The 57,671-nt window shown below is 54.8% G+C and carries 47 protein-coding genes and 1 tRNA gene (1 of these 48 cut by a window edge); 21 read left to right on the forward strand and 27 right to left on the reverse strand.

The window, feature by feature from the left end; translation table 11 throughout:
* Positions 1-187 precede the first annotated feature (187 nt).
* The 7 genes from ABD949_RS08460 to ABD949_RS08490 form a co-directional block, all read right to left on the reverse strand.
* Complete coding sequence (locus tag ABD949_RS08460) at positions 188-646, reverse strand: DUF4920 domain-containing protein (protein WP_345242496.1); 459 nt, start codon at positions 644-646, stop codon at positions 188-190.
* 37 nt (positions 647-683) lie between these two features.
* Positions 684-3,914 carry a DUF7948 domain-containing protein gene (locus tag ABD949_RS08465; protein ID WP_345242498.1) on the reverse strand — a complete coding sequence of 1,077 codons (3,231 nt, stop codon included), beginning with the start codon at positions 3,912-3,914 and terminating at the stop codon, positions 684-686.
* Between the two features lie 66 nt (positions 3,915-3,980).
* Positions 3,981-4,598, reverse strand: a complete 618-nt coding sequence (locus tag ABD949_RS08470; RefSeq protein WP_345242500.1) for an ABC transporter ATP-binding protein — start codon at positions 4,596-4,598, stop codon at positions 3,981-3,983.
* Between the two features lie 61 nt (positions 4,599-4,659).
* Positions 4,660-5,457 (reverse strand): acyl-ACP--UDP-N-acetylglucosamine O-acyltransferase, encoded by a 798-nt coding sequence (lpxA, locus tag ABD949_RS08475; RefSeq protein WP_345242502.1) that lies wholly within the window; start codon positions 5,455-5,457, stop codon positions 4,660-4,662.
* 114 nt (positions 5,458-5,571) lie between these two features.
* Entirely contained in the window at positions 5,572-6,966 is a 1,395-nt protein-coding gene (locus ABD949_RS08480; protein WP_345242504.1) for a bifunctional UDP-3-O-[3-hydroxymyristoyl] N-acetylglucosamine deacetylase/3-hydroxyacyl-ACP dehydratase, read from the reverse strand.
* Positions 6,967-7,051: 85 nt separating this feature from the next.
* Entirely contained in the window at positions 7,052-8,104 is a 1,053-nt protein-coding gene (lpxD, locus tag ABD949_RS08485) for a UDP-3-O-(3-hydroxymyristoyl)glucosamine N-acyltransferase (protein WP_345242506.1), read from the reverse strand.
* A gap of 152 nt (positions 8,105-8,256) precedes the next feature.
* On the reverse strand, positions 8,257-9,513 hold the full coding sequence (locus tag ABD949_RS08490; protein ID WP_345242508.1) for an HD domain-containing protein: 1,257 nt from the start codon (positions 9,511-9,513) through the stop codon (positions 8,257-8,259).
* A 135-nt stretch (positions 9,514-9,648) separates the two neighbouring features.
* On the opposite strand from ABD949_RS08490, the gene ABD949_RS08495 reads away from it, so the two are divergent.
* Positions 9,649-9,722 (forward strand) — tRNA-Ile (locus ABD949_RS08495).
* 138 nt (positions 9,723-9,860) lie between these two features.
* On the opposite strand, the gene ABD949_RS08500 is transcribed toward ABD949_RS08495, so the two are convergent.
* From ABD949_RS08500 to ABD949_RS08520, 5 genes are read right to left on the reverse strand one after another with little or no spacing between them, the layout of a single operon-like run.
* Entirely contained in the window at positions 9,861-11,207 is a 1,347-nt protein-coding gene (locus ABD949_RS08500; protein WP_345242510.1) for an MFS transporter, read from the reverse strand.
* Positions 11,140-12,282 carry a Kelch repeat-containing protein gene (locus tag ABD949_RS08505; protein WP_345242512.1) on the reverse strand — a complete coding sequence of 381 codons (1,143 nt, stop codon included), beginning with the start codon at positions 12,280-12,282 and terminating at the stop codon, positions 11,140-11,142. Before ABD949_RS08505 ends, ABD949_RS08500 begins: the two co-directional genes overlap by 68 nt.
* A 24-nt stretch (positions 12,283-12,306) precedes the next feature.
* Entirely contained in the window at positions 12,307-13,245 is a 939-nt protein-coding gene (locus tag ABD949_RS08510; protein WP_345242514.1) for a dihydrodipicolinate synthase family protein, read from the reverse strand.
* A 60-nt stretch (positions 13,246-13,305) separates the two neighbouring features.
* Positions 13,306-14,823: a RagB/SusD family nutrient uptake outer membrane protein gene (locus ABD949_RS08515; RefSeq protein ID WP_345242516.1), complete on the reverse strand. Its 1,518-nt coding sequence runs from the start codon at positions 14,821-14,823 to the stop codon at positions 13,306-13,308.
* Positions 14,824-14,852: 29 nt separating this feature from the next.
* Entirely contained in the window at positions 14,853-18,182 is a 3,330-nt protein-coding gene (locus ABD949_RS08520) for a SusC/RagA family TonB-linked outer membrane protein (protein ID WP_345242518.1), read from the reverse strand.
* A gap of 153 nt (positions 18,183-18,335) precedes the next feature.
* On the opposite strand from ABD949_RS08520, the gene ABD949_RS08525 reads away from it, so the two are divergent.
* Together ABD949_RS08525 and ABD949_RS08530 are read left to right on the forward strand one after the other, a co-directional pair.
* Positions 18,336-19,040 (forward strand): FadR/GntR family transcriptional regulator, encoded by a 705-nt coding sequence (locus ABD949_RS08525; protein ID WP_345242520.1) that lies wholly within the window; start codon positions 18,336-18,338, stop codon positions 19,038-19,040.
* Positions 19,041-19,055: 15 nt separating this feature from the next.
* Positions 19,056-20,264: a sialidase family protein gene (locus ABD949_RS08530; protein WP_345242522.1), complete on the forward strand. Its 1,209-nt coding sequence runs from the start codon at positions 19,056-19,058 to the stop codon at positions 20,262-20,264.
* Positions 20,265-20,344: 80 nt separating this feature from the next.
* Here ABD949_RS08530 and ABD949_RS08535 read toward each other — a convergent pair whose 3' ends face one another.
* On the reverse strand, positions 20,345-20,572 hold the full coding sequence (locus ABD949_RS08535; protein WP_345242524.1) for a hypothetical protein: 228 nt from the start codon (positions 20,570-20,572) through the stop codon (positions 20,345-20,347).
* A gap of 214 nt (positions 20,573-20,786) precedes the next feature.
* Between ABD949_RS08535 and ABD949_RS08540 the strand changes: the two genes are divergently transcribed.
* Positions 20,787-21,011 carry a hypothetical protein gene (locus ABD949_RS08540; protein ID WP_345242525.1) on the forward strand — a complete coding sequence of 75 codons (225 nt, stop codon included), beginning with the start codon at positions 20,787-20,789 and terminating at the stop codon, positions 21,009-21,011.
* Positions 21,012-21,089: 78 nt separating this feature from the next.
* Here the strand turns inward: ABD949_RS08540 and ABD949_RS08545 are convergent, their stop codons facing one another.
* From ABD949_RS08545 to ABD949_RS08565, 5 genes are all read right to left on the reverse strand, one after another.
* Entirely contained in the window at positions 21,090-21,527 is a 438-nt protein-coding gene (locus ABD949_RS08545) for a response regulator (RefSeq protein ID WP_345242526.1), read from the reverse strand.
* Positions 21,528-21,740: 213 nt separating this feature from the next.
* Positions 21,741-22,175 (reverse strand): VOC family protein, encoded by a 435-nt coding sequence (locus ABD949_RS08550; protein ID WP_345242528.1) that lies wholly within the window; start codon positions 22,173-22,175, stop codon positions 21,741-21,743.
* A gap of 38 nt (positions 22,176-22,213) precedes the next feature.
* A complete protein-coding gene (locus tag ABD949_RS08555) occupies positions 22,214-24,205 on the reverse strand; it encodes a M1 family aminopeptidase (RefSeq protein ID WP_345242529.1) in 1,992 nt (663 codons plus the stop codon).
* 51 nt (positions 24,206-24,256) lie between these two features.
* Positions 24,257-24,943, reverse strand: coding sequence for a DUF4230 domain-containing protein (locus ABD949_RS08560; RefSeq protein WP_345242531.1), 687 nt, complete (start codon positions 24,941-24,943; stop codon positions 24,257-24,259).
* Positions 24,944-25,024: 81 nt separating this feature from the next.
* Positions 25,025-27,394 (reverse strand): ABC transporter permease, encoded by a 2,370-nt coding sequence (locus ABD949_RS08565; protein WP_345242533.1) that lies wholly within the window; start codon positions 27,392-27,394, stop codon positions 25,025-25,027.
* A gap of 243 nt (positions 27,395-27,637) precedes the next feature.
* Here ABD949_RS08565 and ABD949_RS08570 point away from each other — a divergent pair, with 243 nt between their 5' ends.
* The 3 genes from ABD949_RS08570 (at position 27,638) to ABD949_RS08580 (ending at position 33,441) form a co-directional block, all read left to right on the forward strand.
* Positions 27,638-29,290: an alpha-amylase family protein gene (locus ABD949_RS08570; protein ID WP_345242535.1), complete on the forward strand. Its 1,653-nt coding sequence runs from the start codon at positions 27,638-27,640 to the stop codon at positions 29,288-29,290.
* Positions 29,291-29,479: 189 nt separating this feature from the next.
* Positions 29,480-32,926, forward strand: coding sequence for a pyruvate carboxylase (locus tag ABD949_RS08575; protein WP_345242537.1), 3,447 nt, complete (start codon positions 29,480-29,482; stop codon positions 32,924-32,926).
* 116 nt (positions 32,927-33,042) lie between these two features.
* Positions 33,043-33,441, forward strand: coding sequence for a DUF4870 domain-containing protein (locus tag ABD949_RS08580; RefSeq protein ID WP_345242539.1), 399 nt, complete (start codon positions 33,043-33,045; stop codon positions 33,439-33,441).
* 38 nt (positions 33,442-33,479) lie between these two features.
* On the opposite strand, the gene ABD949_RS08585 is transcribed toward ABD949_RS08580, so the two are convergent.
* The 4 genes from ABD949_RS08585 to ABD949_RS08600 form a co-directional block, all read right to left on the reverse strand.
* Positions 33,480-33,689, reverse strand: coding sequence for a heavy-metal-associated domain-containing protein (locus tag ABD949_RS08585; RefSeq protein ID WP_345242541.1), 210 nt, complete (start codon positions 33,687-33,689; stop codon positions 33,480-33,482).
* 33 nt (positions 33,690-33,722) lie between these two features.
* Complete coding sequence (locus ABD949_RS08590) at positions 33,723-36,044, reverse strand: heavy metal translocating P-type ATPase (protein ID WP_345242543.1); 2,322 nt, start codon at positions 36,042-36,044, stop codon at positions 33,723-33,725.
* A gap of 183 nt (positions 36,045-36,227) precedes the next feature.
* Positions 36,228-36,815: a hypothetical protein gene (locus ABD949_RS08595; RefSeq protein WP_345242545.1), complete on the reverse strand. Its 588-nt coding sequence runs from the start codon at positions 36,813-36,815 to the stop codon at positions 36,228-36,230.
* Between the two features lie 92 nt (positions 36,816-36,907).
* Complete coding sequence (locus ABD949_RS08600; RefSeq protein WP_345242547.1) at positions 36,908-38,104, reverse strand: MFS transporter; 1,197 nt, start codon at positions 38,102-38,104, stop codon at positions 36,908-36,910.
* 285 nt (positions 38,105-38,389) lie between these two features.
* Here ABD949_RS08600 and ABD949_RS08605 point away from each other — a divergent pair, with 285 nt between their 5' ends.
* Positions 38,390-39,664 carry a glucuronyl esterase domain-containing protein gene (locus tag ABD949_RS08605; RefSeq protein ID WP_345242549.1) on the forward strand — a complete coding sequence of 425 codons (1,275 nt, stop codon included), beginning with the start codon at positions 38,390-38,392 and terminating at the stop codon, positions 39,662-39,664.
* Between the two features lie 16 nt (positions 39,665-39,680).
* Here the strand turns inward: ABD949_RS08605 and panC are convergent, their stop codons facing one another.
* Positions 39,681-40,580 (reverse strand): pantoate--beta-alanine ligase, encoded by a 900-nt coding sequence (gene panC / locus ABD949_RS08610; RefSeq protein ID WP_345242551.1) that lies wholly within the window; start codon positions 40,578-40,580, stop codon positions 39,681-39,683.
* Positions 40,581-40,764: 184 nt separating this feature from the next.
* On the opposite strand from panC, the gene ABD949_RS08615 reads away from it, so the two are divergent.
* The 6 genes from ABD949_RS08615 (at position 40,765) to ABD949_RS08640 (ending at position 47,540) form a co-directional block, all read left to right on the forward strand.
* Positions 40,765-41,574, forward strand: coding sequence for a glycogen/starch synthase (locus tag ABD949_RS08615; RefSeq protein WP_345242553.1), 810 nt, complete (start codon positions 40,765-40,767; stop codon positions 41,572-41,574).
* The gene (locus tag ABD949_RS08620; protein ID WP_345242555.1) at positions 41,522-42,973 is read left to right on the forward strand and encodes a DUF4270 family protein; all 1,452 of its coding nucleotides are present in this window, start codon (positions 41,522-41,524) and stop codon (positions 42,971-42,973) included. Before ABD949_RS08615 ends, ABD949_RS08620 begins: the two co-directional genes overlap by 53 nt.
* A 201-nt stretch (positions 42,974-43,174) precedes the next feature.
* Positions 43,175-45,013, forward strand: coding sequence for a glutamine--fructose-6-phosphate transaminase (isomerizing) (gene glmS / locus ABD949_RS08625; RefSeq protein ID WP_345242557.1), 1,839 nt, complete (start codon positions 43,175-43,177; stop codon positions 45,011-45,013).
* 132 nt (positions 45,014-45,145) lie between these two features.
* Positions 45,146-45,700 (forward strand): RNA polymerase sigma factor, encoded by a 555-nt coding sequence (locus ABD949_RS08630; protein WP_345242558.1) that lies wholly within the window; start codon positions 45,146-45,148, stop codon positions 45,698-45,700.
* Positions 45,675-46,424, forward strand: a complete 750-nt coding sequence (locus tag ABD949_RS08635; protein WP_345242560.1) for a hypothetical protein — start codon at positions 45,675-45,677, stop codon at positions 46,422-46,424. The genes ABD949_RS08630 and ABD949_RS08635 overlap by 26 nt, the downstream gene beginning before the upstream one ends.
* 9 nt (positions 46,425-46,433) lie before the next feature.
* Complete coding sequence (locus tag ABD949_RS08640) at positions 46,434-47,540, forward strand: hypothetical protein (RefSeq protein WP_345242562.1); 1,107 nt, start codon at positions 46,434-46,436, stop codon at positions 47,538-47,540.
* A 7-nt stretch (positions 47,541-47,547) separates the two neighbouring features.
* On the opposite strand, the gene ABD949_RS08645 is transcribed toward ABD949_RS08640, so the two are convergent.
* On the reverse strand, positions 47,548-48,321 hold the full coding sequence (locus ABD949_RS08645) for a DUF3891 family protein (RefSeq protein ID WP_345242564.1): 774 nt from the start codon (positions 48,319-48,321) through the stop codon (positions 47,548-47,550).
* Between the two features lie 96 nt (positions 48,322-48,417).
* Between ABD949_RS08645 and ABD949_RS08650 the strand changes: the two genes are divergently transcribed.
* Positions 48,418-50,367 (forward strand): heparinase II/III domain-containing protein, encoded by a 1,950-nt coding sequence (locus tag ABD949_RS08650; protein WP_345242566.1) that lies wholly within the window; start codon positions 48,418-48,420, stop codon positions 50,365-50,367.
* Positions 50,368-50,487: 120 nt separating this feature from the next.
* Here the strand turns inward: ABD949_RS08650 and ABD949_RS08655 are convergent, their stop codons facing one another.
* Together ABD949_RS08655 and ABD949_RS08660 are read right to left on the reverse strand one after the other, a co-directional pair.
* A complete protein-coding gene (locus ABD949_RS08655) occupies positions 50,488-51,666 on the reverse strand; it encodes an App1 family protein phosphatidate phosphatase (RefSeq protein ID WP_345242567.1) in 1,179 nt (392 codons plus the stop codon).
* 4 nt (positions 51,667-51,670) lie between these two features.
* Positions 51,671-52,252, reverse strand: coding sequence for a TIGR04282 family arsenosugar biosynthesis glycosyltransferase (locus tag ABD949_RS08660; RefSeq protein WP_345242569.1), 582 nt, complete (start codon positions 52,250-52,252; stop codon positions 51,671-51,673).
* A 66-nt stretch (positions 52,253-52,318) separates the two neighbouring features.
* Here ABD949_RS08660 and ABD949_RS08665 point away from each other — a divergent pair, with 66 nt between their 5' ends.
* The 6 genes from ABD949_RS08665 to ABD949_RS08690 all read left to right on the forward strand — a co-directional run bounded on the left by ABD949_RS08665 (position 52,319) and on the right by ABD949_RS08690 (position 57,164).
* The gene (locus tag ABD949_RS08665) at positions 52,319-52,696 is read left to right on the forward strand and encodes a Rid family detoxifying hydrolase (protein WP_345242571.1); all 378 of its coding nucleotides are present in this window, start codon (positions 52,319-52,321) and stop codon (positions 52,694-52,696) included.
* 22 nt (positions 52,697-52,718) lie between these two features.
* Complete coding sequence (gene gltX / locus ABD949_RS08670; protein ID WP_345242573.1) at positions 52,719-54,269, forward strand: glutamate--tRNA ligase; 1,551 nt, start codon at positions 52,719-52,721, stop codon at positions 54,267-54,269.
* A 183-nt stretch (positions 54,270-54,452) separates the two neighbouring features.
* Complete coding sequence (locus ABD949_RS08675; RefSeq protein ID WP_345242575.1) at positions 54,453-54,749, forward strand: hypothetical protein; 297 nt, start codon at positions 54,453-54,455, stop codon at positions 54,747-54,749.
* A gap of 50 nt (positions 54,750-54,799) precedes the next feature.
* Positions 54,800-55,579: a TIGR00266 family protein gene (locus ABD949_RS08680; protein WP_345242576.1), complete on the forward strand. Its 780-nt coding sequence runs from the start codon at positions 54,800-54,802 to the stop codon at positions 55,577-55,579.
* 142 nt (positions 55,580-55,721) lie between these two features.
* The gene (gldD, locus tag ABD949_RS08685) at positions 55,722-56,309 is read left to right on the forward strand and encodes a gliding motility lipoprotein GldD (RefSeq protein ID WP_345242577.1); all 588 of its coding nucleotides are present in this window, start codon (positions 55,722-55,724) and stop codon (positions 56,307-56,309) included.
* Positions 56,310-56,480: 171 nt separating this feature from the next.
* On the forward strand, positions 56,481-57,164 hold the full coding sequence (locus ABD949_RS08690) for a hypothetical protein (RefSeq protein ID WP_345242578.1): 684 nt from the start codon (positions 56,481-56,483) through the stop codon (positions 57,162-57,164).
* Positions 57,165-57,247: 83 nt separating this feature from the next.
* Here the strand turns inward: ABD949_RS08690 and ABD949_RS08695 are convergent, their stop codons facing one another.
* A protein-coding gene (locus ABD949_RS08695) for a DUF2490 domain-containing protein (RefSeq protein ID WP_345242579.1) crosses the window boundary here: on the reverse strand, positions 57,248-57,671 show its 3' portion. The gene runs 338 nt beyond the window's last position; only the last 424 of its 762 coding nucleotides appear in the window; the start codon falls outside the window, past its right edge — the gene reads right to left on this strand; it ends in the stop codon at positions 57,248-57,250.

The raw sequence follows: 57,671 nt of genomic DNA on the forward strand, positions 1-57,671 counted from the left end.
AAATACGGAAGAATTTTTTTAATGAAGCACTAACATAGGTTTAACAGCGGCTTAATTACCCCAGGCGAACAGTCGGGTACATTTGTGGTGTACTTAGTTGCCAACTACTTGGTACATTAGAGTACCTACCGTAACGAAAAACCGCCCCAAAAGGCGGTTTTTCTGTTTAGGATCGGCCGTGAGGCTGTTAACGTTTTACAATGACGCCATCGGCTACAAAGGTCAGCGCCTTCTCGGGCTGGGTAATTTTTTCAATTTCGTTTTTGCTCTTCCCGGCATCTTCGGCGTAGTGCCGGAGTTCGGCAACGGAAGTGGTTGTTGTCTGGGCCGTACCCTGCACCACTACTGTTTTGCCTACAATATCTTTGGGCACAAAGAAACCGTAATCCCGGAAGCTGACCCGCATCGTTTCGCCATCGCTGGTCTTTACCTTCATCCAGCAGCCTTTGGCCTGACAAACGGACTCGACAGTGCCCTCTACTTTGGTGTTCAGCGATTCCTTTCCGTTCATTTTGGTGGTCAGCTGGGTCGCCGGAATAGCTCCTTTATCGGAGATTTTCTTGCCGTGGTAGCTAACAGACTCCTGCTGGGCAAAGGCACCGGCAGCCATACCCAGTATCAGAACGAGTGACAATACTTTTCTCATACGCTACGAAGTGTTTGATACAAAGATAACAAATTGTTTATTGCAACACTTCCAGCCAGCCCTTGCATTTGGTGCCGCTCGGCGTGGTCATCAGGTAGTAGTAGGTACCGTGCGGTACGCTGGGGCCCCAGTCGTTGGCGTAGTTTTCCGACCGATACAGCAGCTTACCCCAGCGATTATAGATCTCCAGTCTGGCACCCCGGATACCAATGTCGAATACTTCGTTTTTACCGTCGCCGTTGGCGGTGATTACGTTCGGTATATCACTCATGTTCTCTACGTCAATCGGCAGGGAAAGCGCCAGTGAACAGCCATTCCTGTACGCGGTCAGCGTCACTTCGTAGCGGCCGGAATTCGTATACTGATAGCCTTCCGGTGTGGTGGTGCGGAGCGTGTCGCCGTTGCCCATCGACCAGACATACCGCTCGGCATTTGCGGTCTTATTGGTAAACTCCAGGCGCATCGGCTGTCCGCAGTTCGTCGAGGTAGCCAGCTCGAAGGCTGGCCGGTATGATTCATCGATGGTGATTGTTACACTCCGCCGGGCGGTACAGCCAAACTCATTGGCCAGGTCCACCGTGTAAGTGGTGGTCTTCTGCGGATTGACGACCGGATTGGCAACGGCGAGCGTGGTAATACCTTCCGCCGGAGTCCAGGTGTATTTGGTGGCTCCCTGCGCCTGCAACTGCACCGCCTGGCCGGCGCATAGGGTGGTGTCGCGGCTGATCCGGAAGTTAGCGGGCCGCACGGTAATCACCCGCTTTGCCGAATCGACCAGCTGACAGGTTAGCGGGTTATACGCCCGGAGGGTGACCAGGTATTCGCCCGGTTTGTCAAACGTATAGTTCACCTGGTCCTCTGCCGTTGATTTGGGACCACCGGTGATGGTCCATTCGTAGCGAATGCCACCCTCACTGGTATTCACAAAGTCGAGCGTCAGCGGAGAGCAGCCTTCCACTACGTCTTTTTTAGTTCCTTCGTACGTATCAAAGGCGGCTTTCAACCGGTCGATATTAAACTTAAAAGCGACGTTGTTGCAGTTATCGCTATTGTTGGTCTTTGACCAGGCATTGGGTGTAGTGGGGAAACGAGTGCCGCCACAGGCGCAGGCGGAGTGGTAGATGACCCCGGTCTTGTCGAAACGGCAGGTACCCCCGTCGACGTGGTCGCCCCGATCGTTCAGGGGATTGGCCGGACTATCGCTGCCCATATAGGTGGCATACAGCAGCGATTTGGCCTCCCGCTCCAGCACCGCAATCCAGAAGTTACTGCCGTTGGTCGTGCTTTTGTAGGCATTGGCCGTCACCGGCAGATTGGTGGTGTTGCTGGCTGTGTTGTTACCCGTGCGCTGGTTCACGACTCCCCCCCAGCCGGAGAGGTAAATATTGCCGCATTCATTGATGAGAAACGCTGTGGGACTAATATCGACTACCCCCGGTCGTCCCGAACCTACTACGGTCGACAGTACCGACTGCCGCAGGTCGGTCGACAACGCATGAATGAACTGGCCGCTGGCGGTATTCCGATACGTACCCGCCGTAACCGGGTAGGTGCCGTTGGTGAGGCCAAAGACGTACGGGCGTTCTTCCGGGTCAATGTCAACCAGGTAACCGACTTCATCGCTAGCCGTGCCCAGATACGTGGCCCGGTCAAGCTGGTCATTGGTAAACCGGGCAATGAACGCATCTTCTTCCCCGCCCAGGGTCGTCTGATAAGCGCCCGTCGTGCCCGGCAGGTTAGTACTATGGGTGACGCCGGTGACGAACAGCGCCCCGGAGCGTCCCTGCTTCAGCCCGTAGGCGGCATCATAGCCGCTACCTCCCAGAAACGTGGCCCACTCCAGTTGCCGCAGGTCGGCGCTGAGCCGCAGAACAATAGCGTCGGCCAGACCGCCAAACTGTCCCGTCGTAACCGGAAAATTAGCGGACGTAGTGACGGTCGAAACAAACACCCGGTCACTGGGGTCCACCACGACTTCGCCCCGTAACTCGTCGCCGTAGTTATGAATGTTCAGGTTTTGAATGGTATAGTTCAGCCCGTCATTCTGGCTGCCGCCCACATACGTGCTGGCGGGAAGAGACGTTCCGGTGGGGCTGAGTTTACTGACGAACAAATCGGTACCCTGGCGAAAAAAGATGCTGCTCACCGGGGCCGTCGGGCCCGCTGGTGCCGTATTGCCGGAGGGGGTGAACGGCTGCCCTCCCGAAAATTTCCGGCTGAAGGCTCCTTCGGTCGTGGGGAAGTTCGATGAGGCCGTAACGCCGTAGATGACCAGCTCGCCTTTGCTGTTGACCATCATACTGTTTGGCGTCTCCACCAGGCTACCACCGAGGAATGTCGAGTACAGAAGCTGCCCGTCATCCGCTTTGAATTTGAAAATAGCCACGTCGATCTCACCCGCGAAGCTAACCTGATACGCGCCCTTCGACACCGTCATCTGGGCTCCGAAGACAATACCGCCGGCGTACAGGTTGCCGTCGGCGTCATAAGTGGCGGTATGCCCCCAGTTGTCGGCCTTGGAGCCGGTGTAGGTGGCAAATACCAGTTCCGGATCAATGGTGAGCGTTTGGGAACGGTCGTAGCCATTCGGGAACGCAAAGCGGGCAGTTGTCCCGGTCAACTCCCAGTTAGCCGCCACTTCTATGGCTTTGCCGTTCTGGCTGACATAACTGTAGGGCTGGCTTTCGCGAAACGTGTGAACACTGGTTTCGACCATCAGTCGTTTGTCGTCCATTCGCAGCTTATCAGCCCCCTGGTATACCAGCTGGATCACCGAGGGGTCAGCGTTGGGCTGGACGATAAATTCGTATTTCAGCGTTTCGTAAAAGGCATACAGCCGCAGGTCGATGCCGGGGTATACGTTGTGGTAAATGATTTCGGCGTAGGAGGGGACGTTGCCTGCCCATTTGGCGGGGTTGTTGCCCAGGAAATAGTTAACCGGAATGGCGGACCGGTGCAGCCCTTCGATCCGGCTGTCGGGGCGGCTGCCGGCAAGTTCCATTTCGACACCGTGAACCCGCAATGAGGCATTCGCATACGCTTCGGGTTTGCCCGCGTGCCGGTCGGCTAACGATTGGGCGTCGTAGAAAACGTAGTGCAGGCTGTTTTTCTTCAGGTACAGAAAGCCGCCCGGCAGGTCGGCCCGGTAGAGGACATCGGCAGACCACTGCCCCCGGTTCTCCACAAACGCGATCCCCCTGGAGGGTGCGGCCTGGAGCGACAGGCAAAACAGAACGAGTGAAAGAATGGTGTAGTAGATACGCAACATACCGGAATCGGCTAAAGAACAGGCGTTAAATCTACAAAAAACTATTCCTAAACCGAAAAGGAGCGATTACTTCCAGCGGGTAATATCGAGTATATGGGGGCAAAAATCGTACTCGGCGGGCTGATTGGAGCCGATCAGCAGCAATTGATCGGAGGTGAGTTGCCGCACGTGGTCGTGGTACCAGGCGGCTCCCTGTTTGTCCAGGTTCGAGGTGGGCTCGTCGAGAATGACTACCGGTGCATCGGAGTAAAAGGCCAGCCCCAATTTTACCCGCTGCTTCATCCCCGACGAATAGAATTTGATCTCCTTGTGGGCAGCGTGGGTCAGCTGCATCCGGCCGATAATGTCTTCGGGCGTGTAGTCGGCTTTGAAGGGTTTGAACTGCCGGTGAAAGGCCAGCAGTTCCAGAAGTGTCAGCTCTTCGATGAGTTCTAAATAGGGAGCGGCAATCACCACCTGCCGGAACCAGTCGTCGACCTCCAGCGGCTGCCCATGTCGGTAAAAGGTGAGCTTACCCTCCGTCAGCGGCAGACTGCCGGCCAGTAGTTGCAGCAGCGTTGATTTGCCGCTGCCGTTGGGACCCACAAACGTGTAGCTGTTTCCGGCGGTCAGTTCCAGATCAACCCGGCGAAAAATCCACTCTTTCCGGTATTTTTTGCCCAGTTGTTCAGCGAGAATTTTCATGTGGTTCCAGGTTTCAGTTTCAGCGGGGCCGGCCCCGCTGAAACTGAAACATCAAGCAAATTTATTCTTTCTCGACGCCGACGCTCGACGGGCCGCGCATGATGCCGCGCTCGGAGGTACGGATGAAGTTGACGATTTCGTCGCGTTCGTTGGAGGGGGGCAGCTCCAGCTCAATTTGGGTCAGCGACTCGGCGTTGTTCAGACCCCGCAGGTAAATAAAGCGGTATATCTCCTGAATTTCGCTGATTTTGTCGTTGGTAAAGCCTCGCCGGCGTAAGCCCACGGAATTAATACCCGTGTAGGCAAGCGGTTCCCGGGCCGCTTTGGTATAGGGCGGTACATCTTTCCGCACCAGCGAGCCACCCGACACCATAGCATGGGCCCCGATTTTGGTAAACTGTAAGACCGAGCTGGAGCCGCCGATAATAGCCCAGTCCCCCATATGGACGTGGCCGGCCATCTGCACATTGTTGGTCAGGATGCAGTTATTGCCGATGCGGCAATCGTGGGCTACGTGGGTGTAGGCCATGATCAGGCAGTTGCTGCCGATCTCGGTCTTCCAGTGCTCCTCGGTACCCCGGCTGATGGTGGCGTATTCGCGGATGGTGGTATTGTCGCCGACGTACGTCAGCGTGTACTCATTATTGAATTTCAGATCCTGCGGAATGGCGGAGATGACGGCACCGGGATAAATGCGGCAGTTATGCCCGATCCGGGCTCCTTCATTAATCACCGCGTGGGAACCGATCCACGTGCCTTCCTGTATTTCAACGTCCTTATGGATTACGGCAAATGGCTCAATAACAACGTTATGGGCTATTTTAGCTTCGGGATGGACGTATGCTAATGGCTGTAGCATTCAAGTTACGGTTGGTTTTATTAGTCGATGGTCAATAGTCACCAGTCGTTAGGGCATCAGGCGTCGGCCACCAACGACCGCCGGGCGGCCCCGTATCGACTAATGGCTATCGGCTTACTTTTTCTTTACTAAACTCGCAATCATCTCGGCTTCACAGACAAGCTGGCCGGCTACGTAGCCCCGGCCCTGCATCTTAACGATACCCCGTTTCATGGGCGAGGTAAACTCGCATTTGTAAATGATGGTATCGCCGGGCACTACATTTTTGCGGAAGCGGCAGTTTTCGATACCGATCAGGTACGGCCAGTAATTCTCGGGGTCGGTTACCGTGCTGAGCACCAGGATACCGCCCGTCTGCGCCATGGCCTCCAGCTGCAATACACCCGGCATAACCGGATTGCCGGGGAAGTGGCCCAGGAAAAACTGTTCGTTCATGGTCACATTCTTGATGCCGACCACGCTGGTCTCGTCCATGGCAATGATCTTGTCGATCATCTGGAACGGGTACCGGTGGGCCAGCAGATTCGAGACCTGGTTGATGTCGTACACCGGAGCCTGCTTGGGATCGTAGGTAGGCACCTGATTCGCGGCATTCTTCTGAATCTGCTTCTTGATTTTTTTGGCAAAGGCGACATTGGCTGCGTGACCGGGCCGGGCCGCCAGAATCTGGGCCTTCAGCGGACGGCCAATCAGGGCCAGGTCGCCGATCAGGTCGAGCAGCTTATGGCGGGCCATCTCGTTGGGATAATGCAGCTCCAGGTTGTTCAGAATGCCTTCTTTTTTATTGACACTGACTTTCGGCTTGTTTAGCAGATCGGCCAGGTAATCCAGCTCGCCATCTTTTACCTCACGGTCTACAATCACGATGGCGTTGGTCAGGTCACCGCCTTTGATGAGGTCCTGCTTATACAATGCTTCCAGCTCGTGCAGAAAGCAGAACGTGCGACACATGGCTATCTCGCTCGTGAACTGGGTAATATCATTCAGCGACGCGTGCTGGCTGCTGATAACCCGGGAGTTGTAATCGACCATGACCGTCAGCCGGTAGTCATTCAGCGGCAGGGCGGCAATTTCAATGTCTTTCTCAGGGTTGCGGAAATGAACAAATTCGCTGACCTCGAAATAATTGCGGTTGGCTTTCTGCTCTTCAATGCCGGCAGCTTCCAGGGCTTCGACAAATTTGATGGAACTGCCGTCCATGATTGGAGGTTCCGGGCCATCGAGCTGGATAAGTGCATTGTCGATCTGCAAACCGACCAGAGCCGCCAGCGTATGTTCTACGGTATGGATGCGGGCTCCGCTCTGTTCGATGGTGGTACCGCGTGACAGGTCCACCACGTTTTCGACGTCAGCGTCCACAATGGGCTGACCCGGGAGGTCTACGCGCTGAAATTTATAACCGTGGTTAGCGGGAGCGGGCAGGAAGGTCATCGTTGCCGATACGCCTGTGTGTAAACCTACTCCCGATACGGATACGGCTTTTTGAATAGTCTGCTGCTTAACATTCATTCGATCATTCCTTTCTCTGTGCCTGCCGGGTATTGGTGCTGATGGGTACGGAAATGAATCCGGACGACAAGCTATGTACTGTACGCTACTTATGATTCAGGTGTTGCTCCTGATTGTTCAGATGCTTTTCCACATGGTAAATGCGCTTCTCCAGCTGGGGCAGTTTACGAAACACCGCCAGCGACCGGAAATGATCGTTGAGATCAAACGCCGGTGACCCGTTTAGCGAAGTACCTTCCTCCCTGACCGACTTACCAACGCCCGATTGGGCACCCACCTTCGTGTAATTGGCAATGGATAAATGGCCGGCAAAACCGGCCTGCCCACCAATGACGCAATTGTCGCCGATCTTGGTTGATCCGGATATGCCGGTCTGGGCGGCAATCACGGTGTTTTTGCCGATTTCTACATTATGGGCAATCATAATCAGGTTATCCAGCTTCACCCCCTGCCGGATAATGGTGGAGCCCATGGTGGCGCAGTCGATCGTGGTGTTGGCCCCAATGCTGACGAAGTCCTCCAGAATCACATTACCCAACTGCGGAATGGGTTTGTAACTACCGTCGGGCTGCGGAGCGAAACCAAACCCCTCGCTGCCAATCACCACGTTTGGGTGAATGGTACAGTAACAACCGATAATGGTATTATCAAGAATCTTTACCCCCGAATGGACAATGGTATTGTCGCCAATCCGGACGTTGTCGCCAATGTAGGCCTGCGGGTATATTTTCACGTTATTGCCGATGCGACAGTTACGGCCAACGTACGAGAAAGCCCCCCGGTATACCTGTTCACCAACGTCACAGCCTTCGCTCAGGTGTGAGGGTTGTTCAACGCCGGAGCGTTTGTAGGCAATCCGCTGATGGTATTCTTCCAGTAACCGGGTAAAGGCAGAATAAGCGTTTTCGACAAAGATCAGCGCGGCCGACACTGCTTTTTTGGGCGTGAAGCTACGGTCCACAATAACCGCTGATGCCTGGGTAGTGTACAGATGGGGCTCGTACTTCAGATTGGATAAAAATGATATACAGCCGGGCTTCCCCTCTTCGATTTTTGCCAGCTGGTTGATCAATAACGAATCATCACCGTTTACCTCTCCTCCCAGCAGCATGGCAATCTGCTTGACCGTAAACTCCATATAATTATAATAGCCGTAGCGAAGCGTATTTGACGCTCAGAAGTTTTGGGCGCTAAGGTAGCCAACAAATCAGACACTTTATACAGATGAAGGATTATTTCAAAAAAATGTTCAACCTGTGCTAAAGGCGCTGGCCTTGTGATAGTACAATTTCAGGAAAGTACGTTTTCGGCCTGCCACTGCAACTGTTTGGCCCAGCAGACATAGTAGCGCCGGACAATGTGCGTGAGGGCTTTTATATTGGGCAAATCGGAGGCATCGGCAATATCAATTACCTGATTACTTTTTAATTTGATATTTATCTTGTCGCCGAGCGGCAGGTAAGCGGCATTGGTCGCCTGACCTTCCACCAGAAAGTACGAGAGTTCGTCGTCCTGCAATCCTTTCTGGCGCAACTGCTTTTCAATTTCCTGCACCAGTTTCCCCGCAAACGGCTCCGGAGAGAGCATGATCTTGAACAGCCGCCGGTTGAGCAGCATCTGGCAGAGGGTGGATAAAATCCGGTCGGGGTGGCGGCTCCATTGCTTGATGCAGTACCAGATGTCGTGGTCGTCGATGCGGGTAAATGCTTCCAGGTAGTCCGGTGAGTGACGGAACTCCTCCAGGGAGATTGTCTGACACAGAAAAAGCAGAAAGTCGGGCGAGGCCGGCACCGTTGCGCCACTCCGGATCAGGAAACGTACCCGGCGCAGGATCTGCACCAGCATCGACTCCGCGCAGATGGAGGTCTTATGCAGGTACACCTGCCAGTACATCAGCCGCCGGGCGTTCAGAAAGTTCTCGATGCTCATGATGCCCTTAGCCTCCACCACCAGCTGATCATCGACCAGGTCGAGCATCTTAATGATCCGGTCGGCCCCGATGGTTCCTTCGGCAACGCCGGTATAGAAGCAGTCCCGGTTCAGGTAATCAATGCGGTCCATATCCAGCTGGCTCGAGATAAGCTGGTGGAAGAATGGCCGTTCGTAGCTACCCTCAAACATCCGGATCGCCAGTGACAGGGCGCCACCGAACTGCCGGTTGAGTTCGTGCATGAGCAGCAGCGAAATTTCTTCGTGGGGCACCCCCTCCAGGATACAGCATTCCAGTACGTGCGAGAACGGACCGTGGCCGATGTCGTGCAGCAGAATGGCGATCTGGGCCGCTTCGCACTCGTCCTCCGACAGCATATGACCTTTGTTGCGGAGGGTATTCATGGCGTGGCCCATCAGGTGCATAGCGCCCAGCGCGTGGTGAAAGCGAGTGTGCAGCGCACCGGGGTACACAAACTCCGACATGCCGAGCTGCTTGATCCGCCGGAGCCGCTGAAAATAAGGATGCTCGACCAGGTCGAACAGCAGCTCGGTCGGAATGGTGATAAACCCGTACACCGGGTCATTCAGGATCTTTTTTTTGTTGGGGTGCGGCAAGGGGGAGCGTTGTTGTTTACCAAACAAATATACCAAAAACAGGCTGATATGTTTGGGCCGTGCCGTAAGAGTCTCTTGCAAATTTTGCCCACTGGCTGTATATTTGCATACTTTCGCTTCGTTAGAGCGGGAGACGGGCTTGTAGCTCAGTTGGTTAGAGCACCTGACTCATAATCAGGTGGTCCCTGGTTCGAGCCCAGGCTGGCCCACATAAAAAAAGCCACTTACAGTAAAATGTAGGTGGCTTTTTTTATGTGGGCGCAAGATATTATTTCAAATGATCTGGCTGCCGCAGAGACGAAAAAGTGCTGCGTCGCTGCGTTTTGTGTCGACGTTGATACCAGTTCTCAATCAGCCAGATCCACCGCCTTTGGCCGAAGCGCATATAACTGGATCAGCAATGCCACCAGTACGACACCGGAGAGGAGGGCAAAGTCGCGGCCCAGACTGCCGGCATCGGTTGACTTGCCCAGCCAGTTGGTGATAAAGGCCCCGGCAAATACGCCCGTCATGTTCATCAGGCCGTAGGCAGTGGCCCGGCTGTGTGCTGGTACCAACTGGCACAGAATGGGCATGTTGTTGGCGTCGAACATGCCGAACCCAAAGCCGAAACAGAAAGCTGCCCCGACCACATGACCCAGTGACTGGCCAAAACCGAGCAACAGCAGGGAGGGAATGGTCAGCCCCAGGCCGATGGCGCTGGTATAGATGCGGCCGCGCAGGTTGGTCTGCGCCCAGCGGTCGGATAGCAGCCCGCCCACGATAACCCCCAGAAAGGAAGAAAACGCGATGGTGATGGTGGATAACGGACCGGCCTGCGCCATATCGATGTTCAGGCTGGAGGCAAACAGGGTCGGCAGCCAGTTTTTAGTGGCCCAGCCCGGCAGACTGGGAATGGCGAAATAAACCAGCAACACCCAGAAGGAGGCATTGGTGAGCAGCAGGCGGAGGGCTTTCCAGGTGGGCATTTTCCGGGCGGCCTCGCCGGATAGCCCGTTGGCCGGGGTTTGGGTACGAATCTCGCGCAGGGTCAGCATCAGCACTCCGGCGTACACAATGCCGACCAACCCAAACGTCCGGAAGGTGGTATGCCAGGAGTAGGAGTCGGCCAGGGTAGCGCCGAAGCCGCCGAGCGCCTGCCCCATGTACAGTCCGGTCATGTGGATACCCACCGCCAGCGAACGGGTGCGGGAGGGGTGGTAATCGGCGATGAGCGACAAGCCCGCCGGGATGTAGAGAGCCTCACTCACGCCCATGATGGCCCGCAGCCAGCAAAGCTGCTGAAAGGTGGTGGCGTAGCCCATCAGGAATGTAACACCCGACCAGACGAACAGACTGCCCACAATGAGCCACTTGCGGCTCAGCCGGTCGGCTATCAGGCCGGAAACCGGACTCATCAACCCGTAGATCCAGAGAAAGATGGCCATCAGGTAGCCAAAATTCGTGGCCGATTGCAGTTCGGTAATATCGCCCTGCATGGCGGGTTTCATGGTGGATAGCATCTGCCGGTCCAGGTAGTTGAGCAGGGCGACTACCCACAGTAACCCTACCACTACCCAGGGGTAGCGTTTCCCGACGGCCGGCCCGGTATGTTCTTGTACGGCTGTGTTCATTTTGATCAGGTGATTAAGGAAGGTGCTGAAGGGTAAGTATCCGGCAGGCTGGTGTACGAATACCCGGAGATACTTCGCCACTGGGCAGGATGATAGCGTTTTTCCACCGTACCAGCGGGGTAGTTACCGGTGTAGCGAAGGGGAGCGTTGTTACCGTCGACCAGGTACGCTGCCGGGTATCGTACGCCCAGATGGTCCGCTCAAATCCCGGGTGGTTGATCTGGAGGTCGTTTCGGGCCATAGTCAGGCTGTCCCGCTTCCGTCCGGCCGGTAGCGTAGTCAGGCGGTTGGTCCGCGCTTCGATCTGCCGCAGGCGTTCTCCGCTGTCTCCGCCTACTATGAGCACGGTATGCGGCCCGGCGGCAACGGCTCCGTGCGCCGACAGGGCTTTGGGCAGATCCGGGAGCCGGTGCCATTGATTTTGGGCAATCGAGTAAGCATAGAGACCCGAATAGACCGTGGTTTGCCCGCCAATAGTCTGCCGTCCACCCGCTACACAGAGCATGGCCCCCTGCGGACCGGCCGTGGCGGCTAAGGCGGTATAGGCCCTCGCCGGACCGGGAAAGTCCGCCCGTTTTTGCCAGCCCCCGGCCGGGTTCAGCAAGTTGAGGGCATAGAGGCTTTTCTCTGTGCCCCGCTCTGATTCCCCACCGAACACGTACAACTGATCGCCTGAAACGGCTGCCGCCAGGTTGGCGAGAGCCAGCGGCAGCGCCGGTAGCGTACCGGTTACCAGTTTCGCCGTTGCCGGATCGTACGTGAGGGTAAATACATCGGCAAATGGTCGCTTGGTATCGTTGCCGCCGATGCCGATGAGCGTCTGCCGCCATACTACCGAAGCGCCGTAGCCGCGTGGTTGCCCCAGGGTTCCGATAAGCTGCCAGGATGCGTCCGGATCAGTAAGAGCTAGCGCATATATGGTCTTGTGCCATACTTTCTGACCACCCTGCCATGGGTATCCGACCGGAAAATTAGCGCCCCCTGCCAGCAGCAATACGCCGTTGCTAACCCCGGCAAACGCCCCCGCTACCCCTGGATTAGCTTTGCCGCTGACCGGGGGGAGTTGGGGGAGTTCGGTAACCGTTACCGGGGGCTGAGCCATAGTGGGTATAGTCAGCCAGAGCAACAGCCCGAATTGGAAGGCGTATCGGCGCATACGTGTAGGCGTTGGCTTGGTTGGTTACGCAGGCGTACCGATCGGTAGCTGCGACGCATAGTCGTAAAAGCTGATCCGCTGCAGATCCTGCTGGAACAAGGCGTACTGCTCACCACTCATGTTCTGAACCGGCAGCCGGAACGCCCCGCAGTCAAGCCCAACGGCCCGCATATAGGCCTTGCCGGTAGCAATGCCGCCGTATTTGCCTAGCAGAATCACGATCTCGATGGATTTATCCTGCATCCGCCGGGCTTCGTCGAGATCACCGGCGTCGAAAGCCTGCATCAGCTTCTGGTAGAGCGGAGCTGCGTAGTTGAACGTGCTGCCCACCGCACCCCGCGCACCCATGGCCATAGCCGCCAGGAACACTTCGTCCCAGCCCCAGAGAATATCGTACTGCTGCTGGTTGAACTGCACGCACTGCCGGTATTCCATCAGGTCGTTGTGGGTGAATTTGATGCCCCGGAAGCTGGGCAGCCGGCCGTCCATATGCTTCAGGAAATCGAGCATCGACAGGTGTACGCCGGTCAGGGCGGGTATATGGTAAAAGTACAACCCTACCTCGGGGGCCGCTTCGCCGATCTGCACGCAGAAATCGGCCAGCACCTTTGCCGAAGCGGGTTTGAAATAGAACGGGGCCAGCACGGCTACGGCATCGAAGCCGCCCGTAGCGGCTTCCTGGGTCAACTGGATGCATTCGGCCAGAGAGGTGCCGCCCACCATCACTATTTTTTGCAGGTCCGGCTGGTCGACCTGACCCCAGGCCCGCAGGAGGTCTATCTTTTCGTGAAATGTCAGGGACACGCCTTCGCCTGTCGACCCGGCTATGAAAGCGCCTTTTACACCATTATGGACCAGAAACTGCGCGTAGGTGTCGATGGCGGCTACGTTAAGCTGCCCGTCCGGCGTCATCGGCGTAAACGGAGCCGCAATCAGGCCTTCTGTTTTTGGGATTGGATTCATCGTAGATGAGGTTGTGGCCGGCCCGGTGTTGCTGCCGGGCCGGCGGCTATGTCAGGTTGATTAATACCCAGCTGTTTGTTTGAGTTTGGGATCGGTGTTCAACATACCGACCGAAATCGGCAAAAGCAATTTAAATGGCTGACTGGCCGGCAAATACGTTGTGCTGACGTTGCGGAATACATACGCATCACCGGCCCGGCGCAGCGCCCACCAGCGACGGCCTTCGCCGATAAACTCCCGCAGGTATTCCTCCAGAATGGCTTCCATATTGGCCTGCTGGCTCCCGCTGGTATAGGGGGGGTAGGTGGTACCGTAGGCCCGCTGGCGAATGGCGTTGATTTCTTCGGATGGATCGCTACCTAGTTTGGTCTTGGCTTCGGCCAGCAGCAAGAGCACATCGGCGTAGCGGTACACGGGAAAATCGGTATCGTACAATTGCACACCGGCATCCACGCGGCCGATGAATTTCGTCAGCAGCACACCGGCTACCGGATTACCTGCCGTGGTACGGTGCATCGTCCGGAAGCTCACCCGTGCCCGCCGGTCGGTGGGGTCGTTGAGCCGCGTAAGCATGGCCGGCGACAGACCAATCCGGCTGGCACCGGCTACCAGTGGATAGGTCGTGCTAACGGGCACACCCGGCCCCGGAATGGGTTCGAACACCAGCGTACCGGCCTGGGTGGTGTTGACCAGGAAGTTGCCGTAGGTCGACTGCGTGGCTTCGTTTTTCTCGAAGCTCAGGGCAAAAATGATTTCCCGGTTGTTGGTTTCCTTCGTTGCGTCGAAGATGTCGGCAAAATTGGCCTGCAGACCCAGCGCCGGTATCGCTTTGACTTCGTCCAGGGCGGTTTTGGCCGTGGTGAAATCGGCAGCACCCCCGCCCATGTGCGTGCCCGACCAGAGGAATACATCCCCTTTCAGCGTCAGCGTAGCGGCCCGGCTCCAGTGTACTCGTTTCGGGGTAAAGGTGTTTGTTCCGCCGAAGAGGGACAGCGATTGCTCGATGTCGCTTTTGATCAGCTTCATTACCTCGTCGGCGCTGCTGCGTTCGCGGTACAGGTCGGTCAGGTTGCCCACGGCAGCCACCGGTTCGGTGGTGATCGGTACATCACCCCAGGTGCGCAGCAGGGTGTAGTAGATATAGGCCCGCAGGCCGTGCATTTCGGCCAGCGCTGATTTGCGCCGGGCGTCGTCCAGGGGTGCTTTGGGGAACAGCTGGATAACGGTATTGATCCGATCGATGAGGGTGTAAAAGCCACCCCAGTTGGCGGCCGGCACGTTGGTGGCGCTGATGTTATGCGACCAGTACTGCTTCAGGCCGGTATCTTCCGACTCGGTAAACAGGCCGTCGGCCCAGAGGTCGGAGCGCATTTCGCCCAAGTTGAAAAGGGTGCCGTGGTAATTGCGCAACGAGGCATAAACCCCTGTGTACAGCGTTAGCGCGGCATTCGGGTCCGACAGCGCGAGTTGCTGGTTGAGGGACGTTTGGGGCGTTACGTCCGCCAGTTGATCCTGGCAGGAATACAAGCCTGAGCTCAGGGTCAGGCCGCCGGCAAGGAGGAATTTATAGAGTTTCATACAGTTCGTTCTGTTTAGCCGGATTCGAGTTACAGATTGATGGTAGCACCCAGGGTGGCGACGCGCGGCAGCGGGAACCGGCCGACATCATTACCGCCCACTTCGGGGAAGGTACCGTTGTACCGGGTGAAGTACACCAGGTTGGAGCCCGACAGGAACAGGCGCACGTTGCGAATATAGCCCCGCGTACCGCGCTCCAGAAGCCGGGCCGGCATATCGTAGCTGAGGGTGAGCTCGCGCATGGCCAGGTAATCGCCCTTCTGCCAGAAGTTGGCCGGAGCCGTGGTGTTGCCTCCGGCATCCAGGAAGTAGTTCCGGGCGTAGTTGGCCCAGTAGTAGCGCGGCAGCGTACCCGTCGGGTTGTCGGGCGACCAGGTGCGCGTTACATCAACCGGTCCGTTTTGCGAGCCCTGCACCTGCGACATACCCCGGAGGTACATCTGGTTGGCGATTACGAAGCCCAGCGAGTAATCAAATTGACCGAACAGGGTAAATCCTTTCCAGGAGAGGGTCGACGAGAAGCCGCCCTGCACGGTCGGGGTGGTGCGGCCGACATACACGAAATCGCGGAAGTCAAGGCTATCGTTGCGGTCTACGTCGCGCCAGCGGGCGTCGCCCAGCAGCTTGATGCGTTTGTTGGTGTAGGGCAGGTAGGTATTCCACAGCTTGCTGTTGGCGTCGATCTCGGTCTGTGAGGTGTAGATACCGTCGTAGACCGGTGCCCAGATCTCGTCCAGACCAATGCGCTTGCCTTCCTGAAGGCCGGCTACCCAGACCAGCTTGTTCTGCGCCGGGTCGAACACCTGAATAGCGTTCTGGCGGTTGCGTTCCAGCCCATTGTTGGGCAGCTTTTTGGCGAAGTTTTTAACGTGGAACAGGTTGGCGCCCACGCTCCAGGATAAGCCGTTGGCCGCCGATGGTCGCAGGATATTGGCCCGCAGTTCCAGCTCAATACCCCGGTTCTGTAATTGGCCCAGGTTGGTCGTGTAGGTGCTGTAGCCCGTCCAGGCCGGAATGGTGAGGGAGCTGATCTTGTCGTATACATTCCGGATGAAATAGTCGGCCAGTACGGTGACCCGGTTGTTCCAAAGGCCGAGGTCAAGGCCGAAATTAAGCGTACTGGCCCGTTCCCATTTCAGGTTGGTATTGGTAAGGCCCCCGGCGGCAAAGCCCGGTGCGCCATTGTAGATACCCACGCTGCCGTATTGCGGAATGGTGGCGTAGTCGCCGAGCGGGTTAATGCTGCCGTTTTCGCCCCAGCTAATGCGCGGCTTCAGCGTGGAGACGGTCCGGCTCACGCCCGATTTGGCGAAGAAGTCTTCAAAGTGCAGGTTCCAGCCTGCCGAGACACCGGGGAAAAAGCCGTAGCGGTTGACCGTCAGCCGGGAGGTGCCGTCGTATCGGGCGTTGACCGTCAGCAGAAAGCGATTATCATACGTATAATTGACCCGTCCGATGGCGGAGGCCAGCCGGTTCCAGCCGGAAAACGACGAACTCGGAATACCCACCGCGGCCGTTGAGGCCGACAGCCACGGAATGAAATCAGTGGCGGCCAGGTTAGCCGTGGCCCCGTAATCGTACTGCCGGAACTCGAAGAACTCGCTACCACCCAGGGCGGAGAAGGTATGTTTGTCGATGGTTTTGTCGTACTGTAAAAAGCCGTTGTACTGGTACTGCGATACCCGCTGGTTGGCGAATGACGCGTTGCGGGTGCTGATCAAGGCCCCTCCGGTGCCGTTGATATAGGCTTTTGTAAAGTTTTCGGCGGTGGTATACCGGTAAAAACCGGAGCCCGACGCCAGCGCTTTCAGGCCGGGCAAGATGCGGTATTCGAGGTTAAGACCCCCGCTGTAGCGCTGTTCGAGCGTCTGGTTGATGAATTTATCCCGGAAATAAGCCGGATTACCCAGGGTGCTGCCGTCGACGCCGGGAAGCTGGGCACCGGTCAGGTCGTGCGTCAGCCGGACGGTCGGGGCAATGCCGGTAAACCGCTGAATGACACCCCCGCCTACACCACCCCCGCCGTCGGCGGTCAGGTACGAGGGCGTGGTTTTGGTATTGTAGCCGGCCAGGTTGACATTCACCGTCAGGTTCTTGCCCACGTTCAAGCCGCCGTTGAAGTTCAGGTTCATGCGCCTGAAGGCCGATCCGATCAGAATACCCTGATCGCTGAGGTTACCCAGGCCCAAAGCGAAATTGCCCTGGTCATTACCCCCGGTAAAGTTCAGGTAATGCTCCGATAGGTTGCTTTGCTGGAGAATCAGGTCTTCGAGCTGCCGCTGCGACATGGAGCGGTACAGCAGGCTGTCCATCTGCGACGGGTTGAACGGATTGGGGTCGACCAGCAGGCTGTATTGAGAATCATTCAGGAGACTGCGATTGCTGTTCGTCAGCAGTTGGGTGGAATACCGGCCGTCGGGGGCGGTCCAGCCGCTGTTGGTACCAAAGCCCCAGGCCCCCGAGAGCTGGTTGCGGGCGTTGTTCATTTCGGCCGTGTTGTTGTCGGCACGGGCCGCTTCGTAGCGGGCCGCGAGACCGCGCCGGTTCCAGCGGATATACTCTTCCGCATTCATGTAGGGAAGCGGATTGCGACGGACGTAGTTGTTGGCCTGCTTTATATTATACGTTACCTGCGTACGACCCTTCTTGCCCCGTTTGGTGGTCACCAGAATAACCCCGTTAGACGCCCGTGCGCCGTAAATGGCGGTCGAGGCTGCATCTTTCAGCAGGTCAATGCTTTCTACATCTTCCATGCTGATCCCAAACAGCGAGGGCACAATCACCCCATCGATCACCACCAGGGGTGCCCCGGCTCCGTTGAAGTCCGTACCACCCCGGAACGAAATGGCCGGAGTCGCACCGGGCTGGCCGGTCGTTTGCTGAATCCGCAGGCCCGGTACAGCACCCTGCAGGGCCGTGGCTACGTTGGTGCGGGGTACCGATTTGAATACGGCCGGGTCCACCGTGGCTACGGAACCGGTCAGGGTACGCCGGCTCTGCTGTCCGTAGCCGACGACCACCACTTCGTCCAGGCTTTTGGCGCTTTCGTCGAGCCGGATGGTCAGCGTAGTCTGATCCGTTACGGAAATCTCCTGCGATGTCATGCCGATCAGGGAAAAAATAAGCCGTTCGCCCCGTTGAGCCGGGAGGGCAAAGGTCCCTTCAGCCGTGGTGACGGTTCCCCGGGAGGTACCTTTAACGATGACGTTGACGCCCGGTAGCGGGGTGTTTGTGCCGGCATCCAGCACGGTGCCGGTCAGCGTTACCGATTGGGCTTGCACCGGCTGAATCAGCAACCAGCTCACGATAAGTATGACATATCGCCAGCCGTTTAGGGGGTTAGTGGCAAAGTGTTGCATGAGATCAGGTAAGTTTTGATTATGTATGACCTGACAAAGGTATTATGTATTACTTATAAATCAAATATTGGCTATAAAATTTAATTTTACCAGTAATTATTTGCTATTATAAGGAATGAGCGTAAATTTGTGTGATATTAAATAATACATAATATGGATTTTACGGACCTGAACGGGGAGCTTCAACTACAGGAACAGGCAACATTGGTTGACAAAACGGAGACCGATATGCTCCATTTCTTCCATCAGCAACAGTATAAGGCCGGTGACGTCATTCCCAAAGAAGTGGAACTGGCTACGCAGTTAGGGGTAAGCCGCACCGTCATTCGCGAGGCCCTGCTGCGGCTGCGGATGCGGGGGATGGTGGAGACGCGCAAGAAACGGGGAACCGTGATTACCAACCCGGATCTGCTGTCGCTGATGGAGAAGTCGCTGTACCCCGGCATCCTCGACGATGCTACCCTGCGCGACATCTTCGAGCTGCGGATGGTACTGGAAATCGGTATGGGCGATCTGTTGTTTGAGCGCATCACCCAGCGGGACATCGACGAACTGTACGCCATTGTGGCCAATGAGCCGGTTAATACAGAAGCCATGCTGTTTGATACTCAGCAGGAAATCCGTTTTCATGGTAAACTATACGAGATTACTGGCAATCAGACCCTCAAGCGGTTTCAGCGGATGCTGTTGCCCGTTTTTGAGTATGTCCACAAAAGCGGCATCCTGAAAAAGCAAATCCAGCCGAAGAAGTTTGTGTCGCACCGGGGGCTGGTCGACACCCTGCAACATGGTACCCCCGAATCGTTCCGCAGTGCCATGCGGAATCATTTTGAGAATCACTTTCAACGCATTTTTTAACCCATAGCCCCGGCTATGAATTACTACACGTTTATGTTCTCTTCTCTTTTACTCGCGTTACTGCTGGCCGGTTGCCAGACCAACGCACAACCTGTACCCGCTCGTACGCCCGGAGCCGCCCCGGCTCTGGAAGAAACGGCTGTATTTCGCAATGGCGAAGGCGGCTACAACTGCTACCGCATTCCGGCCATTGTAAGAGCGCCCGATGGTGCGCTGCTGGCCTTTGCTGAAGGCCGCCGGAAAGACTGCGATGATTTCGGAGATATCGACATTGTGTTGCGGATCAGCCGCGACGGTGGCAAAACCTGGGGCGACCCGATTCTGGCGGTCGATTACGGGGCCAATCAGGCCGGCAATCCGGCTCCGGTCTTCGACCTGACCGATCCGCGCTACCCTAATGGCCGGCTGTTTCTGGTGTATAATACCGGCATTACCTCGGAGTCGAACGTGCGCCAGGGGAAAGCGATTCGGGAGGTCTGGTACAAAACCAGCACCGACGGCGGGAAAAGCTGGTCGGAAGCCGTTGATATCACTACCCAGGTGAACCGGCCCAACAAGCCGGACGCAAACCCGGCTTATACCTTTACGGAAGACTGGCGCTCGTACGCCAACACCCCCGGTCATGCGCTGCAGCTCCGGCGTGGTCGTTATGCCGGCCGGCTGTTCGTGGCCGCCAACCATTCGGCTGGGCCACCGCAGCCGCAGTTTCGTGACTACCGGGCCCACGGCTTCTACAGCGACGACCACGGAAAAACCTGGAAGCTCTCCCCCTCGGTCGATTACCCCGGTGGCAATGAAAGTACGGCCGCCGAAACGTCGGACGGGAAGGTGCTGATGAACATTCGTAACCAGTCGGGCGATGTCAAGAACCGGTTGCAGGCTGTTTCGCCGGATGCCGGTGTGAGCTGGAATGCCGTACAGGTGATGACTGCTTTGCCCGATCCGGTTAATCAGGGCAGTATCCTTACTTACCAGACGGCCGACGGCCGGCACGTATTGTTATTTTCGAATGCTGCCCACCAGACTAAACGTGAGAACTTAACGGTACGGATAAGTACGGATGATGGGCGGAATTGGTCGGCAGGCCGGACAGTGTACGGCGGTTCGGCAGCGTATTCAGATCTGGTGGTGCAGCAGGACGGTCAGATCGGCGTTCTGTACGAACGGGACGATTACACGGTGATTACCTACGCGCACTTCCCCTTTGAATGGCTAATTCAATAGCAAAAGTCTCTACGTGGAAAGCGCGTTAAAACAAAGCCTGTGAGGGGAAAAGAGAATAAAAGGAGGGGGCTTATATAGCGTCATTTATCGGTTTGAGGCCGTTTCCGCTGCCGGTGAAACCAGGAAGAACGCATCATACGGCCACCGTATTTATCGATTAGCCAGTAGCCGACCAGGAACAGCAGGCAGGCGATTACGCCAACGCCGTAGTCTCTGTCTTTTAAGCTGGCAAAGGCCACGGCGATAAAGAGCAGAACCAGCACCGCTAAACAAAGATTATAGACCAGCCTTAACCCTTTTCGTTTCATAGCTCTCACCTAAACAGGTTATCGTGTTTCTTTATATAACCATACTCAGATATAATTGTTCGTTTCCCTGTTTTCCTTCCGGTTTAGCAATAGAAGGGCCAGGTTAACGAGTGTCGGCGGTTCATAATCAGCTCTTTTTTTCAACCTCCTCCCGCTAAAATCGGTTATACCTTCTGAATGTGTGATTTGGATGTGGAACAAACAGCGTACTGTTATGTCAACAAAAGAAGAAGTGCTGCGGGCGATTACCGTCATGGATACGCCGGAGCAGATGCGGAAAACGGCTGATATGATCATGAGCTATAAAGCGACAGCTTCTCCGGAAGATGCGCACGAAATTGATGGCGCACTGGAGGCAAAAATCGATGAGTTCTTCCGGTCGGCCGAGGAAACGCTTACCCGGATCCGGGAACAGTTAGCCGTTATGGAGGAAGTGTAGACTGATTTGCATACAAAAAAGCGGGGCCGGTAATACCGGCCCCGCTTTTTTGTATAGTGAAGGTGAGAAAAAGCATTTTTAACTAAGGCTCCTGTTCGGGAGCCGGGCAATCTGCATCCAGTACCGCTGCAACAACGAAAGCATACCTGATAACTGATCGAAATTACTGGGCTTGGTCATGTAGGCGTTGCAGCCAATGCTATAGCATTTTTTTACATCACACGGATTGTCAGACGTCGTCAGCATAACCGTCGGAATAACTTTCAGCGAATCATGCCCCTTGATGCCTGCCAGCGTGGCAAAGCCATCCATAACCGGCATGTTCAGGTCCAGCAGAATAAGCTGCGGTAAGGTGCTTGCCGGCTCTTCATGCAGGGCCTCCAGCAGCTCCTGCCCGTTCTCAAAAAAACGGACAAGGCACTTCGGAAAACTCTTCTGCAACGACAACTTCAGTAAGTACCTGTCATCTTCATCATCATCCGCAATGAAGATGAGCGTCTTAGGCAGGTTGTTCACAGGCTTTATTGGCAATAGGACGTTAATCGGGGTAAAGATACCACTTACCGCTGTTAACTACTTCATATATGGATTAAAAGGTCCTTATAAAAACATTAATAAAAGTATCTGTGCAGTAACAATGGACACGTTGTGTAGCCACCGCACGCATATAGAAGAGGGGCATACGCAACGGTTACAGCCGGTGCGGCTCCTCAAACGCCTGTGGAGAACTTACTTTTTTACCTCGTTCAACTCCAGCAAGTAGCCGTCGGGGTCGGGAAAATAGATCTGCGTCACGCCGTCGAAGCGGACCTGCTTGTGGAAGGTAATATTGTTCTTCTTCAGAAACTGCTCCGATTGGCTGATGTCGTTCACAAACAAGGCAAAATGACTGCCGTTGCGGTCGTGAACGATGGCTTCGGTACGGCCCGCCAGCAGATGCACCTGCTGTCCATTGCCGATGTCGAACCAGGCCCGGATGGCTTTCAGGTCGTCGGGAACGGCAATGGGTTTCAGCCCGATAATGTCCCGGTAAAAGCGGGCACTGGCCTGAATGTCTTTGACGTGCAGCGCCAGGTGGTTGTGCCCGGCAATACCCAGCTTGTCCTGCCCCGACGCACTACCCACCCACAAAAGAAAAGCCAGGCAAAAAATAGCTCGCATCATGATAGTTGTTTCTGCAAAAAGGGAATTTACCGGCTAACCTACTGAACCAATACGGCCGCCGACTGGGGGCCATCAGCCGATTGAATGGTAAGCACATACCGGCCTGGGGAGAAGCCACGCACCGGAACCGTTCGGGTGTGCCGGCCGGGTGACAGCTGACTATCCGTCTGCGTGCTGATCACCTGACCCAGCGGACTGACCAGTGATAGTATGCAGGTACCCGGCGTCAGCGTGGAGAACGCTACCGTCAGCGTTTCGGCGGTTGGGTTGGGGAACACGGTCAGAACGGTTGGCTCAGGTTGGGGCAGCCCGGTGATAATGGCGTTGTACTCGACAGGGATGCTCTTCAGAATCCAGTTGTTCGGGTCCAGCACCACACCGGTTGGCTGGCCTTTGGCGGGTACGGTGAATACCTGGCTGGCCTGGTCATTGAAAACGGTTACCGTGGTATCGCCGGCGGCCGACTGCACCCGGAGCTGGACCGGCATGGTAAACGAAGTCGGATTGGTGTTCACGGCCTGTTCCAGCCTTACCTGTACCGTATGACGGTTTTCTGAGACTCCCTTGTATTCATAAGTGACTTTGTAGCTGGGGTGGCTTTCGCCGTAAATCCATTCTTTAAAGAAGTAATCCAGTTTCTGCCCATATACCTGCTCGGCAATAGCCTGAAAATCGTCCGTAACGGCAGTGCTGTACGCTACCCGGGGGCTGGCACTGTAGGTCCGTAAAATGCGTACAAACGTGCTGTCGCCCACTACCCCGCGCAACATATGCAACACCACAGCGCCTTTGGAATAGGTCCGGTTGCTGTTGAAGATGCTGTTAACCGTGCTGATGTCCTTCACATACAGCGTACCAAGGGCCCGGCGGGCGTTGGTCATGAAATTCGCAATGTAATTGTTATAAGCGACCCGGCCACCAATAGCTTCCTGATAAAGGGCTTCTGCGTAGGAAGCAAAGCCTTCATTGAGCCAGATATTATGCCAGTCGCGGCAGGTGATTTTATCACCGAACCACTGGTGCGCGAGTTCGTGGGCGATGAGGTTCGTATTGAAGGCACCCATAGAGCTGATGGTTTGGTGCTCCATACCTCCACCCCAGCCGAACTGTGCGTGGCCGTACTTGTGCTGCAAAAACGGGTAAGGGCCGAAGAGTTGCGAAAAGACCCGCAGCATACCAGAAGTTTGGTCGAGGTTAGCCTGGTTGGCTGCCATGGATTCCGGGTACAGGTAATGAGTCACCGGCATAATTTGGCCCGGCGCGTATTGAAACGGAGTGTCGTAGCGGGTGTAATTCGACATGGCCACCGAGATCAGGTACTGCGCAATGGGGTAGCGATTGTGCCAGCGATAGGTACGGGTACCATCCGGATTGGGAATCAGGCTGATCAGGGTACCATTGGAGACCGACACAAACTGGGCCGGAGCGGTAATGGATACCGATGAAGAGTCGGCTTTGTCGGCGGGTGTGTCTTTGCAGGGAAACCAGTCGCTGGCACCGTAGGGTTCGCTCAGACTCCAGATTACCGGATCGTTGCTGGGGCCGTGGGTCGAAAAGGCGAAGCTGCCAAAGCCGCTGCTGCCGGGTACCCCCTGGTAGTAAACGGTGAGCGTCAGGGCCTGGCCATTGCGCAGCGCAGCGGGCGGGGTGATCGTTAACCGGTTGCTCTGGTGCAGAAAGGTAAGCCGCTGGCCTCCCGCCTTGACGGAGTCGACGCGGAGGCTGCCGTTGGCCGATTGGAGGTCCAGGTAAAAGCTGGTCAGGTTGTCAGACGTGCTTTTGAGGCTGATGGTGGCCGACCCGCGCAGGTAAGCGGGGGTGTGGGTGATAGTCAGATCAAGTCCGTAATAGGTAACGTCAATGGCTCCGTCGCCGGGGTATTGTACCCGCGCCCTGGGGTTAGCAAATAACCGGCCGACGTACTGCAGCCGGCCCTCCTGACAAAGATCAGCACCGGTAGGATTGGGCTCCTGGGCGAGTGCGGATAAAACGGAAAGAAAGATGATCAGGAGTGGATAAAGCTTTTTCATTAAAGGCAATGGTGAGGGATGTATACGTAGGATGTAAACGAAAGGGCAATCTCAGCTATTATTCTGTTTGTCGGGATTTTCGTGGCCGGAACCGAGCTCAGGAAGGTATTTCGGGTCGGCTTTCAGGTCGTCGTAGCGAGTGAGTGCTTCGAGTTTTTTCTGCTCCTTTTCGGGTAACTCCAGCTGCCAGCCCATCGAGTCGGAAAGCTGATAGATCATGTACTGAATCTGGTTGTTGGCAATGCGGGGCAGGTCGCTCTGGAGGGCCCGTTCGTGCATGGCCTGTTTGGCTTCGTCCAGAATTTTGGTGTAGTCTTCGCTGGAGAAGTGATTGAGCAGGCCGGGGAAGATGTCGTAGAATTTATAATCGGTATCGATGGATAACACCTCCGGCTCCGGAAAATACTCGATGATCAGTTTCTTTTCGCCGGGTTGAGGTTGCCGAAACCGTACTTTGCTGAAGTCGAAACCGACCAGCACCTTGGCTTTCGCGATGATGATGGCTTTCTTGGGGTCGTCGAGCAGGTAAAAGATTTTCTTCTGGTCCTGGTAGTTAAATATCTCCGAAAAGTATCCTTCGGCCATCACGACCTTAAACACTTTTTCGATCCGTTCCAGAAGCAGGGTAACGTCGCTCCGGACCTGGGTTACGCCGGCCCGGCGTTTGAGCAGGAACGCTATGGTGGCGCCACCTGCTCCGCCAGTCAGCAATAACAAAAATATGGTTGTAAAATCCATTCTTCAGGGTCTATTCGTGCCTGAAAGTTAACGGGCTTTACATGAACTTTGTTACCTATTTATAAATTTCATCGATTGTCATTACTCCGCCTGCAGGGATTTCACCGGATTAGCCGTGGCGATTTTGTATACCTGACTGCCGATGGTGACCAGCGCCAGCAGCAGCATGACCAGCAGGGTGGCGATAAAGGCCCCGGCGGTAACGGGCGTATGGTACGCATACACGCTGTCGAGCAGGCTCTGCATGGCGACAAACGCCAGCGGTAGCGCAATAACCCCCGCTACGGTGATCAGGATGATAAACTCCCGGTTCAGCAGGTTGGCAATACTGAATGACGAGGCCCCCAGCACTTTCCGGATACCGATCTCTTTCGTCTTTTTGGCAATGGTAAGCGACACCAGCGCAAACAGCCCCATGGCCGAAATCATCAGCGTCAGCATGGCCACGTACGTGAACACATCCTTGATCCGGCGCGACTCGTCGTAGCTGCCCGAATACACGTCTTCCTGCTGCGTCATGGAGAACGGTACGTCGGGCATTACCTTCTGCCATTCTGCCTTCATATAGTCCGATAACCCGCTGACATCAGCCTTATTGACCTTCATGGTCAGCACCCGATTCTCCTGCGGAGCGTTCAGTTTCAGGATACAGGGGGCAATCTTCAGGAAGAAAAAGCGGTAGTTGAAATCCTGCGTTACGCCCACGATCTGGTAGGGCTTATCCTGCAGGCGGACCTGTTTGCCCACGGCCGATGTCCAGCCCATGGCTTTTACCAGGGCGTTGTTGACAATAATGGCGTTGTCCTGATCCACGGGCGATTCGGGCAGGAAGTTGCGGCCCTCCACCAGTCGGAGTCCCAGCGTGGCAATGTAGTCGCTGCTGACGCGCATGGTTTCGGCGGTGGTTTTAGTGGATTCGTATTCCAGGGTAGCTACGTTGTCGCCCGTAGCGCCGAGCTGATCCTGCGATCCGGCCACCTTTGTAACTTCGGACCGGCGCAGGGCCGCCTGCCGGAGGTGGTTATAACTTTGCTCGCTGTTGGCGCGTAAGACCATCAGTTGCGATTGATCGTAGCCCACATCCATCCGGCGTAAAAACTGCGCGTTCTGGGTGGTCAGGATGGCGGCCGATACCGTAAACATTGACAGCCCGAACTGCACCACCAGCAGCGTTCTGACAAACCCGTTCGTACCACTGATCCGCTGTTTTCCCTTCAGCACGCTGATTGGGTTGAAGCCGCTGATGTACAGCGACGGATACAGGCCCGACAGCAGACTGATACCAGCCATCAGCGCGGCCAGAAAGGCGATCAGCTGCCAGTTTTCCAGCATATCGAACCGGAGTTGGTAAAAGTCGATGATCCGGCTGAAGGTAGGCAGGAATACGGTAGTTGTCAGGAGCAGGGCCAGTAACAGCGCGATAAAACCGGTGATCAGATTTTCGCCGATAAACTGCCGGATGAGCTGCTGCCGGGTGCTGCCCAGCACTTTGCGCACCCCAATCTCCTTGAACCGGGTGGTGGAGGTAGCAATGGTGTAGTTCATGAAGTTGAAACAGGCCATAAACAGCACCAGTCCGGCCAGAATGCCCAGCACCACTATACCCGTTGGCGATGTTCCGCCCGCAAACGAATGCCGCGTTTTATGCGCGTTGACTGAAATGTCTTGCAGATTGTCCAGGTAAAAGGAAGTGATGGGTACCTGCTGGTTTATGGTATTGTGCAGCTTTACGTAGCTGGCCAGTGCTTTGGTGACCTTGCCGGCCGAAGCGGGCGTATCTAACTGAATAAATGTGGCTTGCACCTGCCGGGTCCAGTCGTTCCCCTGCCAGCCCAGATCTTTACCCACCTGGTAGTTGACCAGCAGATCAAAGCTGAAACTGGCCGTATTCGGAAACGGCGCGGCTACGGCCGTGACCGTAAATGTACGACGAAGATCCCCGTTGAAAAGCACGGTCAACTGCTTGCCGACAGCCTCTTCATCGCCGAAATACTTCCGGGCCATCGCTTCGGACAGCACAATGCCGGAGGGCTCGCTGATGGGGTCTGAACTGCCGGTCTGGATCGGAAACGTAAACATCCGGAAGAAATCCGGATCGGCCAGGTGAACGTGCTCGCGGAAGGTATGGCTGCCGTACCGAACCACCGCGCCGGTGCCGTGGTACCGCACAAATCGCTTTACCTCGGCCAGGTCCCGCTGCAGGGCCGGACCAATTGGCTCAGGCGAAGGCTCCCATAATTCCGGCTGGCCATTGGTGGTACGGACATGATTGACAATAAATAGGGAAGGCGCATTGGTGTGAAAGGTATCCTGATTATACTGGTGGTGGATCAGCAGATATACCACAATGCAACAGGCAATACCCATGGCAATGCCCAGAATATTGAAGCCGGCGAAGAGTTTCTGCTTATACAGGTTGCGCAGCGCGACGGTTAAGAAGTTCTTTATCATGGCAAACGGAATGGTGGACAGACTCGACAGACGAGCTCTCTGCCGGGTAACCCACCAAATTTTTTGCCAACTTTCAGAAACGCTTCATACGATACCGGAAAGCCTTCTCAGGCTGTTTACAAGCAAGGTTTCTGTCCACTTGCGGACACCTGACGTGCATTTCCGGACAATCGAAAACAGGATCCGTTACCAACAAGGTGAGCGACGCGGCAGTTAAACCCCTGAACCTATGCGACTCCCCCCATGATAGAAGACCTCTGGTACAAGAACGCCGTCATCTACAGCCTCGATCTCGAAACTTTTATGGACGTCAACGGCGATGGCGTCGGTGACTTCGAAGGCCTCTGCCGCCGGCTCGATTACCTCCACGCCCTCGGCGTCGATACCGTCTGGCTGGCTCCGTTTCAGCCCACACCCAACAAAGACAACGGGTATGACATTCAGGATTACTACGGCGTAGACCCCCGGCATGGTTCCAGCGGTGACTTCGTGGAGTTTATGCACCAGGCCAATAAGCGAGGTATCAAAGTAATCATCGATCTGGTGGTGAACCATACGTCCGACCTGCACCCCTGGTTTCAGGACGCCCGTACGGGCAAAGACGCCCGGCACCATGACTGGTACGTCTGGTCTGACAAAAAACCCGCCGACTGGAACAAGGGCATGGTGTTTCCTGGCGTGCAGGATGCTACCTGGACGTACGACAAGAAGGCGAAAGCGTATTACTTCCATCGTTTTTTTGAGTACCAGCCCGATCTGAATACCGACAACCCGGAGGTACGATCAGAGATTCGGAAAATCATGGGCTTCTGGCTGGAGTTAGGCGTAGCCGGGTTCCGCGTTGATGCCGTGCCGTTTATTCTGGAACAGCCCGTGCCTGGTAAAGCGGAACCGGCCATGAAATTTGAGTACCTGCGGGAAATGCGCCGTTTTCTGCAATGGCGCCAGGGTGATGCCGTGCTGCTGGGCGAAGCCAACGTGCTGCCGGAAGAAACGCAGCCGTATTTTGGGAATGAAGGTGACGGCATCCACCTGATGTTCAACTTCTACGTCAACCAGCACCTGTTCTATGCACTCGCTACCGCCGATACCGAACCGCTGGTGATGGCCCTGGAAGCCACCCGGGACATTTTCCCCTCCTCCCAGTGGGCACAGTTTCTGCGTAACCACGACGAACTGGACCTGGGCCGCCTGACCGACGAGCAGCGGCAGAAAGTTTTTGCCCGGTTCGGCCCCGAAAAAAATATGCAACTCTATGACCGGGGTATCCGCCGGCGGCTGGCCCCCATGCTGGGTAGCCGGCAGCACTCCGAACTCGCCTATAGTCTGATGTTTTCGCTGCCCGGCACCCCTGTTATCCGCTACGGCGACGAAATTGGTATGGGCGATAACCTGGAACTGAAGGAGCGCGATGCCGTTCGGACGCCCATGCACTGGTCGGGTGACCCGCAGGCCGGCTTCTCGCAACATGACAAACTGGTCCATCCGGTTATTGCCGAAGGACCCTACGCTTACCACCATGTCAATGTGGATGCCCAGCGACGCGACCCCAACTCGATGCTCAACTGGATGACGGCCCTGATCCGCCTGCGCAAAGAGTGCCCGGAAATCGGCTGGGGCGACTGGCATATCCTGAAGACTGATTTTCCGCAGGTGCTGGTGATGCATTATAACTGGCGGGGCGACGCCCTGGTTATCCTGCATAATTTCGACGAGAAAGCGCATGAGGTGGTCCTGGACCTGAAAAAGCAGAAAATCACTAAACTGATCGATCTGATGGCCAACTATCAGAGCGAGGCCGACGGGAAGGGCATTCACCGAATTATCCTGGATGCGTATGGCTACCGCTGGTTCCGGGTAGGGAATGCCGGTCATACGCTGCACCGAACCGCTTAGCTATCGCTTTCGGTACGCTGTTTTTTTGGATGATGTGTCCTGAACAATGTATATTTTCCAAAGAAGATTTGGAGGTTTCCTGCTTTTACGCAATACTGGGAGACTACAGGAAGGTTTTTTAGAAACTTTCGATAAAATTGCACCTCGATTTGCTACCTGCGCAAATCATAGCAGCGATTATTGTAAATCATGAAAGAATACATCCATCCGATTAACCGCCTGCTGGTTGCCAACCGGGGTGAAATTGCCATCCGCATCATGCGGGCTGCCACCGAACTGGGCATTACCACCGTCTCCGTCTACACCTACGAAGACCGCTACTCGCTGCACCGCTACAAAGCCGATGAGGCTTATCAGATCGGTCGTGACGATGAGCCGCTAAAACCGTACCTCGATGTAGAAGGTATTATTTCGCTGGCCAAGCACAAGAAAGTTGATGCAATTCACCCTGGGTATGGGTTCATGTCGGAGAATGTGGTTCTCGCCCGGCGGTGTCGGGAGGAAGGGATCATTTTTGTGGGGCCGTCGCCGGAAGCGATGGAAGCCCTCGGCGATAAGGTCCGGGCCAAAAACCTGGCAACCAAAGCGGAGGTGCCCATGATTCCGGACAGCCGCGCCGATCTGACCGACTTTAGTTTTGCCCAGACCGAAGCCGAGCGGATTGGTTTCCCGATTATGGTGAAAGCGGCTGCCGGCGGGGGCGGACGCGGGATGCGGGTGGTGCGCAAACCGGAGGACTTTGAAAAGGCCTTCAACGAAGCCCGCAACGAAGCCAAAAATGCCTTTGGCGACGATACTATTTTCCTGGAGAAATTCATTGAAGAACCCAAGCACATCGAAATTCAGTTGCTGGGCGATACCCACGGTAACCTGATTCACCTCTACGAGCGTGACTGCTCCGTGCAGCGCCGGTTTCAGAAGGTAGTCGAGGTAGCCCCGTCGTTTGGTTTAAAGCAGGAAACCAAAGAAAAACTATACGAATACGCGCTGAAGATCGGGACGACCGTTCGTTACTCCAACGCGGGTACGGTCGAATTCCTGGTCGATAAGCAGGAAAATATCTACTTTATTGAGGTAAATCCCCGGATTCAGGTGGAGCATACCATCACCGAAGAGGTAACGGGGATCGATATTGTCCGGTCGCAGTTGCTGATCGCAATGGGGTACAAACTGTCTGACAACGGTATTTATATTCACAGCCAGAGCGATGTACCCCTGAATGGGTATGCCATTCAGTGCCGGATTACCACCGAAGACCCGTCCAACGGCTTTAAACCGGACTTCGGCACCATCATCGCTTACCGCAATGCGGCCGGTTTTGGTATTCGTCTGGACGAAGGGAGTTCATATCCAGGGGTAAAGATTTCGCCTTACTTCGACTCCATGATCGTAAAAGTTTCCGCGCGGGGCCGGACGCTGAAAGGCGCTACCCAGCGACTGCTGCGGGCGCTGGTGGAGTTCCGGATCCGGGGGGTAAAAACGAATATTCCGTTCCTGATCAACGTCATCAGCCATCCGATCTTCCAGCGGGGCGAAGCGCGGGTATCATTCATTGAAAGTCATCCCGAACTCTTCAACCTCCGCAAGCCGAAAGACCGCTCGACGCGTGCCTTGAACTACCTGGCTGAGGTAATCGTCAACGGCAATCCGGAAGTCAAGAAGAAAGACGCCCGGGTGTTCCGTACGCCAGTGGTTCCTATTTATGATATTTACGGCCCCCACCCAACTGGTAACCGCGACCGGCTTACTGAAATGGGCCGCGAGAAATTTGTGGAGTGGGTGAAGAACCAGCAATGCGTTTTGTACACCGATACCACCTTCCGCGATGGTCACCAGTCGCTGCTGGCAACGCGGGTCCGGACGCAGGACATGATGAAGGTAGCCGAGGGTTTTGCCAAAAACCATCCGGAGCTGTTCTCCATGGAAGTCTGGGGGGGCGCTACCTTCGATGTCGCTATGCGCTTCCTGTACGAAAGCCCGTGGGCGCGGTTGCAGGCCCTGCGCGAAGCCATGCCGAACATGCTGCTGCAAATGCTTTTCCGGGGTTCCAATGCCGTCGGTTACTCCGCGTACCCCGATAACCTGATCGAAAAGTTTGTGGAGAAATCGTGGGAGACGGGTATCGATGTTTTCCGCATATTCGATTCGCTGAACTGGATTGAGGCCATGAAGGTAAGCATCCGGGCGGTGCGGGAGCGGACCAACGCCTTAGCTGAAGCCGCCATATGCTATACTGGTGATATGCTCAGCCCGCATCAGCACAAATATACCCTGCAATACTACCTCGACCTGGCCCGGCAACTGGAAGACGAGGGTGCTCACCTGCTCGCCATTAAAGACATGGCCGGCCTGCTGAAGCCACCAGCGGCCGAGGTACTGGTGCGGGAGTTAAAGAAAGCCGTCAATATTCCGGTACACCTGCATACACACGACACGCCGGGTATTCAGGCATCGTCGTACATGAAAGCCATTGACGCCGGAGTCGATATCGTCGACTGCGCCCTGGGAGCCATGTCGGGCCTTACGTCGCAGCCGAACTTTAACTCGGTGGTGGCCATGATGCAGGGCCATGAGCGTGAATGCCCCATGAACCTGACATCGCTGAACGCCTACTCCAACTACTGGGAAGACGTTCGCGAGTGGTACTACCCGTTTGAGTCAGGTATGAAAGCCGGTAGTGCCGAGGTGTACGAAAATGAAATTCCGGGCGGTCAATACTCAAACCTGCGCCCGCAGGCCATTGCGCTGGGATTGGGCGATAAGTTTGAGACGCTGAAAAAGAATTACGTGGTGGTTAACCAGATGTTCGGTGACATCATCAAAGTAACGCCTTCATCCAAGGTGGTCGGCGACATGGCGTTGTTCATGACCTCCAACAACCTGACGGCTGATGATGTGCTGACAAAGGGTGAGTCGCTGTCGTTCCCTGAGTCGGTGAAGGGCTTTTTCAAGGGTGAACTGGGGCAACCCTACGGTGGTTTCCCGGAGCGCCTGCAGGAGGTCGTCCTGAAAGGCGAAAAGCCGATTGCCGGCCGCCCGAACGAGCACCTGAAGCCCATTGATTTTGACGAAGACTTCAAGACGTTCCAGGAGAAATTCCCGCATAATGACGGCTTCCTCGATTACCTGTCATATCAGATGTACCCGAAGGTGTACGAGGAATATTACAAGGCCGTGGAGCAGTACGGCGACGTGAGCATTATCCCTACACCGGCGTTTTTCTACGGTTTGAAAGAGAACGAAGAGATTCTGATTGGCATCGACGAGGGGAAGAACATCCTGGTACGCCTGCTGTTTATGTCCGAGGCCGACGATCAGGGCATGCGCACCATTACGTTTGAACTAAACGGCCAGAGCCGCCAGGTTCGGGTGCGTGACAAATCACAGAAGGTAGAGCGGCCGCAGCATCAGAAAATAGGTAAAGACGGCGATGTAGGGGCTCCGCTGCAGGGACGCCTGACCCGAATCCTGGTCAATGCCGGCGATATGGTGAAGAAAAATCAACCATTGTTTGTCATTGAGGCCATGAAGATGGAGAGTATCGTGGCTGCGCCCAAAGAGGGAGCTGTAAAACAAATCGTGCTGAAAGAAGGAACGGTCGTAGAGCAGGACGACTGGGTTGTAGAACTCGGGTAATTTTGTTAGGCCAGTCACGATGTTGAGGAATTCCGGCTGGTGCCGGTTCAGGCTTAGGAGCTATTGGATAAGTCGTTGAAATAACCGAACTTGAAGGGGCATATAGCCCCTTCTTTATGGAAAATCAGCCTTACAACCCTAACCCTACACCTAATCGGCCACCCTATACCGCGATGAGCCAGGCGGACGAACGAACCTGGGGTATGCTGGCCCACCTAAGTGCATTAGCCGGCTTTATTATTCCCTTTGGCAATATTATCGGGCCGCTCGTGATTTGGCAGATCTACAAAGACAAATCGGAATACGTAACCTTCCACAGCAAAGAGTCGCTGAATTTTCAGATTACGATGTCGATTGCTTACGTGGTTTCTTTGATTCTGATCGTATTACTGGTAGGAATAGCCCTACTGATGATACTAGGCGTTGTGAGTGTAGTGTTGTTTGTTATTGCGGCCCTCAAGGCAAACAATGGCGAATACTACCGGTACCCGTTTACCTTCCGGTTTGTGAACTAATTGTACAGCGTGTACAGCGGAATACAATTCCGCTGTACTTATACGGCTTCCGCTTTATAGCCCGCTTCGGTTATCGCTTTTACTACCTCCTGCTCCGAGGCACTATCTGCTTCGACAGTCAGAATGCGGTTCGGATTCTGCAGGTCTACATCCCAGCGCTCTACGCCTTCCAGTTTATTCAGGTGCGGGGTCACCGTGGCTACACAGGCTCCGCATTTGATGTTCGTTTTGAATTTTAACGTTTCCATTTCTGCGTTTGACGTTTTTGGTTAATTGTTTATTTAAATTTTTGCCGCTTTGAGCCGGAGGCTGTTGGTAACAACCGATACCGAACTGAGCGCCATAGCGGCTCCGGCAAGCATTGGGTTGAGCAGGAACCCGAAGGCCGGATACAACACCCCGGCGGCAATAGGTATGCCGATCAGGTTGTAAATAAAGGCCCAGAAGAGGTTCTGTCGGATGGTGCGTACCGTCTTGCGCGAAAGCGCCAGCGCCTTCGGTACCCCGTTCAGGTCGGAGGTAATGAGGGTCATGTGAGCCACATCAATGGCTATATCTGATCCTTTACCCATCGCTATACTCACGTCGGCCTCGGCCAGCGCCTGCGAATCGTTAATACCGTCGCCAACCATCGCCACAACGTTTCCGGCGGCCTGCAGCTGCTTCACCAGTTGCGCTTTGTCGTCCGGCATAACCTCTGCCTTTACGTGCCTGATACCAACCTGATGCGCAACGGCGGCTGCCGTTTGCTGGTTGTCGCCGGTCAGCATCCAGACCTCAATACCCTGCCGCTGCAGGGAGGCAATGGCCGCACGTGACGTTTCTTTGATGCGGTCGGCGATGGCCAGTACCGCCAGCACTGTTTGTGCGTTGGCAAAGAAGACCACCGTTTTGGCTTCATCCCGCAACCGGGCAGCGGCTTCTGCCAGAGGAGCCGGCAAGGTAATCTGCTGCTCCCGGATCAGTGATTCGTTCCCAACGAAGTATGCCGTATCGCCAACCGTACCGTTTACCCCACGACCCGTCAGACTGGTAAAGTTTTGGATACTCTTTGCTGCATTGTCGGGCCGGATCAGCTCCCCCTTCAGCGGACTAGAGGGTAATTCGCTCAACCCTTTCACTACAGCGTCTGCCAGCGGGTGTTCCGATTGTGATTCCAGCGCCCGCAGAATTTGCCGGTTCTCTGCCGTATTGGTCTGCTCATTCAGCCAGATTTGGTCTGTCAGCGTCGGCTTGCCTTCCGTGATGGTGCCGGTTTTGTCCAGAATAACGGTATCTACCTTGTGCCCTAATTCCAGGCTTTCGGCGTCTTTGATCAGGATATTTTGTTCGGCACCTTTACCAATACCGACCATGATTGCCGTAGGCGTAGCCAGGCCAAGCGCACAGGGGCAGGCGATAACTAAAACTGTCACCAGGGCGAGTAATCCATGCGTAAAAGCATTCTCTCCCGCATCGGCGGACCGTCCGAACACTAACCAAGCTGCCATACTCAACAAAGCAATGCCCACGACCACCGGCACAAAAATACCGGCAATTTTATCGACCAGTTTCTGCACCGGAGCTTTGCTTCCCTGGGCTTCCTGCACCCGGCGGATAATCTGCGCCAGCACGGTTTGGCTGCCCACCTGTTCGGCAGTAAACCGGAAGCTGCCTTTTTGGTTGATGGTTCCGGCAAATACGCGGTCGCCGGACTTTTTCTCGACGGGTACCGGCTCTCCGCTGATTAGGCTTTCGTCAACGTACGATTGGCCATCCAGCACCTTACCGTCTACCGCAATCTGCTCGCCCGGCCGCACCAGTATGGCCATACCGGGTGTTACCTGCGCAATTGGTAATTCCTGCTCCCGACCGTCGGCAATGACCCGAACAGTCTTGGGTTGAAGGCCCATCAGTTTTTTCAGCGCTGTGGAGGTATTGGACTTGGCCTGTTCTTCCAGGTATTTACCCAGCAGAATAAACGCAATCACCACGGCGGCCGCTTCAAAGTAAACGTGCGGCTCCAGGCCCCGGCTCAGCCAGAACTCCGGATAAACGGTGTTGAACGTGCTGAACAAAAAGGCAATACCCGTCGATAGGGCCACCAGCGTATCCATATTGGCCTTGCCGTGTTTCGCCTGCTTCCAGGCATTTACAAAGAACGACCGGCCGAATACAAACAGCACCGGGGCCGTCAGCACCAGCATCAGGTAATTGGCATAGGGCAGGTGCATAAATACCATACCCAGCACCACCACCGGCACCGATAACATAGCCGCCCAGATGGTCCGGCGTTTCAGGTCCTGAACGTGTGCCTGTTGCGCTGCTTCGGCCTGCCGGCGGCTTTCGGCCTCGTCGTCGGCTACCACCAGATCATAGCCGATCTGCTGCACCACCTGCTGCATGGCCGGCGGATTGGTTACCGTTGGGTTATAATCGACGAGTACGGTTTGGTCGGCGTAGTTAACGGCGGCATCATAAACACCCTCAGTCGATTTCAGCATCGACTCCACGCTGGCGGCACAGGCGGCACAGCTCATGCCCAGCACCGGCAGCGTCTTTTTTGTATGTTGATCGGCTTTGGCCGACACCGGTCGGCTTTTCGCCATAGACGTTGTTTCCATACACTTTACAATAGTATTACCAGAACATTGCAAAGGTAAGACCGGTTCGGGAGGGGGGTGTTACAGAATTTAGGGCAGAGTGTGCAGGATTTGGTTGAGTAGTTAATTGGTTCATTAGTTGATTTGTTTGGCAGTCAACTAATGAACCAATTAACTACTCAACCAATCAACTAATGAACCAACCTAAAACCAGGGCCGGCGGACTTTAAAGCTCTTTTTAAGTCCCTGTACCAGGAGGTAGGCACCAATCAGGCCAAAGATGACGGCCATCAGTGTAATCTTAAGAAAGGCAAAGAGCAGGGCTACGGCAATCACAATGATGGAGGCTTTAAGCTGCCAGGGAATGCGCTGCCACCAGTTCAGCTTCGGACGGGGTTTTAAGCCCAGAATCTCACGTAATGTTTTCTTGTCCTGCTGGGCTTTGGGGCGGGGGCGAGGTTGCGGTAGGTTGGTAGTCGTTTCGGTCTCCGAGGATGCCATACGAGTAATGCGCTCAATAGGCTGACGGGTGCGCTGACTGGGTGAGGAGACCGGAACCCGGCCACTCGTGCTGGCTTCTGTGATTTCTATATTGATGAGGTCTACCGCCGGAAGATCGTCGGGGAGAGACGGAGCCGGTTCTTCTTCTTTTGGATCAGAGACTGCTTTGGGAGGAGTTGGCTGGCGGTAGGAGACGGGAGGAGTTCGTTGAAAACGCGCATAATCACGGGCACAGGAACTCAGCAACAGAAAGACAAAGAGCAGGAGAGCGGTTGAACTAAGGATTCTCATTCGGTTTGCGTAAAATTCGACGGCACAAAAATCCTCTCTAAAACGATACAGGCAAGGCAGATAATATGAAAAAGTGAGAAATGTTCGTAAATCTATCGACGGCGCATAGCCAATAGGCCGGCCATTGGCCCACCCGCCAGCACCAAAAAGAGCATGGACGGTTGTGTGATGGGGACCAGCGCATTCAGCAGCTGGATACTGACGATGGTGATGGAGAAACCGACGCAGGTGACGATCGTCAGCGCGGTACCCACCGACTCTTTGGGGGCAGACTGGGCCACCAGCGCCGAAAATTGCGGGGAGTCGGCAACCACCGCCATTCCCCAAATGAGTACCAGCGGGAGAAAAAGCCATAGCGGCAGGGCAAACATAAAGAGGGAGAGCAGACAGCACAGGCCTGAAATAAACAGCGCAACCGAGGCCGTGCGGACACTGCCGATGCGGGAGGACAGATACCCGCCCAGCACGCAGGCCGGGCCACCCATGCCGATAACCCCAAAAGAAAGCAGCGGCACATTCAGTGACACCTCCGGGTGATGGGTGGCGTAGGTGTTCAGGAGCAGGGGAACAAACGCCCAGAATGCGTACAACTCCCACATATGCCCGAAATAGCCAAACGCGGCCGACCGGAAGGTTCGGTCACGAAAAACGGCAAACGCAGCCCGTACATCCAGGCGGCTGCTTTTCCGGCGGAAAGGACCATCCGGCACCAGCAGCAGAATCAGCAAACCGCCCAATACGGCCAGACCGGATATAACGATAATGGCCGATTCCCAGGCCAGCGACGCAGTCAGGCTCCGGAGCAGGTGCGGAAACGCCGTACCCAGCACCAGGGCGCCCACCAGATATCCCAGCGCCAGACCCAGCCCTTTTTCGTGGTAGTCGGCGGCTATCTTCATACCGACCGGATAGATGCCCGCCAGGAAAAAGCCCGTCAGGAAACGCAGCAGAAGCAGGGAAGAAAAACTATTGGCAATCAGGTAGATGCCCAGGTTGGAAACAGCCCCGGCTATGGCACACCCAAAGAAGACCCGCGACGGTGAGAACCGGTCGGCAATGGTGAGCAGCGCAAACGTCATTGTACCAACGATAAATCCGAACTGCACCGCCGACGTAACCGGTCCCAGTACCGTATCTGGTAATTGGAGCTCCCGCTGAATGTCGCCGATAACCGCATTGCCGGCAAACCACAGCGAGGTGCAGGCAAACTGGGCAAAAACGATAACGGGCAAGGGTGTTTGGTTCCTGGTTACCTGGTTTATTGGTTTGCTGGGAGTCGCTGTTTTCATGGGTATGTCTGACTGCTAGGCTGTTCGCCCGCGACTGTGTCGCGTGGTGGGCGAGGTACGCGTCTGTGACGCGATATCGAATTACATAACCTTTAGCTGATTTTCACTTTTTTCTCCATAATTCAGATGACCACATCTAAGTAAATAGAGGCCGGTATAAAGCGCGTCACAGACGCGAATCTCCCCCGTCTCGCGATACAATCGCGGACGAACAGAGAGCAAAACGGCGTTAAAGGTAAAATACGACCTTCCTGGCCTTTTATCCAATAGCTATTCCTGCAACTCATGAAAAACACGCTATCCCTTGCCGCTCTACTCCTGGCGCTGGCTTTACCTGCGACGAATAACGCCGTAGCTCAGAAAATTCCGGTTAACTACGACGAATCAAAAGTACCACCGTACACCCTGCCGGATGTCTTAACGACCAAAAGCGGTCAGCGGATTACCAACCGCAAGCAATGGGAAAGTCACCGACCAGAACTGATCCGACTGTTTTCGGAGCATGTCTACGGCAAAATGCCCACACAGCCGGTGAAGGTTCGGTACCAAACCACATCGGTAGACGAAAATGCCCTCGGAGGTAAAGCGATCCGGAAGCAGATCTCCGTCTTCTTTACCGAGTACCCGCAGCTACCACCGATGAACATCCTGCTGTACGTTCCGAAAGGCACTACGCAGCGCGCACCGGTGTTTGTCAGCATGAACTTTCAGGGCAACCACTCTGTCAGTACCGACCCTGGCATTGCACTCGCTACCCGCTGGCTGCCTAACCTGGGCGAGGGTAAAGTAGTAAACCACCAGGCTACCGAAGCAGCCCGTGGTATGCAGGACCGGCGCTGGCCGGTTCCCATGATCCTGGCGCGGGGCTATGCTCTGGCTACTGTCTACTACGGCGATGTGGAGCCCGACCATCCGGAAGGCTGGAAAACCGGTATCCGGTCGGTACTCAGTTCGCCGGCGGGCCCGGATTCCTGGGGTGCCATCGGTGCCTGGGCCTGGGGCATGAGCCGGATGCTCGATTACCTGGAGACTGATCCGTCAGTAAACGCTAAAAAAACCGTGCTGCTGGGCCATTCCCGCATCGGTAAGGCGGCATTGTGGGCCGGGGCGCTGGACCTTCGGTTTGCGGCAGTGATTGCTAATGAATCGGGGGAAGGCGGAGCGGCAGTAGCCCGCCGGTGGTATGGCGAAACGATAGAGCATCTGAACGCCCAGTTCCCCCACTGGTTCTGTCCGCAGTATAGGACCTACGACAACAATCCGAATGCCCTGCCCGTAGATCAGCACCAGTTGCTGGCCCTGATTGCCCCCAGACCGCTGTATGTAGCCAGTGCCGTAGAGGACCAGTGGGCCGACCCCATTGGTCAGTTTCTGGGCGCCAAAGCGACCGAACCGGTGTATCAGCTTTACGGCAGACCTGGCCTGGAGGTCTCCGACCATCCGGCCGCTAACCAGCCTGTTGGTAAGACCATACGGTACCACATGCGCACGGGCGTCCATGACGTCACCAACTACGACTGGGAGCAGTACCTGAAATTTGCCGATGAACAGGTGAAGTAATGTCCGGCCGGGCCCGTCAGAAAACGATATTGTCAATAAGTCTTACCTTGCCCAACTGAGCGGCCAGACAGATGGCGGTCTGACCGGGTGCCTGCTGCTCGATTACAGGATGGAGGCTGTCCGCATTAACTACCTCTACGTATTCCAGCCGGAACGCGGGACGGTGCGCAAACAGATCGATAACAGCGGCTTTGGCCTGGGCAGGACTGCGGTCTTCGTGCATCAGATCACGGGCCAGCGACAGCGCCTGGTACAGCGTGGTGGCCTGTTGACGCTCTTCGGGCGAGAGCAGGCGGTTGCGCGACGACATGGCTAGTCCGTCGGCTTCGCGGATGGTATCGCAGCGGATCAATTCGATCGGGAAGCTGAGATCGCGGATAAGCCGGCGGACAACGGCCACCTGCTGGAGGTCTTTCTGCCCAAAATATGCGACATCAGGCTGAACCATATTGAACAGTTTGGCTACTACAATGCCTACGCCATTGAAATGCCCCGGCCGGAAAGCCCCTTCCATGGTTGTTTCGAGTTCACCAAAGTGTAACCGCAGGGTTGGCTGATCCGGGTAAATTTCGTCTACGGAGGGGGTAAACACCACGTCGCAACCGGCAGCTTCGAGCATACGACAATCTTCGTCCACAGTACGGGGGTAGCGGGCGAGGTCGTCCGGATTATTGAACTGGGCAGGGTTCACAAAAATGCTGCACACGACCAGGTCGGGTACAACCGGTTCACCCCCGACCTGGCTAAGGCCTGATGTGGGGTGGGGTAACCGGTCACCCTGGCGGGCCGCTGCAATGAGCGTCAGATGCCCTTCGTGCAGCGCCCCCATGGTTGGCACAAAACCAATGCGCCGGCCGCTGTGGCGGACTGTCTGGAGGTAGTGGCGCAGGGCGTAAATGGTATCAAAACGTTTCATTCTGCGTTGGCGGGTAACGGGTTGCAATACTACGGCAATAATGGCGTATGCAACGCACCGAATCGGCTATTTATGCCCTAAATCGCGATATTTTGGATATTTTCTATTGAAATGCCATAAAAATTTTGTTAATTTTGCAAGTTTTTAAGGTAGAGTCGTCCAATCTTATGCCTTCCGTAAGTATATGAGCAAACTTCGCATTCTGTACGTAGCCAGTGAAATCAACCCCTTCCTCAAGACCTCCGATGTAGCCGATTTTGTGCGTAAGCTGCCGCAGGCCATGCAGGAGCGGGGGATGGAAATCCGCATCCTGGTACCCCGTTTCGGCCTGATCAATGAGCGCAAAAACCGCCTGCACGAGGTAGTCCGGTTGTCGGGCATCAACATTGCCGTGGGTGATGAGGAAAAGCCGCTGGTGATCAAAGTCGCGTCTATCCCCAACGCTAAGCTACAGGTTTATTTTATCGACAACGAAGACTATTTCCAGCGGAAGTACGTTTTCTTTGACAAAGAGAATCGTTTTTACCCAGATAACGACGAGCGGGCAATTTTCTTCTGCAAGGGTGTGCTGGAGACCGTTAAAAAACTTGGCTGGTCGCCAGACATCGTGCATTGCAACGATTGGATGACGGCGCTGATTCCGCTCTACCTGAAGACGACTTACAAAAACGATCCGATGTTTAAGGATACCAAATCGGTATTCACGATTCATAACAATGCCTTTTCGCACCGGTTTGATACCGATCTGATTGAGAAGGCCAAGATGCTGGATATTGATGACGAGATGCTGGCTCATCTGAAGACGGCCGACTACGAAGGCTTCATCCGGATTGGCGGTGCTTACGCCGATGCCGTTGTCAAAGCCGAAGAAGAAACCAGCCAGAGTCTGAACGATATTTTGAATGACATTCCCGACCATAAAATTGACATTACCGAAGAAGATGAAGCGTTTGCCGAGCAGTATTACAACCTGTACACGCAACTGGCCGGCTAAACTCGGATTACCCGCCGTTCTGGCTGGTTCGCTGGCGTTGCTTGCTGCCTGCGAAGAACCTAAGGAAATTGGCTTACCGCCCACCACGCCGGTGGGCGTTTATTATACCGACACGCTGACCATCAGTCGCTCTACGGTGCTGCTCGACTCGGTCCGGAGCAATGGAACAGGTACCCTGCTGATGGGGCGCTATACCGACCCTGTCTTCGGAAAGGTACAGGCTACTGCCTTCTCACAGCTATCGCTCGAAACCCAGTTTGTGGTTCAGGACGCCAGCAAAAACAATATTCCCGATGCGCAGCTGGTTCACGATTCAACCCGGCTGATACTGGCGTATAACTTTGCCTACGGCGATACCCTGAAGACGCACGAACTGGCCGTACACCGGCTGACGGATGATCTGGTGCGGAATAGGAACTACGACATTCGCAGCAGCGTGGCCTATGATCCCGAGCCGCTGACCAAAGTGCAGTTTACGCCCCGTCCGGCGGCCCAGGCTACGCAGCGAATCAGTCTGCCAGCGGCTTTCGGGCGCGAACTTCTGGCCCTGGCCAATAAAGACGCCGGTAAGATCGATTCGGTATTCAAGAAGCAGATTAAAGGCCTGGCGCTGGTTCCGGGGCAGACTAACAGCTCGATGCTGGGCATTCCGGTAACGGGTACCTCGGCATACGTGGCCATGTACTACCACAAAGAGGGCGATACAACCAGCACCGCGCAGTTTTTTACCTTTAATCCGAACGGTGTCCGCTTCAATCAGGTGCGGGCCGACCGCAGCGGCACACCCCTGGCGGGGCTGCAGCCGGGTCAGAGCCTGCCGGCCAGCGCTACGCAGGGCCAGACCTTTGTGCAGCCGGCTACGGGGGTTACCACCAAACTGGATTTTCCGACGCTGCTGAACCTGCGACAACAGGGCCGGATTGCCATCAACCGCGCGGACCTTATTATTACGCCAAAGCAGCCCGACAACAGTGCGCTGTATATACCACCTTATCTGGCGCTGGCCGAAGTAAATGACCAGAATCAGATTCTGCGCTCATCACCCAGCGGCTTTGTGCAGTTTGTTACGCCGGCTTCGTCGCTTTTTGACCGGAACGAGCAGGGGTGGGTTAATCCGCAGATTGCTACCTACGATACCCGTACCCGCGTGTACACGGCCACCGACGCCGGTAACCGAACACAGTCTATTCTGTTGGGGGGATACCTGCAGTCGATCCTGTCGGGCCTGACACCCAATCGCGGCCTGGTGATCCAGACACCGAGCAATAGTGCCTTGTTCAGCACATCGAGTGGCCTGGTGAACCTCACGCAGTATTACCTGAATGACCGAACCTGGCGCATGGTCCTCGACGGATCGGCCAGTGTGCGAATCGTTGTCTTCTATACGTACTCCAATTGACAAAAAGCCCGCTGAGTTGAACAACAACCGGCGGGCTTTTGTGTTTTACCGGTACCTGCCCCGGAACCGTAAATAAGTTTTCCGGTTTCTTGCTGCCTCACCGCCGGTACCGGTGCAGAAAATCGTTAATCTTGTAGTACAAGACTATCGCTGTCAGGGCGTTCTTTCCGGCACAGCTCATCAAACTTAATATTTTTCGGTATGTGCGGTATTGTTGCATATGTGGGGCATCGCGAGGCCTGCCCGCTGGTTTTAAAAGGCTTGAAACGACTCGAATACCGGGGTTACGATAGCGCCGGTGTCGCCCTGCTGAACGGCGAAGGGCTTAACGTCTATAAAAAGAAAGGTAAAGTTGCGGATCTGGAAAAGGAGCTGGCTGGTAAAGAACTGACGGCTACCATCGGTATGGGTCACACCCGCTGGGCCACCCACGGCGAACCCAACGACATTAACGCACATCCACATTACTCAGATAACGGCAAATTAGCCATTATTCACAATGGCATTATTGAGAACTACGCGACGCTGAAAGAGAACCTGATCCGTAAAGGGCATGAGTTTCGCAGCCAGACGGATTCAGAGGTGCTGATTCACTTTATCGAGGAGATTCAGAAGCATACCTGCTGCTCGCTGGAAGAAGCCGTCCGGCAGGCGTTGCAGGAGGTAGTCGGCGCGTACGCCATCGTGGTTATGTCGGAAGACGATCCGACGCAGCTGATTGCCGCCCGCAAGGGCAGTCCGCTGGTGATCGGCGTAGGCGACGGCGAGTTCTTTATGGCCTCAGATGCTACGCCTATCATCGAATATACCAAAGATGTGGTCTACCTGAATGATTACGAAGTGGCCGTTATCAAGGACGGTGAACTGAAAGTTATGACGCTGGATAATACGCAGACAACGCCGTATATCCAGAAGGTAGAACTGGAACTGGAAGCCATTGAAAAAGGCGGGTTTGATCACTTTATGCTCAAAGAGATCTTTGAGCAGCCCCGCTCCATTGCCGACAGTATGCGTGGTCGCGTAAAAGCTGATGAAGGGCACCTGGTGCTGGGTGGTCTGCGCGACTACCTCGACCAACTGGCCTCGTCCAAGCGGATTGTGATTGTCGGTTGCGGTACGTCCTGGCATGCCGGTCTGGTGGCAGAGTACATCTTTGAGGAACTGGCCCGCATTCCGGTAGAGGTAGAATACGCGTCGGAGTTTCGCTACCGGAACCCGATCATTGCCGAGCGTGATGTGGTTATTGCCATTTCCCAATCCGGCGAAACGGCCGATACGCTGGCGGCTATTGAACTGGCCAAATCAAAAGGCGCTACTATTTTCGGCGTCTGTAACGTGGTGGGTTCATCCATTGCGCGGGCTACCCACGCGGGAGCGTATACCCACGCTGGTCCGGAGATCGGGGTAGCCAGTACGAAGGCCTTTACGGCCCAGGTAACGGTGCTGACCCTGATGGCGCTGTCGGCGGCCAAGCGCAAAGGAACCATCTCCGACACCCTGTTCCGGCAACTGCTGGCCGAACTGGAAGCCCTACCGGCCAAAGTGGAAAAAGTGCTGGAAGGGGCTGAGCGCATCAAGGAGATTGCCTATATCTTCACCTACGCCCGCAACTTCATCTACCTGGGCCGCGGCCTGAACTTCCCGGTAGCCCTAGAAGGAGCTTTAAAGCTCAAGGAAATCTCCTACATCCACGCTGAGGGGTACCCGGCTGCCGAGATGAAACACGGCCCCATTGCCCTCATCGACGAAGATATGCCGGTAGTCTTTATTGCCACGAAAGACAGCTCGTACGAGAAAGTGGTATCCAACATTCAGGAGGTAAAAGCCCGCAAAGGCCGCGTGATTGCTATTGCTACCGAAGGCGAAACGCAGTTGCAGAGTATGGTCGACTTCGTAATCGAGATTCCGAAGGTACACGATATTCTGATGCCGCTTATTTCCGTGATTCCGTTGCAGTTGCTAGCCTACTACGTGGCCGTTATGCGCGGCCGTAACGTGGATCAGCCGCGTAACCTGGCCAAATCGGTAACGGTAGAGTAGGAAGTGGGCAGTAAGCAGTTTGCAGTAGCCAGAAGAGAGCCGGAGAATTTCTCCGGCTTTTTTTTATTGACTCAGGCAACGCTTCCTGTATTCTTCGCATTATTGTCAGTAGAACAGCTTATAGCCGCGTACATGGATCAGCAACTCATCGAACAATGCCAGCGCGGCAACGCATTTGCCCAGAAGCGATTGTTCGATCAGTACGCGAACCGGTTCTACCGCGTTTGTCTGCGCTACGTACGGCACGAACAGGAGGCCGAGGAGGTGCTGATGAATGGCTTCCTGAAAGCGTTCCGGGCCATCAGCGATTTTGCGTACCGCGACGAAGCCGGTTTGGAAGCCTGGCTCCGGCGGATCATGGTCAACGAAGCGCTGCAGCATTTGCGGGCCACCCGCGGCCTGCCGGCTATGTTTCCGGAAGAGGCCATGGCCATGGAGCCGGATACCGCCCCGCTGCCCGACAGCCAGTTGAATGCCGAAGCCATTATGGAACTGGTGCGGCAGTTGCCGACCGGCTACCGGACCGTCTTCAACCTATACGTGCTGGAAGGCTACAGCCACCGCGAAATTGCCGGACAGTTGAACATTAGTGACAATACCTCAAAGTCCCAGCTTAGTAAAGCCAGGGCACTCTTACAGGAACTTTTGGTGAAACAGGAACATGAAGCAAAGCTCAGAAGACATTGATCAGGTTGTCCGGCAGGCGTTCCAGTCGCTGCCCGATACGCCACCGCCCGGATCGGCCTTCGATGCACAGCGGGTATGGGGGCAACTAAACCGGGAGCTGCATCCGGCAAAGCCTGCCCGCCGGCTGGCTGGCTGGTGGTGGCTGGCCGGTATGCTCTTCCTGCTGTCGGGTTTGGGCTGGTACGTTCGGTCGGTGTCATCCGGCTCCCCTTCAGGTCATGAGACAGTGGCCCTTGTAGAGCGGGCAACGCCAAAACAACTGAATACCTCAACTTCCAGGTCAGGCAATAAGAAGGCAAAGGAACAAGAAGGGGAGGGTAATACAGCTACACCGGAAACTGCTCTGCTTAAAAAAGCTTCTACGGCTAACCGGCAGCCGGTTGTTACCAGAAACCAATCGGCACAAGAGAACATCCGTATACCGGAGCCGCCGGTGACCGAAATACCCGCAGCGATGGCAGACCAGGAAATGGTAGTTACGACCGAGGTAAGTCCACCTGAGCCGGCATCAGTTTCAGAGCCTAAAGTCCTGGCAAAAACAAAGCCAACAGCGTCGAAGCTTCGTTTTCCTGTCGTCCATGTTAATGAGTGGCAGGCGGAAGAAGATGTAAAAACCAGTCTGCACCGGAGCGAAAGACTGGTTCGCTTAGGCACCGGCAGCCATTCGTTTGATACGCCGGAACCTCCACAACTACAGATTACAATTCCCCAACGCATTAAATAACCAACAACCATGAACCGACATGTTCTGATTACCTGGCTCCTGATGAGCTGGGCCGGCACCGCCATGACTCAACCGACAGATTCGCACGTGCAGCACGACCGGAGCCGAACCTCCCGAGCGTTCTACGGCTGGAGTCGCATAGAGATCGACTTAGGGCAGCGGAATTCGATGATCATTGGGTTTGATACCTATTCTCAATTATTGGCCCACCAAAACGTCGATTCCGTGCTGCGTTTGTTTGTGGCCGACTACGCCAGGGTACAAGACGCCAGCCAGGACCCTACCCAGGCGGTTCACGCCTTTTTCCGAATAGCCAAAACGGACCACACGCTGGATTTGCGGTATCACTCACCCGTAAGTACCTCGTTCCGCTTCAGTACCAATTCGGAACCGGTACTGCTGAAAACCCGGCAGGATACGCTGGATATTGCCTGGAGCGCTACCGGTTCTATTGTGTCGCCAGATCCCAATGCGTATCCGTTTCACGTCTATTTGCTGGTTAACCGGCTGGCTGATATTGAACAGTTGCTGCGGGAGGGTGGGGGCAACAGTCAGGTACAAAAGGTACTGGAGGCAATCCGTACTTATCCGGCGCACAAGCTCACCCATCCGGGATTCGCATACGATTTGCTGTACCGAAACGGGGAGCCGAAGGTGATGCATCCGGGCCTGGCCAAAAGCCCTTTTCTGAGCATTCAGCCGAATGTTGGCGTGGGCTTGATTCGCAGTCAGTGGGTACCGTCGCTGTCGCTGGATCTTCAGTTTATTCCGAATCGCTTCCAAAACGTCGGCTATTCCGTTGGCTATTTATCCAACTTCTTTTTTCAGCCAGGTGCCGATGGCGGCTTTCGGGTCCAACGCAATGACTTTCTGAACATCGGAGTAGCCTTTTACGCATTCGATGGGTTGCGCCGAACGTCAACGTTCAGTCGGGTGCTGGGGAGTATTAACGTTGGTATACCCATCTATCGGCAGGGGGACTACTTCGACAAGCGTACGTTTCGGTTCAGTGGCACCATATTCCAGAAAAGCTTCATCAAGGTGCAGCCGGAGATTTACATGCAGGGTTTCTTCAAGAAGGTGTATCCTGGGGTTCGGATTGGTATTGGACTGTAACGGGTAGCTACTCCGGAGAAATAGTGACTGTAATTATTGATAAATCAGTTTGACTGTAAGCGGGGAGTAAGCCATTCTCCTGAATAGCCAATTTGCTTACTTTTTTCGTCTTCATTGACATCTCGAATGCACTTTTGAAAGGAAACGGACGAAGCCGTACCTGATCAGGAGTGGGCCAGAAAGCATGAATCTTCTGGTGGCCGGTAAAGGCAAAATGATCAGAGTTTTTGAAGCCTTCCTGGAAAAATGGGTGTTCGTCTTCCTTACTGGTTCCCGGCTTATTCAGGCACAGGTATAACGATAGGTTATCGCAGAATTGCAGCAGGTCAAAGTGGTAATGTAGCAAGGCCTGCTGCTCTTCTGTACGGATCTCCAGGTGCTGCTTTAGCCGGTGCTGTCTGGCTTCTTCCTGCCGGAGAAAACGGCTCTCTGCCTCAACTTGCTTATTCATAAATGAGCTATAGTGGAGACTGACCAGTAAGGCGCTATATGGGATTTCCTGTTCCAGGATATTGATTCCATTCGTGTACAGAACAATTTTAAGGGCGGATGGATAGTGGATAAAGGAAAAAGGCATTCTCTGGACATCATTCCAGAAGGGCGTCTGATCGGCCGGTAGCCAGGAGTCATCATGACTATAAACCGCCCGAATGGTATCTTCCCTGTGGGGAGACAACTCAAAATACGGGTCATGCCAGGCTTCGGCTATCAGGCCGGATAGATGAGCGTGATCGGGTTGCTGTACCATCCAGAATGAATCCGGCGTCTCGCGTATTATCATCTTCGGTGGAGTCTGTCGGTTACTGTTTAAGTATATGCCAGCGAGTAATATTAGTAATAGCTCAGCTTTTTCTGGTATATACCTAATCCTTTACCCATGAAAAAGTTAACTTTTCTACTATTCACGCTGCTCGTGTGTAATCAGCTGGTTGCCCAGAAGCAGGACCTGCTCAGCGGCCGGTATGCTAAAGAGGAACTAGCGAAAGTCTTAATTCTTCAGGGCGAGTGGGCTCCGTTTCCGAAGCGGGACGACCGGGCCGGCTGGGCCAAAGCCGACCAGGCGATGATGAAAGCATTCGTGCAAAAGGCCGAGTCGTACCTGGATTATGAATGGCCACATATTCCCGCTACCAAATCGCTGCTGATCGAGCGTACCGGCGATCGCGACGAGTACCAGACGGTCAGCTTTAAAAAGCGGGATGTCCTGGGCACCATGCTGCTGGCCGAAATCTACGAGAACAAAGGCCGTTTCATTGATCCCATCATCAACGGCGTGTGGTCGATCTGCGAAGAATCGTTCTGGGGTGTGCCGGCACACCTGCCTAAAACCAAAGACTATGCAGGTCTGATGGATGTGTCCAGACCGTTTGTGGACCTGTTCGCGGCCGAAACGGCAACGTATCTGGCGTGGGTCGATTACTATCTTGGGGACAAACTGGACGCGGTATCTCCGCAAATCCGGAAGCGCATTTATAATGAAACCAACAACCGCATTTTTCAGCCCCTGATGAATCAGCCCCACGGCTGGATGGCATCGACCGCCAACGGGCGCCGGCCGAACAACTGGAATCCCTGGATCTGCTCCAACTGGATCAATGCCGTTCTGCTGCTGGAGCCTGATACCCAGAAGCGGGCAGCCTCGGTCCACAAAGCGCTCACCGTGCTGGATAACTTCCTGAATCCGCACCCGCTCGATGGTGGCTGCGACGAAGGCCCCAGCTACTGGGGTGCCGCAGCCGCTTCGCTGTACGACAACATCTCCCTGCTCAACCTCGCCAGCAAAGATGCCTTTCAGTATGTTTATCAGGACGAGAAGGTAAAGAACATGGGTAAGTTCATCTACCGGGCCCAGATTGGCGAGCAGTACTTTCTGAACTTCGCCGATGCCGATCCGCAGCCGAAAATGTCGGCCAACATGATCTACCGCTTCGGCAAAGCCATCAATGATCCGGATATGATGAAGTTCGGGGCCTACTACCGGGAGCCGGAAGATGGCTCTATCGGCCGCTTCCATTACTTCCGCAACTTTTTCTCCCTATTCATGCAGGATGAATACCGGGCCGCCGAAAAAGCACTGCCGTTGCCGAAAGACGTGTGGTTACCTGACCTGCAGGTATTTGCCGCCCGCGATCAGGCCGGCACTACCAAAGGCTTTTATGTAGCCGCCAAAGGTGGCAATAATGATGAAAGCCACAACCACAATGACATCGGTAACTACGTAGTCTATTACGACGGGCAACCGCTGCTGATCGATGTGGGCCGGGGTACCTATACCCGCAAGACCTTCAGTGATAAGCGATACGACATCTGGTACAACCGCTCCGACTACCACAACGTGCCGACCATCAATGGCAAAACGCAACTCCCCGGCGGTGAGTACAAAGCCGAAAAAGTGGTTTACAAGAGTGGAGATGCTTTCGCGCAGTTTGCGGTAGATATTGCCAAATCATACCCGGCTGATGCAGGCGTAACGAGCTGGCAGCGTAACATTCGCCTGAACCGGGGCAAAAACGTACAGGTCGAGGACCTCATCAGCCTGAAAAAAGCGGATGCCCTAACCCAGCACCTGATGACTAGCTACCCGGCGGAGGTAAAAACACCTGGTGAACTGATTATTCATTACGCCCCGAAAGGCGGCACCGCTAAAGATTTCGTGGTAAAGTACGATCCGAAACGAATGCAGGCGTCGGTGGAGAAAATCAAACTGGAGGCTATGGAGGATAAAGGCATCCTTACGAAATGGGGCGATAACATCTACCGGATCAACTTCCAGGTCATTGCGCCGAAGACGACGGATAAATTCAACTTCATCATTGCCTCCCGGTAAACTTGGACAGTACACGTGCGAAGTACCAGTATGATAATCATGCTGGTACTTTTCTTATGAGCTTACAACGGCCCTATCATAATGTTGATCGCGCTGGGGTTGGTGGATAAGGCTGCCCTACTATTCGCCTAAATCTGTCGGTGCACCTTTATCGGATGATGTTCCTTGGATATCGGCTCTGCGCTCGGCCCGGATTTCGGGTATGGCATCGGAGTCAATTAAGCCAAGCCCGGCAGCATGTTCGGCGGCTCCTACGGTATCCGGTACCAGCAACATGGGTACATTATGGCTTTCCATTTCCCGAATAAGGGCCTGCACATCCGTATCCCGAATGTCGTGCGATACATCGCGGAGATAAACGGCCATGATACGGCCAGGATTCTCGCGAACTACCTGGGCGTAAATTTCCGGGTCTTTCTGACCACTATCACCAATCAGTACGAACGGGAGTTGTGGATTGACGGAAAGCACCCGGCGAATTTGCTCCAGCTTATGGGCTTCGTGCGAGCTTTTGAAGAACTGCTCACGGGTCATGCCCAGATCCCGAAGCAGGATAGGCCCTTTGGGGATACCCTGTATCCGAAAGAAATCGATGAGCAGGTCGTAGAGATTCCAGGGACTACTGGATACGAAATAAATTGGATTAAAGAGCGTGGTGACGGGGCCGCTTTGCAGCGCCCGGTAAAAAGCGGCTACACCAGCAAACGGTAACCGGGTATACGCATTCCCCATAAATGTCAACTGGGCCGCCTGCAGCAGACTGGTGGCACCCGTAACCAGCACCGTATCATCAATGTCGGAAATGACCCCAAACTTGCTGAACTCCGGCGAAATCATCAGATGCCCATCAATGCTGACTTCAGTACCGTCGGAGGGCTGGGTAATATCAAGTAACGTATACCGGACGGGGAACCAGGCCCGGCCCGGCGGTAACGAATCAGGCGGAGTGATGGTGATCTCAAAATAACCTTCTTCATCCGTAACGGTCGTGTAACTTGCGCCGAAGGTATCGATCTTAACCGTTACACCGGGTACCTCATCGCTTTCGAAGCGCTGGTAGGTCGCCAGCATGTTGTTCCAGACCGATTCGTTGTCGCTGGGTGTACTCATATCCTGCTTTCGCTGCCGCAGCACCCGGCCCTTGAGCCACACGGCCGTAGGGCTACCAAACCCCCGGTAGTACACAATCTGGAACGGTTTGTTCTTGTGCAGGCGGTTGAATAAACGACCTTTCAGCCGGTCGAAATGTTCTTCTACATTAACCGCCGTATTAAGCAGCGCTTGTTTCCAGGTAGCCATATTGTTAGATATACCGCAGGTAATCCTCCCACTCGTCTATGTCCGTCAATTCCTCTAATAACGCATAGGGCACCCCCTTTTGTTGGAGATCTTTTAGGGTAAGGTTCAATAGGTCGGGCTGGCTCCAGGGTTTGTTTTCAAAGAGGAATGGATGTAACTGCTTCATACCCAACAAATAATAGCCGCCATCGGAGGTTGGGCCAATCACCACATCGGCGCTATCGAGGGCCCGAAAGGCTTTTTTTAGGTGTTCGGCGCGGAGGTCAAGGCAGTCACTACCGATGATCAGTACGCGCTGGGCTCCGGCTTTAAACCGCTCGCGGAAGGCATTTAGCATACGTTCGCCAAGATCGGTGCCCTGCTGGAGTTGTTTTTCGTAGCTATTCCATCCGTCATTGGGATTCACAAAGTCAGCGTAATAAACTGTACGGTGCCAGGGCAGCATCCGGGTTAAAGACTGGGTGTACGCAATCAAGTGGCGGTAAACCTCGGCGGCTTTGTCGTTACCGACGGTGCGGGCAATACGGGTCTTAACGGTGCCAGGTATCGGGTTCTTTACGAAGATGATTAACTGTTCGACTGCCATGCGACGGTTTTGATTGCTAACTTGCGGCCAAATTAGTGTACAATAGACGGTTTAAGCACATTGTTTATGAAACAGGTCATTTATACAAAACAGGCACCAGCGCCCATTGGTCCTTACAGTCAGGCAGTCAAGAGTAACGGCTTCCTGTTTGTGTCAGGCCAGGTAGCCATTGATGTAGCCGCGTCAGGTGATATCCAGGCCGAAACCCGCCAGGTAATGGAAAATATCGGGGCGATTCTCCAGGCCGCCGGTATGGATTACAGCAACATCGTTAAAGCCAGCATTTTCGTCAAGGACCTCAATAATTTCGGTACTATCAATGACGTGTACGGTAGCTTCTTCACCAGTGAACACGGAGAGCCGTACCATCCCGCCCGCGAAACCGTAGAAGTTGCCCGATTGCCGAAAGATGTGAACGTAGAGATTTCGGTAATTGCTTGTTGAACCTGAAACTACTTAAAAGCCTATGAATTCTGGTTCAGACCTGGTCCGCGTCCGTTTTGCGCCGAGCCCCACGGGGCCGCTGCATATTGGCGGGGTACGGACGGCATTATATAATTACCTGTTTGCCCGGAAGCATGGCGGTCAGATGCTGCTGCGGATTGAAGATACCGACCAGAACCGCTTTGTGCCCGGTGCCGAAGAGTACATCCTGGAAGCCTTACAGTGGGTAGGTATCCAGATCGACGAGGGCATGGGCGTGGGTGGCCCGGATGCCCCCTACCGGCAGTCGGAACGGAAAGACATCTACAGCAAGGAAGCCCAGCGGCTCGTGGAGGAAGGTAAAGCATACTACGCCTTCGACACGCCCGAAGAACTGGACGAGATGCGGAAGCGGCTCGAAGCGGCCAACGCACCGGCGGCTCAGTACAACGCCATTACGCGGATGCAGATGAAGAATTCGCTGACGCTGAAGCCGGAGGAAGTACAGGCCCGGGTAGATGCCGGTGAACCCTACGTCATTCGCTTAAAAACCCCGCGCAAAGAAGAGGTTCGGTTCAACGACCTCATCCGGGGCTGGGTCAATGTACATTCATCGGCCATTGACGATAAGGTTTTGCTGAAGTCGGATGGTCTGCCGACGTACCACCTGGCCAATGTGGTCGACGACCACCTGATGCGCATCACGCATGTGATCCGGGGTGAAGAGTGGCTGCCTTCGGCACCGCTGCACGTGCTGCTGTACCGCTACCTCGGCTGGGAAGATACCATGCCGAAATTTGCCCATTTGCCGCTGCTGCTGAAACCTGAAGGTAATGGTAAACTCAGCAAGCGCGATGCCGAAATGGGCGGTTTTCCCGTGTTTCCTCTGGAATGGAGAGACCCCTTTTCGGGCGTTGTTGCCCGGGGCTTCCGGGAAGACGGCTACCTGCCCGAAGCAGTCATCAACTTTCTGGCGCTGCTGGGCTGGAACCCTGGCACCGAGCAGGAACTGTTTACCATGGATGAACTGATTCAGTCGTTCAGCCTGGATCACATCCACAAAGCCGGAGCGCGGTTCGACATTCAGAAGGCCAACTGGTTCAACCACCAATACCTGCGCCAGCGCCCGAACGAAGAACTGGCTCCCGTTCTCCAGAAACAGGCTACCGAACAGGGGCTGGATTGCTCCCTTGAAAAAGCCACCAAAATAGTTGGCCTGCTGAAAGAGCGGGTAAACTTTGCCCATGAGATGTTTGGCGAAGCGGGTACGTTCTTCTATAGCCCTGAGCAGTACGATGAAGCTGTAGCGGCTACAAAATGGAACGAAGACGCCGTTCGGGCCGTCACCGTATTCCGGGAGGCTTTGCAGGGGTACGAGGGTCAGTTTGCCGCCGACTCGATTAAGCACCTCTTATCGGATGCGCTGCAACAGGCGGGTATTAAGCAGGGTAAGGTCATGCAGGCCATGCGGCTGGCGCTGACCGGCTCGGGAGCCGGCCCTGACCTGATGATAACCATGGAAATTGTCGGAAAGGAGGAAGTAATGAATCGGTTGAACCTGGCCTTGCAGCGGCTGAAAGCACCGGTTAGTTAAGCCTTTCAGCCGTTTACACAAATACCGTTGTCCGGCAGGCAGGTGTTTAGTACCTTCATCCTGTTGGGCGTTGAGTGTCCGGTGTTGCTCATGTAGTGGGTAATGCCGGACAAGTTTTTTGCCCCTCTCTCTAACTCTGTGGCGGCTTCGCGGTTGTAGGGATAGATAAAAACAGCATCAGTCATGAGCAAGAAAAAAGCCAACCCTGACGAAAACGATAAGCCCAAAGTACACAAAGAACTGGAAGGTTTCGATATTCAGATTAACTCATTTGGTGAAATAACGACGAGTTTCGAAATTGACAAGATCAACCAGTTTCTCAACAAAACAGTTGATGACAAGAAGCTCCGGCACCGGAAAGACATTGTCGGCCGCGATGATGCCGGCGAAAACCAGGAAGACGAAGCAGCTACCGAAAGCGAAGAGGAAGAAGAGAACTTCGACGACGAAATTGACGATGTAAACTTTAAAGACGAGTAACCCTTCAATCATTCTAACATTCAATCATTCAATAAGTCAAGTTACCCACCATGAATTCACACGAAATCGACTACCGTATTATCGGGGAGGATATCCAGATTGTCGAAATTGAACTGGACCCCAACGAAACCGTCATTGCCGAGGCTGGTTCCATGCTCTTCATGGAGGACGGGATTATGTTTGAAACCAAAATGGGCGACGGTTCTCAGCCAACTCAGGGATTTTTGGGTAAACTGATGCAGGCCGGCTCCCGGCTGATCACCGGCGAGTCACTGTTTATGACCCACTTTACCAACCGGGGGCACGGCAAGCGGAAAGTAGCTTTTGCGGCTCCGTATCCCGGTACCGTGATGCCCATTAATCTGGCCAATATCTACGGTAACCAGCTTATTGTGCAGCGCGACGGCTTTCTGTGTGCCGCACTTGGCACCCGTCTGAGTATTCACTTCAACCAGCGCATCGGCTCCGGTCTGTTCGGGGGGGAAGGCTTTATCCTGCAAAAAATTCAGGGCGACGGTATGGCCTTCGTACACGCCGGTGGTGTAGTGATTGAGCGGCAGCTGAACAACGAAACCCTGCGGGTTGATACCGGCTGTGTCGTTGCGTTTGAACCCAGCATCAGCTTTGATATTCAACGGTCGGGCGGCCTGCGCAGCATGGTGTTCGGGGGCGAAGGTCTCTTCCTGGCAACCTTACGCGGCACCGGCCGAATCTGGATACAATCGATGCCGATCTCGAAACTGGTGCAGCGGTTGTCGGTCGGCGGTGGACAGGCCAACAAGGAAGGCGGCTCTATCCTGGGTGGATTGGGAAATATGTTTGAAGACTAGCAAAGGGCATGGGGCAGGGAGCGTGGAGCAGAGGGTAAGAGTCTTCACCCCACGCTCCCTGCCCCATGCCCTTTGCTAATTAACGCACGTTTTGGCTTACTTTTTCGTTTCCATAGAAATACTTAAGTAAACGGATATAGTTGTGACCAAACAGCTTTTTGTTTTTTTACTCTTCTCAGTGACGGCGGCCTGCAGCCAGAAAAATAAGGACAATTACGTACCCAAGCCGAAAGGTTACCCCCGGATTGACCTGCCGGAACACGCTTACCAAACGCTGCCTCCGGTTCATCCCTATCAGTTTGAGTTTTCCCGATACGCCAGAATACTGCCCGATACGTTTGCCCGGTCGGAGCCACACTGGATTTTTGTGCATTACCCTAAATACCAGGCCAGCGTCCAGCTCACCTACAAGCCGGTACGCAACGACCCAGGCCGCCTGAAGGCAATGCTCGAAGACTCGTATAAGCTGGCGGCCAAGCATAACATTAAAGCATACGCCATTGAAGAGCGCGTTATGAAGACGCCTTCCGGGCTTACGGCTAACCTGATCGAATTGTCTGGTGAAGTTCCCAGCCAGTTCCAGTTTATCACCACCGACACCACCACCCATTTCCTGCGCGGGGCCTTGTACTTCAATACCGCCACCGCCAACGACTCGCTGGCTCCGGTCATTGAGTACATCAAGCAGGACATGGTGCACATGCTGAACACCCTGAAGTGGCGCCAGTAAACCGGTTTACAAAACCGTTCTACTTACCCCTAACCACCTGATATTTATCCAGAGTACGGTTTGCAGAAGTGGTGTGTTTTTGGTATATTTACTTCTCTTTTTCATCAAACAACCATGCTAGTGATTGCCGGAAAACGGCCTCTATCAGGCAGTGACCGGCTACCTTACGCTATGAAACGAGCGCGATATAATCCGAGCCAACTCCAGATCGACTTTCTGGCCGCTTACCGGCGGATGCTGGTTAGCCTGGGCAGTTCTGAAAACCTGCCTCAAAACGAAGCGATGTTCGTGCGTCTAACGGATCAGTGGGAGAGTACCCGCGTGATTCCGGCCGATCTGCTGTTTACCAAAAGTCCGGTGGAGGCTGTGGTGTATCGGATGCAGAAAGCTGATGAGCGCCTGCGGTTCCCGGCGGAACTGGTTGCCGGCGAATTGCGCGGGGAACAGGGCCTGACCGGCTTCTCGGCCATGTTCCGGGAGCAGGGCTGGGTTATTCTGCCCGCCGAGCTATCGGGTATGTACAAAAACCTGTTTCTGAATATCCTGACGGCCTCTATTGGTCTCGACCATTTATATACCTCCTGTGCCGAACTACTAGCGGAAGCCGAGCGGGTGGCGCTGGCATCGCTGCTGCCGGAAGAGGAAGTACGGAGTTTCTTCGGGGCCCGGCTGTCGAAGTTTCCGGATAGCTTCCGCAGCGAAGTGTCCAGCTACTTTAACCTGCCGTTTGAATACGTGCTGAAGCGGGCCAACCATATCGGTGCCGTGTCGGAGCAGGTATTGCAGGACGCTAAAACGAGCAAGCCGGTACGCTCAGATAATCTTCGTCGCCCGCAGAGTAGTCGGGCCGCGTAGGCCGGGCCGCCTAAGTTTGCAGGTATAAGGTTTTCATTAAAAAAGGTCACCCAACGCTGGGCGACCTTTTTTGCTATAGCGCTTTAATTAACCGGATCGGTAGGCTGCCGGAAGTCCAGGTTATGGAACAGGAACAACCGGATCGTGTGATTGTCGGTAAAGACATTGCCGGCCGGTTGCTGCACAAATACATTCATGTAGCCGATCTGTGCCAGAAATGATTTGGTGAAGGGGTACGCCAGACCCACAAACAAACGATTTTGGTCGAAGTAATTGTAATTGATCTGCTTGCCGGCATTAATGTGTAGTTCGTCCTGCACAACAAAATTGGGGATACCGGGCTGGAGCCGATCTCCCTTCAGCGGTACCTGAACCGTCAGGTTGTACCGAAACCGGTAGTTAAACCGGTACCCTTCGCCTAGCTCGTTGCCATTCATTCGGCGGTTAAAACGCTCCTCCAGCCGTAGCCATTGATTCGTATGTAATTTCCCAAAACGCCCAAGCCAG

It is taken from the genome of Nibrella saemangeumensis (genome assembly GCF_039541915.1).
Lineage (GTDB): Bacteria > Bacteroidota > Bacteroidia > Cytophagales > Spirosomataceae > Nibrella > Nibrella saemangeumensis.

Coding starts and splice junctions, on each gene's coding strand:
- ABD949_RS08605 (WP_345242549.1), top strand. CDS start 38,390: ATGAAAAACACGCTATCCCTTGCCGCTCTACTCCTGGCGCTGGCTTTA.
- ABD949_RS08540 (WP_345242525.1), top strand. CDS start 20,787: ATGTCAACAAAAGAAGAAGTGCTGCGGGCGATTACCGTCATGGATACG.
- ABD949_RS08600 (WP_345242547.1), bottom strand. CDS start 38,104: ATGAAAACAGCGACTCCCAGCAAACCAATAAACCAGGTAACCAGGAAC.
- ABD949_RS08640 (WP_345242562.1), top strand. CDS start 46,434: ATGAACCGACATGTTCTGATTACCTGGCTCCTGATGAGCTGGGCCGGC.
- ABD949_RS08655 (WP_345242567.1), bottom strand. CDS start 51,666: ATGGCTACCTGGAAACAAGCGCTGCTTAATACGGCGGTTAATGTAGAA.
- ABD949_RS08510 (WP_345242514.1), bottom strand. CDS start 13,245: ATGAATCCAATCCCAAAAACAGAAGGCCTGATTGCGGCTCCGTTTACG.
- ABD949_RS08505 (WP_345242512.1), bottom strand. CDS start 12,282: ATGCGCCGATACGCCTTCCAATTCGGGCTGTTGCTCTGGCTGACTATA.
- ABD949_RS08535 (WP_345242524.1), bottom strand. CDS start 20,572: ATGAAACGAAAAGGGTTAAGGCTGGTCTATAATCTTTGTTTAGCGGTG.
- ABD949_RS08665 (WP_345242571.1), top strand. CDS start 52,319: ATGAAACAGGTCATTTATACAAAACAGGCACCAGCGCCCATTGGTCCT.
- ABD949_RS08570 (WP_345242535.1), top strand. CDS start 27,638: ATGATAGAAGACCTCTGGTACAAGAACGCCGTCATCTACAGCCTCGAT.
- ABD949_RS08555 (WP_345242529.1), bottom strand. CDS start 24,205: ATGAAAAAGCTTTATCCACTCCTGATCATCTTTCTTTCCGTTTTATCC.
- ABD949_RS08480 (WP_345242504.1), bottom strand. CDS start 6,966: ATGAATGTTAAGCAGCAGACTATTCAAAAAGCCGTATCCGTATCGGGA.
- lpxA (WP_345242502.1), bottom strand. CDS start 5,457: ATGCTACAGCCATTAGCATACGTCCATCCCGAAGCTAAAATAGCCCAT.
- ABD949_RS08465 (WP_345242498.1), bottom strand. CDS start 3,914: ATGTTGCGTATCTACTACACCATTCTTTCACTCGTTCTGTTTTGCCTG.
- ABD949_RS08565 (WP_345242533.1), bottom strand. CDS start 27,394: ATGATAAAGAACTTCTTAACCGTCGCGCTGCGCAACCTGTATAAGCAG.
- glmS (WP_345242557.1), top strand. CDS start 43,175: ATGTGCGGTATTGTTGCATATGTGGGGCATCGCGAGGCCTGCCCGCTG.
- ABD949_RS08635 (WP_345242560.1), top strand. CDS start 45,675: ATGAAGCAAAGCTCAGAAGACATTGATCAGGTTGTCCGGCAGGCGTTC.
- ABD949_RS08470 (WP_345242500.1), bottom strand. CDS start 4,598: ATGAAAATTCTCGCTGAACAACTGGGCAAAAAATACCGGAAAGAGTGG.
- ABD949_RS08595 (WP_345242545.1), bottom strand. CDS start 36,815: ATGAGAATCCTTAGTTCAACCGCTCTCCTGCTCTTTGTCTTTCTGTTG.
- ABD949_RS08675 (WP_345242575.1), top strand. CDS start 54,453: ATGAGCAAGAAAAAAGCCAACCCTGACGAAAACGATAAGCCCAAAGTA.
- ABD949_RS08560 (WP_345242531.1), bottom strand. CDS start 24,943: ATGGATTTTACAACCATATTTTTGTTATTGCTGACTGGCGGAGCAGGT.
- ABD949_RS08615 (WP_345242553.1), top strand. CDS start 40,765: ATGAGCAAACTTCGCATTCTGTACGTAGCCAGTGAAATCAACCCCTTC.
- ABD949_RS08575 (WP_345242537.1), top strand. CDS start 29,480: ATGAAAGAATACATCCATCCGATTAACCGCCTGCTGGTTGCCAACCGG.
- ABD949_RS08585 (WP_345242541.1), bottom strand. CDS start 33,689: ATGGAAACGTTAAAATTCAAAACGAACATCAAATGCGGAGCCTGTGTA.
- lpxD (WP_345242506.1), bottom strand. CDS start 8,104: ATGGAGTTTACGGTCAAGCAGATTGCCATGCTGCTGGGAGGAGAGGTA.
- ABD949_RS08620 (WP_345242555.1), top strand. CDS start 41,522: ATGAAGCGTTTGCCGAGCAGTATTACAACCTGTACACGCAACTGGCCG.
- ABD949_RS08590 (WP_345242543.1), bottom strand. CDS start 36,044: ATGGAAACAACGTCTATGGCGAAAAGCCGACCGGTGTCGGCCAAAGCC.
- gltX (WP_345242573.1), top strand. CDS start 52,719: ATGAATTCTGGTTCAGACCTGGTCCGCGTCCGTTTTGCGCCGAGCCCC.
- ABD949_RS08530 (WP_345242522.1), top strand. CDS start 19,056: ATGAATTACTACACGTTTATGTTCTCTTCTCTTTTACTCGCGTTACTG.
- ABD949_RS08520 (WP_345242518.1), bottom strand. CDS start 18,182: ATGCAACACTTTGCCACTAACCCCCTAAACGGCTGGCGATATGTCATA.
- panC (WP_345242551.1), bottom strand. CDS start 40,580: ATGAAACGTTTTGATACCATTTACGCCCTGCGCCACTACCTCCAGACA.
- ABD949_RS08550 (WP_345242528.1), bottom strand. CDS start 22,175: ATGATGCGAGCTATTTTTTGCCTGGCTTTTCTTTTGTGGGTGGGTAGT.
- ABD949_RS08660 (WP_345242569.1), bottom strand. CDS start 52,252: ATGGCAGTCGAACAGTTAATCATCTTCGTAAAGAACCCGATACCTGGC.
- ABD949_RS08525 (WP_345242520.1), top strand. CDS start 18,336: ATGGATTTTACGGACCTGAACGGGGAGCTTCAACTACAGGAACAGGCA.
- ABD949_RS08515 (WP_345242516.1), bottom strand. CDS start 14,823: ATGAAACTCTATAAATTCCTCCTTGCCGGCGGCCTGACCCTGAGCTCA.
- ABD949_RS08650 (WP_345242566.1), top strand. CDS start 48,418: ATGAAAAAGTTAACTTTTCTACTATTCACGCTGCTCGTGTGTAATCAG.
- ABD949_RS08630 (WP_345242558.1), top strand. CDS start 45,146: ATGGATCAGCAACTCATCGAACAATGCCAGCGCGGCAACGCATTTGCC.
- ABD949_RS08680 (WP_345242576.1), top strand. CDS start 54,800: ATGAATTCACACGAAATCGACTACCGTATTATCGGGGAGGATATCCAG.
- ABD949_RS08460 (WP_345242496.1), bottom strand. CDS start 646: ATGAGAAAAGTATTGTCACTCGTTCTGATACTGGGTATGGCTGCCGGT.
- ABD949_RS08580 (WP_345242539.1), top strand. CDS start 33,043: ATGGAAAATCAGCCTTACAACCCTAACCCTACACCTAATCGGCCACCC.
- ABD949_RS08645 (WP_345242564.1), bottom strand. CDS start 48,321: ATGATAATACGCGAGACGCCGGATTCATTCTGGATGGTACAGCAACCC.
- ABD949_RS08690 (WP_345242578.1), top strand. CDS start 56,481: ATGAAACGAGCGCGATATAATCCGAGCCAACTCCAGATCGACTTTCTG.